The 57,671-nt window shown below is 42.2% G+C and carries 51 protein-coding genes and 1 pseudogene (1 of these 52 running past the window's edge); 17 read left to right on the top strand and 35 right to left on the bottom strand.

From position 1 onward, the window contains the following. The 13 genes from fabF to HZA08_11430 form a co-directional block, all read left to right on the top strand. On the top strand, positions 1-1,033 hold the 3' portion of the coding sequence (fabF, locus tag HZA08_11490; GenBank protein ID MBI5194045.1) for a beta-ketoacyl-ACP synthase II. The gene continues 212 nt to the left of window position 1, outside the view; the window shows 1,033 of its 1,245 coding nt (coding positions 213-1,245); its start codon lies off the left edge, out of view; the stop codon is at positions 1,031-1,033. Between the two features lie 20 nt (positions 1,034-1,053). After that, positions 1,054-1,758: a ribonuclease III gene (rnc, locus tag HZA08_11485; GenBank protein MBI5194044.1), complete on the top strand. Its 705-nt coding sequence runs from the start codon at positions 1,054-1,056 to the stop codon at positions 1,756-1,758. Between the two features lie 98 nt (positions 1,759-1,856). Then, positions 1,857-2,999, top strand: a complete 1,143-nt coding sequence (locus HZA08_11480) for an alanine--glyoxylate aminotransferase family protein (protein MBI5194043.1) — start codon at positions 1,857-1,859, stop codon at positions 2,997-2,999. Between the two features lie 61 nt (positions 3,000-3,060). Further along, positions 3,061-4,641 (top strand): phosphoglycerate dehydrogenase, encoded by a 1,581-nt coding sequence (locus HZA08_11475; GenBank protein ID MBI5194042.1) that lies wholly within the window; start codon positions 3,061-3,063, stop codon positions 4,639-4,641. Between the two features lie 73 nt (positions 4,642-4,714). Beyond that, a complete protein-coding gene (locus tag HZA08_11470) occupies positions 4,715-4,918 on the top strand; it encodes a hypothetical protein (protein MBI5194041.1) in 204 nt (67 codons plus the stop codon). Then, a complete protein-coding gene (gene hisZ, locus HZA08_11465; protein ID MBI5194040.1) occupies positions 4,887-6,185 on the top strand; it encodes an ATP phosphoribosyltransferase regulatory subunit in 1,299 nt (432 codons plus the stop codon). The genes HZA08_11470 and hisZ overlap by 32 nt, the downstream gene beginning before the upstream one ends. A gap of 41 nt (positions 6,186-6,226) precedes the next feature. Next, positions 6,227-7,606, top strand: coding sequence for a replicative DNA helicase (gene dnaB, locus HZA08_11460; GenBank protein MBI5194039.1), 1,380 nt, complete (start codon positions 6,227-6,229; stop codon positions 7,604-7,606). 28 nt (positions 7,607-7,634) lie between these two features. Continuing rightward, positions 7,635-9,497 (top strand): tetratricopeptide repeat protein, encoded by a 1,863-nt coding sequence (locus HZA08_11455; protein ID MBI5194038.1) that lies wholly within the window; start codon positions 7,635-7,637, stop codon positions 9,495-9,497. 267 nt (positions 9,498-9,764) lie between these two features. Next, complete coding sequence (locus tag HZA08_11450) at positions 9,765-10,277, top strand: prepilin-type N-terminal cleavage/methylation domain-containing protein (GenBank protein MBI5194037.1); 513 nt, start codon at positions 9,765-9,767, stop codon at positions 10,275-10,277. 95 nt (positions 10,278-10,372) lie between these two features. After that, positions 10,373-10,837: a prepilin-type N-terminal cleavage/methylation domain-containing protein gene (locus HZA08_11445; GenBank protein ID MBI5194036.1), complete on the top strand. Its 465-nt coding sequence runs from the start codon at positions 10,373-10,375 to the stop codon at positions 10,835-10,837. Between the two features lie 112 nt (positions 10,838-10,949). Beyond that, positions 10,950-11,843 (top strand): hypothetical protein, encoded by an 894-nt coding sequence (locus tag HZA08_11440; protein MBI5194035.1) that lies wholly within the window; start codon positions 10,950-10,952, stop codon positions 11,841-11,843. 9 nt (positions 11,844-11,852) lie between these two features. Continuing rightward, positions 11,853-12,788, top strand: coding sequence for an ABC transporter ATP-binding protein (locus tag HZA08_11435; GenBank protein MBI5194034.1), 936 nt, complete (start codon positions 11,853-11,855; stop codon positions 12,786-12,788). After that, positions 12,785-13,573: an ABC transporter permease subunit gene (locus tag HZA08_11430; protein ID MBI5194033.1), complete on the top strand. Its 789-nt coding sequence runs from the start codon at positions 12,785-12,787 to the stop codon at positions 13,571-13,573. Before HZA08_11435 ends, HZA08_11430 begins: the two co-directional genes overlap by 4 nt. Before the next feature lie 28 nt (positions 13,574-13,601). Here HZA08_11430 and HZA08_11425 read toward each other — a convergent pair whose 3' ends face one another. The 34 genes and pseudogenes from HZA08_11425 to HZA08_11260 all read right to left on the bottom strand — a co-directional run bounded on the left by HZA08_11425 (position 13,602) and on the right by HZA08_11260 (position 50,286). Next, positions 13,602-13,805: a zinc ribbon domain-containing protein gene (locus tag HZA08_11425; protein MBI5194032.1), complete on the bottom strand. Its 204-nt coding sequence runs from the start codon at positions 13,803-13,805 to the stop codon at positions 13,602-13,604. A gap of 47 nt (positions 13,806-13,852) precedes the next feature. After that, entirely contained in the window at positions 13,853-15,049 is a 1,197-nt protein-coding gene (locus HZA08_11420) for a pyridoxal phosphate-dependent aminotransferase (protein MBI5194031.1), read from the bottom strand. Positions 15,050-15,061: 12 nt separating this feature from the next. Beyond that, the gene (gene coaD, locus HZA08_11415) at positions 15,062-15,544 is read right to left on the bottom strand and encodes a pantetheine-phosphate adenylyltransferase (protein MBI5194030.1); all 483 of its coding nucleotides are present in this window, start codon (positions 15,542-15,544) and stop codon (positions 15,062-15,064) included. Further along, the gene (gene rsmD / locus HZA08_11410) at positions 15,544-16,119 is read right to left on the bottom strand and encodes a 16S rRNA (guanine(966)-N(2))-methyltransferase RsmD (GenBank protein ID MBI5194029.1); all 576 of its coding nucleotides are present in this window, start codon (positions 16,117-16,119) and stop codon (positions 15,544-15,546) included. Before rsmD ends, coaD begins: the two co-directional genes overlap by 1 nt. A gap of 859 nt (positions 16,120-16,978) precedes the next feature. Then, entirely contained in the window at positions 16,979-18,781 is a 1,803-nt protein-coding gene (gene typA, locus HZA08_11405) for a translational GTPase TypA (GenBank protein MBI5194028.1), read from the bottom strand. A gap of 228 nt (positions 18,782-19,009) precedes the next feature. Then, positions 19,010-19,246, bottom strand: coding sequence for a DUF454 family protein (locus HZA08_11400; protein ID MBI5194027.1), 237 nt, complete (start codon positions 19,244-19,246; stop codon positions 19,010-19,012). Positions 19,247-19,444: 198 nt separating this feature from the next. Further along, entirely contained in the window at positions 19,445-19,855 is a 411-nt protein-coding gene (locus HZA08_11395; GenBank protein ID MBI5194026.1) for a M67 family metallopeptidase, read from the bottom strand. 10 nt (positions 19,856-19,865) lie between these two features. Further along, positions 19,866-20,669: a molybdopterin-synthase adenylyltransferase MoeB gene (moeB, locus tag HZA08_11390; protein ID MBI5194025.1), complete on the bottom strand. Its 804-nt coding sequence runs from the start codon at positions 20,667-20,669 to the stop codon at positions 19,866-19,868. Between the two features lie 168 nt (positions 20,670-20,837). Beyond that, entirely contained in the window at positions 20,838-21,077 is a 240-nt protein-coding gene (locus tag HZA08_11385) for an NIL domain-containing protein (protein MBI5194024.1), read from the bottom strand. After that, entirely contained in the window at positions 21,077-21,358 is a 282-nt protein-coding gene (locus HZA08_11380) for a MoaD/ThiS family protein (GenBank protein ID MBI5194023.1), read from the bottom strand. The genes HZA08_11385 and HZA08_11380 overlap by 1 nt, the downstream gene beginning before the upstream one ends. 196 nt (positions 21,359-21,554) lie before the next feature. After that, the gene (locus HZA08_11375) at positions 21,555-22,817 is read right to left on the bottom strand and encodes a threonine synthase (protein MBI5194022.1); all 1,263 of its coding nucleotides are present in this window, start codon (positions 22,815-22,817) and stop codon (positions 21,555-21,557) included. Next, complete coding sequence (gene moeB, locus HZA08_11370) at positions 22,792-23,592, bottom strand: molybdopterin-synthase adenylyltransferase MoeB (protein MBI5194021.1); 801 nt, start codon at positions 23,590-23,592, stop codon at positions 22,792-22,794. The genes HZA08_11375 and moeB (HZA08_11370) overlap by 26 nt, the downstream gene beginning before the upstream one ends. A 133-nt stretch (positions 23,593-23,725) precedes the next feature. Beyond that, positions 23,726-24,655, bottom strand: a complete 930-nt coding sequence (cysK, locus tag HZA08_11365) for a cysteine synthase A (GenBank protein ID MBI5194020.1) — start codon at positions 24,653-24,655, stop codon at positions 23,726-23,728. Continuing rightward, the gene (gene thiS, locus HZA08_11360; protein ID MBI5194019.1) at positions 24,656-24,859 is read right to left on the bottom strand and encodes a sulfur carrier protein ThiS; all 204 of its coding nucleotides are present in this window, start codon (positions 24,857-24,859) and stop codon (positions 24,656-24,658) included. Between the two features lie 70 nt (positions 24,860-24,929). After that, positions 24,930-25,943, bottom strand: a complete 1,014-nt coding sequence (locus tag HZA08_11355; protein ID MBI5194018.1) for a sodium:calcium antiporter — start codon at positions 25,941-25,943, stop codon at positions 24,930-24,932. A gap of 9 nt (positions 25,944-25,952) precedes the next feature. Further along, positions 25,953-26,252 (bottom strand): hypothetical protein, encoded by a 300-nt coding sequence (locus HZA08_11350; GenBank protein MBI5194017.1) that lies wholly within the window; start codon positions 26,250-26,252, stop codon positions 25,953-25,955. Positions 26,253-26,489: 237 nt separating this feature from the next. Continuing rightward, complete coding sequence (locus HZA08_11345) at positions 26,490-28,673, bottom strand: GAF domain-containing protein (protein MBI5194016.1); 2,184 nt, start codon at positions 28,671-28,673, stop codon at positions 26,490-26,492. Positions 28,674-29,010: 337 nt separating this feature from the next. Continuing rightward, a complete protein-coding gene (locus tag HZA08_11340; protein ID MBI5194015.1) occupies positions 29,011-29,631 on the bottom strand; it encodes a chemotaxis protein CheC in 621 nt (206 codons plus the stop codon). Further along, entirely contained in the window at positions 29,628-31,289 is a 1,662-nt protein-coding gene (locus HZA08_11335) for a chemotaxis protein CheA (GenBank protein MBI5194014.1), read from the bottom strand. Before HZA08_11335 ends, HZA08_11340 begins: the two co-directional genes overlap by 4 nt. A 106-nt stretch (positions 31,290-31,395) precedes the next feature. Further along, positions 31,396-32,064: a chemotaxis protein CheB gene (locus tag HZA08_11330; GenBank protein ID MBI5194013.1), complete on the bottom strand. Its 669-nt coding sequence runs from the start codon at positions 32,062-32,064 to the stop codon at positions 31,396-31,398. Positions 32,065-32,117: 53 nt separating this feature from the next. Further along, a complete protein-coding gene (locus HZA08_11325; GenBank protein MBI5194012.1) occupies positions 32,118-32,423 on the bottom strand; it encodes a response regulator in 306 nt (101 codons plus the stop codon). A gap of 159 nt (positions 32,424-32,582) precedes the next feature. Continuing rightward, positions 32,583-33,104: a chemotaxis protein CheW gene (locus HZA08_11320; GenBank protein MBI5194011.1), complete on the bottom strand. Its 522-nt coding sequence runs from the start codon at positions 33,102-33,104 to the stop codon at positions 32,583-32,585. Between the two features lie 284 nt (positions 33,105-33,388). Further along, positions 33,389-33,931: pseudogene (locus tag HZA08_11315) on the bottom strand (methyl-accepting chemotaxis protein). 3 nt (positions 33,932-33,934) lie between these two features. Then, the gene (locus tag HZA08_11310) at positions 33,935-36,682 is read right to left on the bottom strand and encodes a HAMP domain-containing protein (GenBank protein MBI5194010.1); all 2,748 of its coding nucleotides are present in this window, start codon (positions 36,680-36,682) and stop codon (positions 33,935-33,937) included. Positions 36,683-37,029: 347 nt separating this feature from the next. Then, positions 37,030-37,779, bottom strand: a complete 750-nt coding sequence (locus HZA08_11305) for a ParA family protein (GenBank protein MBI5194009.1) — start codon at positions 37,777-37,779, stop codon at positions 37,030-37,032. Between the two features lie 414 nt (positions 37,780-38,193). Beyond that, positions 38,194-38,481, bottom strand: coding sequence for a type II toxin-antitoxin system mRNA interferase toxin, RelE/StbE family (locus tag HZA08_11300; GenBank protein ID MBI5194008.1), 288 nt, complete (start codon positions 38,479-38,481; stop codon positions 38,194-38,196). After that, entirely contained in the window at positions 38,481-38,693 is a 213-nt protein-coding gene (locus HZA08_11295; GenBank protein ID MBI5194007.1) for a hypothetical protein, read from the bottom strand. The genes HZA08_11300 and HZA08_11295 overlap by 1 nt, the downstream gene beginning before the upstream one ends. An 88-nt stretch (positions 38,694-38,781) precedes the next feature. Continuing rightward, positions 38,782-41,331 carry a response regulator gene (locus HZA08_11290; GenBank protein ID MBI5194006.1) on the bottom strand — a complete coding sequence of 850 codons (2,550 nt, stop codon included), beginning with the start codon at positions 41,329-41,331 and terminating at the stop codon, positions 38,782-38,784. Positions 41,332-41,486: 155 nt separating this feature from the next. Beyond that, complete coding sequence (gene cheB, locus HZA08_11285) at positions 41,487-42,671, bottom strand: chemotaxis-specific protein-glutamate methyltransferase CheB (protein MBI5194005.1); 1,185 nt, start codon at positions 42,669-42,671, stop codon at positions 41,487-41,489. A 234-nt stretch (positions 42,672-42,905) separates the two neighbouring features. Further along, complete coding sequence (locus HZA08_11280; protein MBI5194004.1) at positions 42,906-45,152, bottom strand: response regulator; 2,247 nt, start codon at positions 45,150-45,152, stop codon at positions 42,906-42,908. Between the two features lie 297 nt (positions 45,153-45,449). After that, positions 45,450-47,090, bottom strand: a complete 1,641-nt coding sequence (locus HZA08_11275; protein MBI5194003.1) for a methyl-accepting chemotaxis protein — start codon at positions 47,088-47,090, stop codon at positions 45,450-45,452. A gap of 274 nt (positions 47,091-47,364) precedes the next feature. Next, positions 47,365-47,961: a purine-binding chemotaxis protein CheW gene (locus tag HZA08_11270; protein MBI5194002.1), complete on the bottom strand. Its 597-nt coding sequence runs from the start codon at positions 47,959-47,961 to the stop codon at positions 47,365-47,367. 226 nt (positions 47,962-48,187) lie between these two features. Beyond that, the gene (locus HZA08_11265; GenBank protein MBI5194001.1) at positions 48,188-49,738 is read right to left on the bottom strand and encodes a chemotaxis protein CheR; all 1,551 of its coding nucleotides are present in this window, start codon (positions 49,736-49,738) and stop codon (positions 48,188-48,190) included. A gap of 62 nt (positions 49,739-49,800) precedes the next feature. Then, a complete protein-coding gene (locus HZA08_11260; GenBank protein ID MBI5194000.1) occupies positions 49,801-50,286 on the bottom strand; it encodes a purine-binding chemotaxis protein CheW in 486 nt (161 codons plus the stop codon). A 260-nt stretch (positions 50,287-50,546) separates the two neighbouring features. On the opposite strand from HZA08_11260, the gene ligA reads away from it, so the two are divergent. The 4 genes from ligA (at position 50,547) to HZA08_11240 (ending at position 56,346) form a co-directional block, all read left to right on the top strand. After that, positions 50,547-52,715 carry an NAD-dependent DNA ligase LigA gene (ligA, locus tag HZA08_11255; protein MBI5193999.1) on the top strand — a complete coding sequence of 723 codons (2,169 nt, stop codon included), beginning with the start codon at positions 50,547-50,549 and terminating at the stop codon, positions 52,713-52,715. 54 nt (positions 52,716-52,769) lie between these two features. Then, on the top strand, positions 52,770-53,891 hold the full coding sequence (locus tag HZA08_11250) for a hypothetical protein (GenBank protein MBI5193998.1): 1,122 nt from the start codon (positions 52,770-52,772) through the stop codon (positions 53,889-53,891). Between the two features lie 266 nt (positions 53,892-54,157). Continuing rightward, complete coding sequence (locus HZA08_11245; protein MBI5193997.1) at positions 54,158-54,826, top strand: response regulator transcription factor; 669 nt, start codon at positions 54,158-54,160, stop codon at positions 54,824-54,826. A 131-nt stretch (positions 54,827-54,957) separates the two neighbouring features. Next, the gene (locus HZA08_11240; protein ID MBI5193996.1) at positions 54,958-56,346 is read left to right on the top strand and encodes a HAMP domain-containing protein; all 1,389 of its coding nucleotides are present in this window, start codon (positions 54,958-54,960) and stop codon (positions 56,344-56,346) included. A gap of 210 nt (positions 56,347-56,556) precedes the next feature. Here the strand turns inward: HZA08_11240 and HZA08_11235 are convergent, their stop codons facing one another. Further along, the gene (locus HZA08_11235) at positions 56,557-57,414 is read right to left on the bottom strand and encodes a class I SAM-dependent methyltransferase (GenBank protein MBI5193995.1); all 858 of its coding nucleotides are present in this window, start codon (positions 57,412-57,414) and stop codon (positions 56,557-56,559) included. Between the last annotated feature and the right edge of the window lie 257 nt (positions 57,415-57,671).

Raw genomic sequence — 57,671 nt, 5'->3', positions numbered from 1 at the left:
GGATAAATTCATCCAGTATGGGGTCGCAGCAGCAAGAATGGCGATGGATGATTCAGGTCTTCAGATTAACGGCTCTATAGCTGAAAGGGCAGGTGTGTATGTCGGGTCAGGTATGGGGGGACTTCCTGCAATCGAATCAAATCACATCAAGTTTCTCGAAGGCGGCATAAAGAAGCTTACACCTTTCTTTATCCCAATGGTTATTATCAACCTTGTGTCCGGTCATATCGCAATGATGTTAGGGGCAAAAGGCCCCAACTCATCTGTAGTTACAGCCTGTGCAACAGGCACACATGCAATAGGTGATGCATTTAAGATTATTCAGCGGGGAGATGCTGATATAATGGTTGCAGGTGGTACTGAATCTACTATCAGCCCTCTTGGAATCGGCGGCTTCTGTGCCATGCGGGCACTTTCCACCAGGAATGATGAACCTCAAAAGGCAAGCCGCCCTTTTGACTCTATGAGGGATGGATTTGTAATGGGTGAGGGTGCAGGCGTAGTAGTTCTTGAAGAGCTTTCTTTTGCTGAAAAAAGGGGTGCCAGGATTTATGCAGAAGTTATCGGTTATGGAATGACAGGCGATGCCTACCACATGACTACCCCGGCGCCGGAGGGTGAGGGTGCTGCAAGATGTATGAAGGTGGCATTAAACGATGCCGGATTAAACGGAGAAGAGATAAGTTATATTAATGCACACGGCACATCCACAAAATTCAATGATGAAAATGAGACATCAGCAATTAAGACTGTTTTTGGAAAAAGGGCTTACGAAATTCCTGTAAGTTCAACAAAGTCCATGACAGGTCATCTGTTAGGCGCTGCAGGCGGTATTGAGGCAGTATTTTCTGTGTTAACCATAGACAAGAGTATAATCCCTCCTACAATTAACTACGAATTCCCGGATCCGGAATGTGATCTGGATTATGTCCCGAATAAGGCAAGGCCCCAAAAGGTTGATGTTGCTTTGTCAAACTCCTTTGGGTTCGGCGGGACTAATGCAAGCCTGATTTTCAGAAAATATCACGGATAATAAATTACTGGGTAAATAAATTGAAATTAGATGCGCTGCTGGACAGTTTTCAAAAAAGGATTTCATATACCTTTAAGAATCCGGACATTCTTCAGGAGTCTCTGACACATAAATCTTATGTGAATGAGAATCCTGATGAAAACCTGAAAGATAATGAAAGACTTGAATTTCTTGGTGATTCTGTATTATCCCTTTCTATAAGCACTTTCCTTATAAACAATTATCCCCATCTATCTGAAGGAGAGCTTTCGAGATTTAAATCTATTATTGTTAGTGAGCCTGCGCTTTCAAATATAGCCTCATCACTTGATATTGGACAGTATCTGCTTCTCGGCAGGGGTGAGGAACATACAGGCGGCCGTAAAAAGGAATCTTTGCTTGCAAATGCATTAGAGGCTATCATTGCTGCAATCTATCTCGATGGTAGCTATTACCCTGCAGATAAATTCATAAAGAATAACTTTTCAGAAGAATTATCAACTATCGTCAGGGAAGGTATTAGTGTAGATTATAAGACTGACCTGCAGGAATACTGTCAGGGTAAGGCTCTTCCGTTACCTGTTTACAAGGTACTGAAAGAGAGCGGGCCGGATCATAAAAAGATATTCGAGATAGAGTTGATTATAGATGGTGAAGTTTATGGGAGAGGCAGCGGTAAGAATAAGAAAGAGGCGGAACAAAGGGCCGCGAAAGAGGCATTATATTTCTTGACAAATAAAATGTAATTATGCTAATTTAACCCAAAAATTCCAAAAATTCGAGGATTAACCACAGGTTCAGGTGGTTAATAAATATAACTTTAACATTTAAAGAGGGCGGATAAATTATGAAAAAATATTTGTTAGCACCAGGGCCTACACAGGTACCACCGGAAGTTCTACTACGGATGGCATATCCGATGATCCACCACCGTGCACCTGACTTCGGTCCGATAATGCAGGAAGTAAGTGAAGGATTAAAATGGTTATTCCAGACACAGAATGATGTTCTCCTTATGGCATCAAGCGGAACAGGCGCTATGGAAGGGTCTGTTTCAAATTTCCTTTCACCGGGAGACAAGGTAATAACCGTAAATGGCGGTAAATTTGGTGAGCGCTGGGGAAAGATATGTAAGGCTTTTGGGGTAAATGCAACAGAGATAAAGGTTGAATGGGGCGAGGCAGTAGACCCACAGATTATTGCCGGCCAACTGAAAAACGACCCTTCAATAAAGGCAGTGTATGTGCAGGCAAGCGAGACTTCTACCGGTGTGGCCCATGATGTAAAAACCATTGCAGGCATTGTAAAGAATTATCCCGGCACCATTCTTGTTGTAGATGCTATTACAGCACTCGGTGTCTTTGACATAAGACCGGATGAATGGGGGATTGACATACTTGTTACAGGTTCCCAAAAGGCGCTTATGCTTCCTCCGGGACTTGCATTCGCAAGTGTAAGTGAAAAGGCTTGGAAGATGAATGAGACTGCAAAGTGTTCAAGGTTCTATCTGGATTTCAAAAAGGAAAGGGATAATATAAGGAAAAATACCTCAGCATATACCCCTGCGGTAACACTTATCCTCGGCCTTCAGGAGGTACTGCGAAATCTGAAAGGAGAAGGTCTCCAGAACATATTTACACGGCACAGTCTTCTTGCAAATGCAACACGTGAAGGTATTAAAGGTTTCGGGTTGGAGATATTCCCTAAATCCTCACCGAGCGATGCTGTTACAGCAGTAAAGGCACCTGAGGGATTTGACGGACAGCAGATATACAAAAGGCTGAGAGAAAGATATGGAGTTACAGCAGCAGGCGGCCAGGACCACCTTAAAGGAAAAATATTCAGGATATCTCACATGGGGTATTGCGATAAATTTGATGTTATTACTGCAATTGCCGCAACAGAGATGGTATTAAAAGAGATGGGTTATTCAGGGGAGCTTGGAAGCGGATTAAGAAAGGCTGAAGAGCTATTTATAAAAGCATAATAAGGTAATTATACTCTGTGTTCTCTATAGTTTTAAATTATCTTAAAAAAGAGGGGGAATCATGCGGGTACTTGTAAGTGACAGTTTATCAGAAAAGGGTGTTGAAATATTAAAGAACTCCGGGTTATCTGTTGATGTAAATACCAAACTCAGTAAAGAAGACCTCTTAAAGGTGATAGGGGATTATGACGGTCTCGTAGTCAGGAGTGCTACAAAGGTAACCGCTGAGGTACTGAATGCAGCAAAGAACCTTAAAGTAGTCGGCAGGGCCGGGGCAGGACTGGATAACATTGATTTACCGGCATCCACAAAAAAGGGTGTTGTTGTTATGAATACACCCGGCGGCAATACAGTTACTACTGCTGAACATGCAATTTCAATGCTGCTGGCAATGTTACGAATGATTCCTCAGGCTACGGCATCACTGAAGAACGGTAAGTGGGAAAAGAGCAAATTTACAGGAACTGAATTTTACAACAAAACGCTCGGCATTGTCGGTATGGGAAGGGTAGGAAGCCATGCAGCAAAGCTCGGACAGGGATTGATGATGAATGTGCTGGCTTATGACCCATACCTTTCTCCTGAAAATGCACAGAAGATGGGTGTTGAACTTGTTACCTTACAGGATATATACCGCAGGTCGGACTTTATTACCATACACTCACCGTTAACACCGGAGACCAAAAATCTGATAAATGCAGAGGCTATAAGTCAGATGAAAGACGGGGTTATGATGGTGAATTGTGCAAGGGGTGGTATTGTTGATGAAAATGCACTTTATGAGGCGCTTAAATCCAAAAAGATTGCAGCAGCGGCATTTGACGTATTCGTACAAGAGCCGGTTGATCCGAAACATCCATTACTGACACTGGATAATTTTATTTCAACTCCTCACCTTGGCGCTTCAACGACTGAGGCACAGGAAAATGTTGCACTTGCTATTGCAGAGCAGATAGTGGATTACCTCACTAAAGGTGTTATCAGAAATGCAGCAAACTTCCCTTCAGTGTCACCGGATGTGCTGCCAAGACTACAGCCTTATATTACACTCGCTGAAAAATTAGGTGCTTTCCATGCAAGTATATGCGAGGGTGGAATTGAAAAGGTTAGCATTGAATACAGGGGTAAGGTGGCTGAATTAAATATAGCCCCGCTTACAATAGCGGCAGTCAAAGGGTTACTTACACCGATACTTGAAGACACTGTAAATTTTGTAAATGCCTCTTCCATTGCACAGGAAAGAGGGATTACAATTGAAGAATCAATAAATAAAGACGCAGGGGATTATATTAGTCTTATAAATATAACCGTCACAACTAACAGCGGAACAAATACTGCAAAAGGCGCCCTGTTCAGCAGGCGGGACCCAAGGATTATCGAGCTTAATGGTTTTCCTCTGGAGGTTGTACCCGAAGGATATATGCTTGTTCTTACAAATGTAGATAAGCCCGGTGTAGTAGGAAATACCGGGACATTATTGGGACAGCATAATATCAATATTGCACGTATGCAATTTGGGAGAGATGTCCCGGGTGGAAAGGTGGTATCAGTTATAAGTATTGATACACCGGTTTCAGAAGAATTGCTTGATAATATCAGAAAACTTCCTAATGTTTTATCTGTGAAACAGATAAAACTGTAAAAAGAATTACGTGGGATTATAACCAATCAGATGCTCTTTAAAGTTCTGCACAGGTATAAATATATTGAAATACTTGTGCAGAACTCCTAAAACAAATTCATTCCTAAAATTATTTAAAAATGAAACATACACGAGAGGATCACTCATAAATGGACATGAAAACCAGCGGGACAAGAATGTCCCGCCTATCCATAATTTAGAAATGGATAGGCGGGGTTTTCTTACCCCGCCGGAAGGATTTTCAGGTGAAAAAAATAATGCAAGAATCAATTATTAAAATCCCAAGGGGAACGGCAACACATCTTCCTGAAGTTGCATCGCTGAGGCGATATACTCAGGAGGCATTGCTGTCAACGTTCTTTGACTGGGGTTACAAAGAGGTTGTTACACCTGTTTTTGAATATCTTGATGTCCTATCTGCCGGTCTTACAAGCGGATTAAATGAAAAGAGTTATAAATTCATAGACAGGGAAACCGGAAAGATTATGCTCCTGAGGCCGGATATAACTCCTCAGGTTGCAAGAATGGCTGCAGGTATCCTTTCCAATGAACCAAAGCCGCTCAGGTTATGTTATTATGGCAATATCTTCAGATATGAGGAGGCCCACGCAGGCAGAGAGCAGGAGATATTTCAGGTAGGATGTGAACTTGCCGGCAGTGCCTCTCCTGAAGCAGATGCTGAGATGATAGCCCTGGCCTCAGAATCCTTAATGAGATTAAGGATTGAAGACTTTAAGATAGTTGTGGGCAATGTAAATTATTTATATGGAATTATTTCTTCTCTGAATAACTCTCCGGGAATTTCTATTTCACAGGAAAATGAACACTCATTAAAAGATGCTATAACCAAAAAAGACGCCGGGGAATTAGAGAATATCCTTAACAAGATTGGTCTATCAATAGAAACAAAAAGAAACCTGATCCAACTTCCGGATTTGTTCGGAGGTGATGAGATATTCAATAAGGCGGCTGATATCTCTGCAAATCAGGTATCTTATGATGCAATAAATAATTTAAAGGAGATATACTCAACTTTGTGTTATTATGGACTTAAAGATAAAATTATCTTTGACCTTTGTGATATAAGAGAGATTGACTATTATACAGGTTTATTCTTTGAGATTTTCTCACCAGGGATACCGTATCCGATTGGACGCGGGGGCAGATATGATAATCTGATTGGAAAGTTCGGATGCGAATCTCCTTCAACCGGTTTTGCTATTGATATTGAATCCATAATTAGATTGATAGAACTGAACAGCAGGGAAAAGTATATAAATAATAATGTTAAATATCTTATTACCGGAGAAGGAAAAGAAACTGCCGAGGCCATTAACATGGTTAGAGGATTGAGGATTAAAGGTTACAGCGCCATATTGGATACAGGACTTGCAGACATAGATTCATCAATTAGTTACGCAGCAAAAAACAATATTGAGAAGATCATTTATATTGAGGGTAAAAATAAAAAGCAGTTTTTTATTATTGATGTGAAAACAGGGAAAAAAACAAAGACCGAGAGAAATAAATTATATCCCCGATAGAGGCATTCGGGGATGACAGAAATGATCCTTTGAGAGACATAATGGACAGGTTCGGGACAGATTTAGAAGAAGCAATATATAAAGTTCCACCACAGAATATTGATGCAGAACAATCTATTCTTGGGGCGATACTTATTGAGAATGATGCTGTGTATAAGGCTGTGGAGATATTAAGTGTTGATGATTTTTACAAAGAGTCCCATAGAAAAATATTTCTTGCTATGATTGAATTAAGTGAGAAAAATGAGGCAATTGACCTCGTTACAATCACTGAATTCCTAAAAAAGAAAAATGACCTTGATATTGCCGGAGGGGCAACATACGTATCACAGTTATCCAACGCTGTTCCGACTGCGGCAAACATAAGGTATCATGCTAAGATAGTGCATGAAAAGGCGATACTGAGAAATTTAATCCACACGGCTACTGAGATTGTTACACGGGGCTATGAGGATACAAGGGATGTTGAGGAATTGCTTGATTATGCTGAAAATTCAATCTTCAGTATCTCAGAGAAAAAGATTAAACCCTCATTTACCCCTGTAAAAGAAATAATTAAAAACAGCTTTGAGGCCATAGAACGACTTTCTGAAAAAAAGGAGAGGGTCACAGGATCCCCCTCAGGATTTTTAGATCTGGACTTGATGACATCAGGGTTTCAACCGGCAGATTTAATTATAGTTGCAGGCAGGCCTTCTATGGGTAAAACTGCCTTCTGTCTTGGTATTGCCCAGCATGTTGGAATTGAGAAAGGTGTACCAGTAGCAGTATTCAGCCTTGAAATGGCAAAGGAGCAATTGGTAATAAGGATGTTGTGCTCAGAATCAAGGGTTGACTCTCATAAACTTAGGTCAGGGTTCCTGAGCAAGTCCGATTGGCCGAGACTTACTACTGCCGCAGGCCGTTTATCTGAGGCGCCTATATTCATTGATGATACAGCAGGTACATCAGTACTGGAGATGAAGGCAAAGGCAAGACGGTTAAAGGCTGAACATGGTTTAAGCCTTATAATTGTAGACTACTTGCAATTGATGAGCGGACGATCTGATAGAAGAAGGGGAGGATCCGACAACCGTGAACAGGAGATTTCAGAAATTTCAAGGTCTCTCAAGGCACTTGCAAAAGAACTATCAGTCCCTGTTATTGCACTTTCCCAGTTAAACCGTGCTGTAGAATCACGGCATGATAAGAGACCGATGCTTGCTGATTTACGTGAATCCGGTGCCATTGAACAGGATGCGGATGTTATTCTGTTTATATACAGGGATGAGGTATATAAACAGACTGATGAAAATAAAGGTATTGCAGAGATTATCATCGGCAAACAGAGAAACGGCCCTGTAGGGACGGTTAAGCTTGCATTTATAAATAGCTATACTAAGTTTGAGAATCTGGAGAAGACTCACGAAGAGACTTATTAGATGAACCTTATTAAAGGAAACATTATATATGAATAGCATTATAATCTTTTTAGCAGTCATTTCTATTTCATTAAGTGCATTAACTGCTTGTGCACCAACTAAAAGTGTTGTTATTCCGGAGCCGGCAGAAACCTCCTTAATTGCAGGGGATACACAGTCACAGGATAAAGCAGATAGAATCGCTTCACCTGAGGCATACTCAAGATTCCTTGATGGTTTCATGTCTGAACTATCAGGAAATTTTAAAGAAGCCCTTGAACGATATAAAGATGCCCTTTTGTATGATGAAGACTCTCTTTTTCTTTTATCCAGAGTTGCATCAATCCAGTCAAAAATGGGTAAATATAATGATGCAATTGAGACAATGAATAAATTAATACCACTTGCCCCAAATTCTGAAACAGCACTATTTCTCCTTGCTGAGATGTATTACAACACAGGGGATTTCAGTAAGGCTATAGAGATATATAACCGGATACTTGAGAAACATCCTGATAATGTTAGGGCCTACATTACTAAAGGTATTTCACTTGCCAAAATAAAAGAATATGAAAAGGGGATTGAATCTGTTAGAAAGGGCATAAAACTTGATAATGAAAAACCGATAAATTTTGTGTATCTTGGTGATATATACTTCGATAAAGGTGATTTTAAAAATGCAAGGAAAAATTATAAAAAGTCATTATCAGTAAATCCAGAATTTGAAATTGCGCATTTAAGGATAGGACAAACTTATTTAAAAGAAGGGGATTTTGATGCGGCTGAAAAAATATTTAAGAATATCTTATCCAAAATCAATCCATTCAGCCATGATGCCATTTCTCATCTTATTCAAATGTATGCTAAGAAGGGACGCACGTCTGATGCTATAGATGTACTTGAAAAGGCATTAGAATATAATCCCAGGGATTTAGATATAATTTTTAAATTGGCCCTATTATATAGGGATGATAAGAAATATTTAAAGGCTATAGAAAAGCTGCAAAAAATTGTTGCTTCAAAACCACAAGACGTCAAATATCGGGAGTACCTTGGGTTTTTATTAGAAGAAACAAAAGATTACGATAAAGCTCAGAAAGAATATGAAGCAATAATTGAAATTGAACCTGATAATGTACAGGCTTATCTTCATCTTGGATTCATTAATCTCAGAAAGGAAAATAAAGACGGTGCAATTAACGCATTAAATAAGGCAATCGAACTTGAACCGGATAGGCCTAATGCCTATTTTCTGCTTGGGATGATGTATTACCAGGATAAAGATTACAACAAAGCAAAGGAAGTATTTATTAAAGCTATTCAAGTCATCCCAAATGACCCGGAATTGCATTTTAATCTTGGAGTAATATACGATAAGGTTCAGGATTTTGACAATATGGTAGTTGAAATGAAAAAGACTATCGAGATAGATAGTTACCATGGAAACGCATTAAACTATCTTGGTTACAGTTATGCTGATAAAGGAATAAACATAGATGAGGCTATATCTTTGATAGAAAGGGCACTCAAGATTAAACCTGACAATGGCGCTTACATTGATAGTCTTGGATGGGCTTATTATAAGAAAGGCATGATTGATGAGGCAATTGAACAACTCAAAAAAGCTATTGAGTTATTACCCAATGACCCGACTGTCTTTGAACATCTTGGAGATATTTATCTGAAGAAGAATATGAAAGAAGATGCAAAAAAAGAATATATAAAGGCATTGGAGATGGATCTAAGTAATGAAAAATTGATCGAAAAGTTCAAAGATTCCGGTTTTGGGGATCCTAATGAAGATGAGAATCTAAAAAAGAAGTATGAAGAATACAATAAAAACAAATTAATAATGCCGGAAGTGCCTCAAGAAATAATCCCTTCAGAAGAAATACCTTTTTATCCAGAATAGTCTATAAATTTGTTTACTTCTATCTTACTTCTATCCAACAAAATAAAGTGCAGAGCAGTGACAATAATTGTCACTTTTAAGCATTTATACAATACATAATACTTTATAGTATTGTTGATATATTAATCATAACATATTGATATATCAAATATATTATATATGTATTTAATTATGGCATAATACCTGCATATTTACATTAATAAATATTTGAAAGGAGGTGAAATTTACCTCTAATAATTTTTATTTAATAACTGAAAGGAGATTAAAATGAAGAAGATTAGCAGAAATGAAAAGGGTTTTACCCTGATAGAATTAATGATTGTTGTTGCCATACTTGGCATTCTGGCAGCCATAGCTATCCCTAATTTTATGAGATTCCAAGCCAAATCAAGACAGGCAGAGTCTAAGACCAACCTTGGCGCTATTGGAACATCTGCAGAATCATGGCGCGCAGAACAGGGGACTTATGTTGTTGCTGCAATCGGCAACCTTGGATGGGCGCCACAAGGTACAGTTAGGTATTCGTACTGGTATGATGTTGCTGGAACTGCTACAGTAATTCCTCTTGGAGGTGCAACCTATAGTGGCGCGGGTGCTGACTTATCTGCTTCAGGTGGATGTAACAGGTCAACTGCCCCTGCTACCGCAGCAGTTACTGCTGCTGCCAGTACTTATGATGCTGCTACTAAAGGTGAAATTGATTCTGATGCCTCATGCGATGAATGGCATTACGACGAAACCCGTACCCTTGTTAATGATGTAAACGATGTAAGCAGTTAATATGGATTACATTTAACATAACAAACCATAATCCTTTATTAAGGGGTGCAATAATTGCACCCCTTTTGTTTTCCTGATATTATACTTAAACAAAAATGAAAAAGTCTATTTTATATAAGTCAAATGGCTTCACATTAATAGAACTTATGATCGTTGTGGTAATTCTTGGAATCTTAGCCACACTTGCAACCGGCAGCTTTCTTAGCTATCAGGCAAAATCAAAACAGGCTGAGGCAAAATCAAACATTAGTTCAATAGCAGAATCAGCGCTTGCTTACAAGGCAGAATATGGAACCTTTGTGACTGATTGGTCCGGCATCGGATGGCAGGCAAATGGTACAACCAGATACCGTTACTGGTATAATGGATTAGCTGCAGCAGGCACTCCTACAAACGCTGAAGCAGGAGTAGATTATTCTGACCCGGGTTCTACTGCAACAGTCAATACCATTATTGTAGGGTCAGTAGGAAATATTGATAGGGACGCATCTACAGACCAATGGCTCTATAATCAGGATAGGGTTTTTACAAACCTGCAAAATGATGTATCCACACCTTAAGAGCCGGATTTCATCTTTGAGACTAACCTTATATCTTGCCTCAATTTTGTCATTCCCGAAATTTTTTATCGGGAATCTATATCCCCGATAGAGGCATTCGGGGGCGACCTAAATGGATTTTAGGGTGAATATATATATTAAAATAAAATATTATATTATAGTTCTTTCAATAATAACCTTATTTATACCCATATATTTTCTTCAGACAAGGATAGAGACATATAAAGGTGTAGGACAAAAGATTGAAGAATTTATGTTGTTACCGAAAGGAGAATATCTTAAACCGGTTGTTCTTGGATATGAACAGCTTGCAGGTGATATTATATGGCTTAAAGTAATTCAGGTAATTGGTGACAAAACAGTGACGCCAAAAGCATATAACTGGGTATATCATGCGTTAGATGTTGTAACTACGCTTGATCCTAAGTTTTCTTACGTATATCAACTGGGTGGAGTAACTTTAGCCGTCCTGGCTCAACAACCTGACTTAAGTAATAAATTATTAATAAAGGGGTTTAAGGAAAACCCTGATGTATGGCAGATACCATTCTATATTGGATTTAATTATTTTTTCTATCTACAGGATTACAAACTTGCAGCAGAATATATGGCAAAGGCATCAGAACTTCCGGGACATCCGGAGTACCTTCCTAAGCTTGCTGCAAGGCTTTATGTACAGTCAGGAGACCCTGATGTTGCGATTGAATTTCTCTATAGAATGTACAAAGAATCAAATGATGAAAAGGTTAAGGAAAGCATTTCTAACAGAATAAAAGAAGTTACCGTAGAGAAGGATATTAGGATGCTGGAGGGGATAGTAAAAAAATACAAAGAGGCCAATAGGGCTTATCCGACAAAATTAACAGATCTTCTAACAAAAGGATATATCAGTAATATCCCATCTGAACCCTTCGGTGGGCATTACTTAATTAATCCTGTCAATGGAAATGTTTACAGTAGTATAGTTAAGAAAAGAATGAAGCTATTTATTAAGGGGCAAGAATAAAGAGTAAAAATGATAAGAACTATTATAAAGACTGAAGGACTTACAAAAGTCTTTAAGACCGGTTTCATGGGCAGAAAAATTACTGCGATAAGAAACCTGAATCTTGAGGTTAATAGCAAAGAAATTTTTGGTTTTCTTGGCCCGAATGGGGCTGGAAAAACTACTACCATAAAAATACTCATGGGGTTGATTTACCCAACAAGCGGTAAGGCATGGCTGTTAGATAAGGAATTGGGTAATGTAGAAGTTAAAAGGCGGATTGGCTTCCTTCCTGAACAACCTTATTTTTATGACTATTTGACTTCAGAAGAGTTCTTAAAGTTTTATGGTCAATTGTCAGGAATTCATAAAGATTCTCTTAGGGATATTATTCCTTCACTACTTTCCACAGTAGGGCTTGAAAAAGCAAAGGGTCTGCAGTTACGAAAATTCTCAAAAGGAATGCTTCAAAGAATCGGTATTGCACAGGCTATCATGAATCATCCGGATTTGGTTGTATTAGATGAACCTATGTCAGGTCTTGACCCTATTGGAAGAAAAGAGATACGTGAACTGATTTTAAAATTGAAAGAAGAAGGGAAAACTATATTCTTCAGTACACATATAATCCCTGATGTTGAACTTATTTGCGATCGTGTCGGCATCCTGATCAATGGAGAGCTTGTAAATGTTGGAAGATTAGACAACATTATTGATACAAAGGTTAAACATATTGAGGTCATTGCAAGTGGTATAACTAAAGAAGAATTGACTTCTATATCTCAGACAGGGATATCTATTTATGAGAGCTATGACAGGATATCAATCAAAGTTCAGGATGAACTCTCCCTTGAAATCGTATTGAAATTAATATTAGCAGGAAAGGGTAGAGTAGTATCAGTAATACCTCATCGCGAGACCTTAGAAGAACTATTTATTAAAAAGACTGGAGTAATTTCTTCTTGAACATCATTGTAATAGCTATAAATACATTCAAAGAGGCAATAAGGGATAAGATTCTCTATAATCTCCTATTCTTTGCACTGCTTTTAATAAGTCTATCTCTTCTATTTGCGACTTTAACAGTTGGAGATCGCTCAAAAATTATCATTGATCTGGGTCTTGCAAGTATAAATGTCTTTGGATTACTGATCTCTGTATTTCTTGGTATTGGGCTGATTAGTAAGGAGATTGAGAAGAGGACAATCTTCACCATCATTGCAAAACCTGTCCCTCGTTATCAATTTCTTGCGGGCAAATACATAGGCTTACTGATAACGGTTACTGTAAATACTATTATTATGGGAATTGGTCTTTACCTTGCACTTATGTTAAATGAATATCTGTGGGGTCATGGCGTTAGAAATGTAAACGTTGATATTTGGAAGGCTATCTACCTGATATTAATAGAGTTTATGGTTATGACTGCAATTGCAATACTATTTTCAACATTCTCAAGCTCCTCTACGTTAAGTGCAATCTTTACTTTAGCCGCTTATGTAGTTGGTCATCTTACAGAGGACATAAAACTTTTAGGTGATAAGGCCGCAAATATTCCTACTAAAACAGTGACAAATTTTATATATTACCTTCTTCCTAATCTCGACAATTTCAATATAAAGGGCCGTGTAGTTTATGGATTACATATCCCTCTTTCTTATATTACTTTTGTTACTATATATGGATTGCTTTATATTGCCTGCCTGCTTTTACTGGCCGGTATAATATTTCAAAAAAGGGATTTTAAATAAGCCTACAGATTTTTGTTAAACGTTAGCACTATTTCTCGTCTTTGGCTTTCCCTTTATTTGAGTAGTCAGTAATATACCAACCGCTTCCTTTAAACTGGAGTCCGGCCGCTGAAATTATTTTGTTTGTTGCACCGGAACACTTTGGGCACTTGGTAATCGGCGGGTCACTGACCTTCTGGATTGCTTCAAATATATGTCCGCATTCATCGCATTTGTATTCATAGATGGGCACTGGTTAAAACACCTCCTTTTTAATTTTATTGTTAAAGTTGATATGGATTATTTCAGATTCTTTAATGCTGTTTCTATCCTGTCCATACCTTTTTCAATGTTTTCCATAGACGATGCAAAAGAAAGCCTCATATAACCAGGGGCACCGAATGCCTCACCGGGAACAGCGGCAACCCTTGCCTCATTTAACAAATATTCTGATAACTTGACTGTTGAATCTATCAAAATATCCCCAAATCTTTTTCCAAGAATTCCTTTTACATCAGGAAAAACATAAAAAGAACCTTTAGGCATTATGCATGTAATACCTTCTATCTTCATTAATCTGTCAAAAATGTAATGACGGCGGCGGTCAAATCTTTCAACCATCATTTTAACAAAGTCCGCAGACCTGCCGCTGATCGCCTCAACAGCAGCCTTCTGGGAAATCGAAGCAGGGTTTGATGTGCTTTGGCTTTGCAAGTTCCCCATGGCCTCTATGATATATGTTGGACCTGCCGCATACCCTATTCGCCAGCCTGTCATGGCATAAGACTTGGAGACTCCATTTACTATTATTGTTAGGTCAAAGATATTCTTATTTAAGGAAGCAATACTTACCTGCTTAAAGCCATCATAAACAATTTCGTTATAAATTTCATCAGAAATAACATAAAAGTTATTTCTGACTGCAATCTCGGCAATCTTTTCCAAATGAGGAAGGTCATAAGCCGATCCAACCGGATTAGAGGGTGTATTGAGTATCAAAGCCTTAGTTCTTGAAGTTACCGCAGACTCAAGCACTTCAGGTTTAAGTAAGAATTCATCTTCCTCAAGTGTATCAACAATCACCGGTTTTGCACCGCTCAATAAAACCTGCTCAGGATAGGTAACCCAGTAAGGCGCCGGAATTATTACTTCATCACCTTCTTCAAACAGGGCCATTGCGATGTTATAAAGACTGTGCTTTGCACCGCAGGAAATAAGGATATCCTTTGATTTATATATGAGGCCATGCTCTTTTGAAAGTTTGTCGGCAACAGCCTGCCTTAATTCCTCAATACCTGAAGAAGGCGTATATTTTGTAAAACCCTCTTTTATTGATAAAATGGCAGATTCTTTAACCCCATCCGGTGTATCAAAATCAGGTTCACCGGCGCTGAAACTTATAACATCAATACCATCTTTCTTCATAGCCTTTGCCTTTGCCTCTAATGAAAGGGTAGGGGAGGGCTTAATCATTGAAACACGTTTAGCAAGAGACATTATTTTCACTCCTTATTTCTTGAACTTTAACTTTAACATATCATTTGCAACACTTGGAACTAATGAGGATATATCTCCTCCAAAACTGGCAACAACCTTTATAATGCTTGATGTAAGATATGAATATTCTTCACTCGGCATCAAGAACACTGTTTCTATATCAGAATCAAGCTTTCTATTCATGAGTGCCATCTGGAATTCGTATTCAAAATCGGATATAGCCCTTAGTCCTCTTATAATTACAGTTGCATTCTGCTTTTTGGCAAAATCAACCAGAAGTCCATCAAAGGTTTTAACACTGACATTTGGAGTAGAGCCTAAACATTCTTTTACCATTGAAATTCTTTCTTCAAGTGAAAACAACGTGGTCTTTTTTGGGTTAGGTCCTATGCCGACTATAATATGATCAAAAGACTTCAGACTCCTGATAATAATATCTATATGACCATTTGTAATAGGGTCAAATGTACCTGGATATATTGCTGTTACTGTCATTAAATCTCTAACTTTCCAAACACTTTTCTATAAACAGTTAAAGTAGTGTCTCCATATTTATAGTCACGGTATTTATTAAACTCTTTCATAGTTCCTGCTAATAATATTCTGGAAGAATGTTCAATTACCAAAACACCGTAATCAGGAATATTAACATTTGTGGTAATTTTCTGCAAGAGAATATCTATATTAGAGATATTGTATGGCGGGTCTGCAAAGACGACATCAAATGGCCGTTCTTTAAATGAAAGAGATTCGATTAATTTGTATATGTCACTTGATATAACCTCTGATTGCTGAAATAAATTACAGGTATTCAGATTTTCTCTGAGTATTTTAATATGTTTTATATCTGATTCTACAAACGTGACAAATTGAGCGCCTCTGCTTAATGCCTCAATACCCACTGCACCGCTTCCGGCAAATAAATCAAGGAAGCGTGAGCCTGTAATTATATCAGTATCTAAAATATTAAATAAGGATTCTCTTACTTTATCTGATGTAGGACGTATTCTGTTCCCGTTGGGGACATTGAGCAACTTACCCTTTAATTTACCGCCAATAATCCTTAACATACATATTTTACCTTTCAGTAAAATATAGGAACTTTATGATATATAAAATAGAAAATCAAGTGGTGATAAAGACAAGGGTGAGTATTTTGGCCAAGCGGATGGGATAAACCTTATATTCTTAATTACTTAAATCTTCATCGAATTAAACAAGCCATTCATAAAAGTTGGTGACTTCTTGTTTTGTAATATGGTGTTGTCAACAATTGTGCCACAATTGATACAACGCCATGCGTAGAATACCAGAGAGTAATCTGTAAGCCTTTCGTTTGTCATGAACCCGCCACATTTGGGACAATGCATTTGTTGTTTCCCCTTTCTTAATTAACCGATTATTTATAGTTAATGCAAAGATAGTACCATATATATTATTAAAGGATGATTAGAGTTGTTTGACAACTTTAAAATGTCGTAATAGACCGATAAATCATATAGTTATGACATTTAACTAAGAGGAATAATAAAGAATTCATCTGTTAATTTGGGGATGTAATTTTTAAAAAAGTGACAAAAACCTGTTAATATTAAATTAAATTTTAACATTTTTTTGTCACTGGCCTTCGTGGTAAAATCTAATAGATTTAATTTATGTAACGTCTGATAATGTATATTATGTTAAGTTTATTTAGTGAGGTTCTTGCGAAAGTCTGTATGTCCCCGAAATCTTCTATCCCCGATAGATGCATTCGGGGACATACAGATATGATTTTTTGTTATAAAACAAAACTTCCCGCTTAAAACATGCGGGAATGACAGCATTTTGGGCTCTATTGCAAGAGCCTGTAGTGTTTCGTAGGCAATCTTTTGCTTCTTGCATCTATCAATCATCTTACTTCTTACTCTACAATCCTCTTACCTATGCCTAAACCCTTGCCTTCGGCCTTTTATTCGCTTCCAGAATCCTTTTCCTGATTCTGATGGACTTAGGTGTTACCTCAACCAGTTCATCCTCTTTGATGCACTCTAAGGACTGTTCAAGGGTCATTAGTCTTGGCGGTACTAACTGCAATGCCTCGTCTGAACCTGATGCACGCATGTTTGTCTGTTTCTTTTCCCTTACTACATTAACATCCAGGTCATTATCCCTTGAGTTTTCACCGACGATCATCCCCTCATAAACCGGGGTACTTTCCCTTACAAATAGTGTTCCCCTTGGTTGTAAATGAAATAGTGCATAAGCAGTGGTGCTGCCTGTCCTGTCTGAGATAAGGGCACCTGTCTTACGTGTTGCTATTTGTCCGCACCAAGGTTCATATCCGTCAAACAGATGATTCAGAAGTCCGGTACCTCGTGTGTCAGTCAGAAATTCCGACCTGAAGCCGATTAAACCCCTTGATGGTATCCTGTATTCAAGCCTGACCCTGCCATGTCCATTATTCTGCATCTTCTGCATCTTACCCTTTCTGATGCCGATCTGCTGTGTTACTACTCCAACAAAATCCTCCGGTACATCTATCACAAGATGCTCCATAGGTTCATGTAAAACGCCATCTATCTCTTTGGTTATAGTTTCAGGCATCGAGATTGACATCTCATACCCTTCACGCCGCATCATCTCTATAAGTATTGCAAGCTGTAACTCACCTCGCCCCATAACCTTAAAGGAATCAGTGCTGCCGAAATCAACTTTAATGGAAACATTATAAAGGAGTTCCTTCTCAAGCCTCTCCCTTAAATGTCTTGATGTAACAAACTTACCTTCTTTTCCTGCAAATGGTGATGTGTTTATGGAAAAGACCATTGATATTGTCGGCTCATCTACCTTGATCCTCGGCAGAGGTTTGGGATTTTCAATGTCAGTAATAGTATCCCCTATATTTATCCCTTCAATCCCTGCAAGTGCGATAATATCTCCAAGATATGCACTCTTTGTGTCTATCCTTTCAAGTCCTTTAAATGTATAGAGGGTTGTTATCTTTGTTGGTGTCTTCTTCCCGTCATGGCTAATCATTGCTACCTGGTCACCTACTTTAACACTCCCTGAAAATATCCTGCCTATTGCAAGCCTGCCCACATAATCGCTATAGTCAATATTTGTTACGAGTATCTGCAGTGTCCCCTCCGGATCTCCGGTTGGTGGAGGAATTACCTTCAGGATAAGGTCAAATAGGGGTATCAGATCACTTGCATCATCATTAAGGTCAAGCTTCGCAATCCCCTTCTTAGCATTGGTATAGACAACAGGAAAGTCAAGCTGTTCCTCTGTGGCATCAAGGTCAATGAACAGGTCATAAACCTCATTCAGCACCTCCTGAATCCTTGCATCAGAGCGGTCAATCTTGTTTATAACAAGCACCGGAGGGAGTCCCAGCTCAAGTGCCTTTTTCAAGACAAACCTTGTCTGTGGAAGCGGGCCTTCTGATGCATCTACCAGCAACAGAACTCCATCCACCATCTTCATGGTCCTCTCAACCTCTCCTCCAAAGTCTGCATGTCCGGGGGTATCAACGATATTTATCTTGACCCCCTTGTAATCTATGGCAGTATTCTTTGCCATAATAGTGATACCCTTTTCCTGCTCAAGGTCAATATTATCCATCACCCTCTCCTGAACCTTCTCGTTGGCCCTGAATGTCCCGGTCTGCCTAAGCATTGCATCAACAAGTGTAGTCTTACCATGGTCAACATGGGCAATTATTGCTATATTCCTTAATCCATTTTCCATAATTTAATCCCGCCTTTTCTTTAGTGAGGTTCTTGCAAAAGTCCCAAAATGCTGTCATTCCCGCATGTTTTTAGCGGGAATCTATTATTTTTTTAATAGTAAACATATCCCCGATAAAGGATTTCGGGGATGACAGAGACTTTTGCAAGAGCCTCTAGTTGTTGTTTTTTTCTTTCTTGCTTCTTGCCTCTTGCATCTAACTTCTTGCCTCTTGCTTCTTACTTCTGCCTATTTAAATCTATGCCTTCCCATCTTCTCCCTCAGTTCATGCATCTTCTCAAACTGTTTTGGATATCTTGCTTTTATTCTCAGCATGTACCCCCTGATGGTCTTACTTGATCTTGAAAGCATAACCACTCCAATAATAAAAGGTATAAAACCAGGGATAATCGGGAGTAAAAACCCTATTATTCCTAAAAATATAAAAACTATTCCGCCGACAAAATAAAATGACCGTTTAACCATAATCTAAAACCACAGCTAACCCTCCCCCTAACCCACTCCCGTCAAGGGAGGGGGGATAAAGCTATGTACCCTCTCCCCTGGCGGGAGAGCTGCAATTAAATTCCTACCAAATTCCTCCCCCCACTCCTTTGCGGGGGGAGGCAGGAAGGGGGCACGGTGAGGGGGTATTATTTTCATCATCCTTTATGAGCCGACAGCTCACATCGATTCTTTGATTATATCAATTTCTTCTTCTGTGATATTTCCCTCAAGGATCCTGAAACCGTGCATCTCTATTTCTTTATTATCATTTATAGAGATTATTATGTATACTGCCTCAGGATAGTAGGCGAGTCTTACATCAGTCTGAGACGGATATGCCGGGTGGTTAGGGTGAGAATGGTATATTGCTGTTATTTCAATTTCATTGGTTCTCATCTCTTTAAAGGCCTTTATCTGTTCTTTAGGGTCCATGAGATAAGTTACCTTAGATTCATCAATATTCTTAATCCTGTAGTTGTTAGTTATCTCGTTATTTATACCTCCAAGTATTCCACAACATTCAAGAGGAAAATCCTCCTTTGCATGTGCAATCATATCTTCATAAATTATTAATGGTATTTTCAGCACGTTGGTGAATCTATCTTAATACGCAGCTTTGTTCATAGTCGAGAAGCTTTGTTATCTTCTGTTCCTTGCCGCATAAAGGACAGTTGGGATCTTTCTGTGTTTTTACCTTTAGGAAAGTCATGTCAAGGGCACTGTATATCAGCAAGTGTGATGCAAGTGAACTGTGCAGGCCTATAACTTCTTTCACAGCCTCTGTAGCCTGAATCACGCCGACTGTACCTGCAAGCACCCCAAGCACACCTGCCTCCTGACAACTTGGGACAAGCCCCGGTGGCGGCGGCTCAGGATACAGACAGCGGTAACACGGATGCCCTGCATGTGGCTTAAGTGTTGTCACCTGCCCTTCAAACCTGAATATGCTCCCTGATATAAGGGTTTTGCCTGTAAAGAAACACGCATCATTGATAAGAAATCTGGTAGGGAAATTATCGGAGCCATCAAGCACAATATCATAATCTTTTATTATTTCCAGTATATTCTCTGAGGTAAGCCTCTCCTGATATGTGACAACATTGACGTCAGGGTTTAATGCCTCAAGTGTCTCCTTTGCTGAATCAACCTTAGGACGGTTAAGTGTTTTTGTGGAGTGAAGTATCTGCCTCTGAAGGTTCGAGAGGTCTACAATATCATTATCAATAATACCAAGTGTACCGACCCCTGCTGCTGCAAGATAAAGCGCCGCAGGAGACCCAAGTCCGCCGGCTCCGGTTATAAAAACCTTTGATTGCAGTAACTTCTTCTGCCCCTTCCCACCAACCTCCGGAAGGATTATATGCCTGCTATATCTCTTAACCTGCTCATCCGTAAATTCCATTTGTTTCCCTCTGTTTTTCTTGCTTAATCTTTAACCCATCCCCACCCTAACCCTCCCCTTGAAGGGAGGGAATAATCTTAGCACCCTCTCCCTCAGGGAGAGGGTACGGGTGAGGGTGGGGTTTTATTTGTATTTTCTTGCTTCTAACTTCTTGTTCCTGCGCTTAGATTACTCTATGATGTTCCGTTCTATCGGTTCCACCTTAACACCCTTAGCCTTTAATGATTCAACTGCGTGTTCTATTTCGGTAGAATCACCTGTAAGTTCAAGTTCAACCCAGCCTGTCTTTTCCCTGACATCTGCGCGCCTGACATTTGTAACCACCTTGTACTCATGGCCAATCTGATAAATAATCGGCTCCTTTATCTTATCTTCAGGAAAACTGATCCTTATCTTATAACTTGCCATTATCTGCCTCCTCCTGCAATAGCAGGTACTATCGAAACCTCATCACCATCTGCCAGTACTGTCTCTCTTCCCTGCTTGAATCTTATATCCTCTTCATTTACATATACATTAAGAAACCTGCGGATATTTCCGGTCTCATCGCATAATCTCTCTTTCATCCCCGGATATGTATTCTCAAGGTTTATAAATAATTCATCAATTGTATTACCTGCACCATCTATTTCCCCTTTGCCATCAGTCAACTTCCGTAAGGGAGTTGGAATCCTTACCTTAATCGCCATAGTTTTCTCCAATTTAATTCTTAACCCCATCCCCACCCTAACCCTCCCCTTGAAGGGGAGGGAATCAAAATTGATGCTAACCCTCTTCCTTTAAGGGTGGGAATAAACTTAGCACCCTCTCCCTCAGGGAGAGGGTTAGGGTGAGGGTGGGGTTTTTATATGTTTGTCTTTCTTCTTACTATTCACTATTCACTATTCACTGTCCTTTGATCGCCTTCTCAAAGCAATCGAGTGATGGGTCAATCCTTACCACATCGCCGACCGCATTAATCACGGCCTCCTGTGTCTTTAACCCGTTGCCGGTAACATAAGCTACTACTGTCTCGTCTTTCGGCAGAAGACCCTTCTTTGCCAGTTTTTTTAACACTGCTATGGTCACGCCGCCTGCTGTCTCGGCAAATATTCCCTCAGTCCTTGCAAGGAGCTTGATCCCTTCTACAGTCTCTTCATCTGTTGCAACATCAAATGCACCCTTGCTCTCGTGAACTGCCCTTAGTGCATAGTATCCGTCAGCAGGATTACCAATGGCTATGGACTTTGCAATGGTCTTTGGTTTTACCGGTGTTACAAAATCCCTGCCCTCTCTGTATGCAGTTGCTACAGGCGAACATCCTTCCGCCTGAGCACCATTGACCCTTGTGTGCACACTGTCTATCAAACCAAGTTTATGCATTTCATTAAAGCCCTTCCATATCTTGGTCAATAGAGAACCTGATGCAACCGGTACAACTACATGGTCAGGGGCTTTCCATCCAAGCTGTTCTGCTGTCTCATAAGCAAGGGTCTTTGAACCTTCTGCATAATATGGTCTTACATTTATATTCACAAATGCCCAGCTATACTCTCCCGCAACCTCACTGCACAGCCTGTTCACATCATCATAATTACCATTTACAGCAACCACTGTCGGGGAGTAAATAAGGCTCCCAAGTATCTTCCCTGCCTCAAGGTCACCGGGTATAAACACATAACACTCAAGCTTTGCCTCTGCCGCATGAGCAGCAACGGAATTTGCAAGATTACCGGTTGAGGCACAAGCAACAGCAGAGAAACCAAGCTCTTTAGCCCTTGTGATTGCCACTGCAACAACCCTGTCCTTGAATGAAAGTGTCGGATGATTTACAGTATCATTCTTTATGTAGAGTTTGTTTAACCCAAGCTCTGCACCGAGGTTTTTTGCCTCAACAAGAGGCGTCAATCCTGCATGTAACCCTACCGTAGGAAGCCCCTCTATCGGCAGTAGGTCAAGATAACGCCACAAACTTTTAGGGCCGTTCTGAATCTTCTCCCTGCTGATACTCTTCTTTATCTCTTCGTAATTGTAGTCAACCTCAAGAGGGCCAAAACAAAACTCGCACACATGCAGGGCCGCCGCCGGATACATCTTGCCGCACTCCCTGCACTTCAAACCTTTAATCTTATTTTTTAAAACGTCAGATTCTGCAAACTTCCTGTTCATAGTCTATTAGCTCTTTTATTGTTGGGTTATCCCCGCATACGGGGCAATTTGGATTCTTCTTCACTCTAATCTGCCTGAACTCCATCTTCTGTGCATCAAAAGTCATTAAACGATTCGTCAGCGGATCGCCGATACCAAGTATCAGTTTCAGCGCCTCTGTAGCCTGTATAGTCCCTATTACACCTGCAAGTACACCGACAACACCGGCCTCCTGACAGGTCGGTATCAGCCCAGCCGGCGGAGGGCTGTTGAATATGCACCTGTAACATGCAGACTTGTGAGGTACAATCGAAATTGCCTGTCCTACAAATCTCAGGATCCCGCCATGCACAAGAGGTTTTCCTGCAAATACAGCCGCATCATTTGCAAGAAATTTAGCAGAGAAATTATCAGTACCATCAATGATTACGTCGTATTCTTTGAAAAGTTCAAGTGCATTCTTTGAGGTCAGCAGTTCCTGATATGTATTGACCTTTACATCAGGATTGATCGCCTCTATCTTCTCTTTTGCAGATATTACCTTTGGCTTGTCAATGTCAGGCGTGTAATGGATTATCTGGCGTTGTAAATTGGAGAGGTCTACAACGTCCCCGTCAATTATACCGATAGTCCCCACACCAGCCGCAGCAAGATAAAATGCCGCCGGTGAACCAAGCCCGCCTGCCCCGATAACCAGCATCTTTGACTGGAGCATCTTCTTCTGCCCCTTGCCGCCGACCTCCGGTAATATTATATGCCTGCTGTATCTCTTAACCTGTTCGTCTGTAAAACCCATTTGTTCCTCTTGGTTATTAAGAAAACCCCCATCCCCACCCTACCCCTCCCCTTGAAGGGGTGAAATTAACTTAGCCGCCCTCTCTCCCTCAGGGAGAAGGTCAGGGTGAGGGTGGGGTTAATCTATGCCCCTCTCACATCCTAAAATACTTTTCAATACTAATATACCGTTCCCCTGTATCCGGCAGAACAGTCACTACATTCTTCTCAGGGCCAAGTCTCTTTGCCAGTTCCATTGCAGCGAAGACGTTTGCCCCAGAGGATATGCCGACCATCAGGCCCTCTTCCCTTGCGAGGAACTTTGCGGTCTCAAATGCGTCTTCATCAGTAACATGGATAATCTCATCAATAATTTCCCTGTTCAACACCTTTGGGATAAAGCCTGCCCCGATTCCTTGTATCTTATGAGGCCCAGGTGAGCCGCCGGACAATACCTGTGATGTTGCAGGTTCAACTGCCGCAATCTTAATTGAACTGTTCTTACCTTTAAATACCTCTCCAACTCCTGTAATAGTGCCGCCTGTCCCAACACCTGCAACAAAGGCATCAACCTTTCCGCCTAATGCCTCCCATATCTCAGGTGCAGTAGTCTTTTTGTGACCTTCCGGATTTGCAGGGTTTGAAAACTGGTCAGGCATATAGTAATTTGGATTTTCTTTAAGCAGTCTCTCTGCCTCGATTATGGAACCCTTCATGCCATCTATTGCAGGGGTTAATATAACCTCTGCCCCGAATGAGGCAAGCAGTCCGAACCTTTCCGTACTCATACTCTCCGGCATTATCAGTATTGCCTTGTAACCCTTTACTGCGGCTACGAGTGCGAGACCTATACCGGTATTGCCGCTTGTCGGCTCAACAAGTGTATCTCCGGGATGAATCCTGCCGGCCTTTTCAGCCGCCTCTATCATGCTGAGACATATACGGTCTTTTATGCTTCCACCCGGATTACTTGACTCCAGCTTTGCATAAATATTTCCGCCTGCCTTTTCAGAAGACTTTGCGAGTTTAATCAGAGGCGTGCTTCCTATTAAGGATAATGCATTATCAAAAATTCCTTTGTTCATTTAATTAATGCCTCCCCCCATGAAATAGAGAAACTCAATCTCATCGCCTTCTTTTAAGAAAGTAGTTTCATATTGTTCACGTTCAATCAGTTCAGTGTTCACCTCAACAGCCACCATCCTCGGTTCAACATTCTTAGACCTCAGAATATCAAGTATCGTCTTTTCCTGAATATCCTCAGCCTTTCCATTTATCTTAACCTGCATTTACACATCCCCCATTTTGAGTAATCTCAATTACAAGAACATATAAAATAACAATTTTGGTTCAATATTGTCAAGTGGTAAGCACAATAATTACAAATGCGATATATAGCAGACCATTAACAATGAAAAGCGGCGGGGTCATTTTTATCCTTTTCCTGACAAGCAGATATACCCACGAACCTGCCAGTATGGTAATAATACTGCTTGTTGTCACTGTAAGGTTAGTTGTCCAGGGTGTGAGAAATATACCGATTGCCGGAAGCAGACTCCCCTGAAACACCATTGCCCCTGTGATGTTTCCGATAGCAATGGTATCTTTACCTGCCCTGATCCATGTAATGCTGTTTATCTTTTCAGGAAGCTCTGTGGCAATGGGGACTATCAAAAGAGAGAGTGCTATCACCGGAATACGAAATGCCCCTGCAAGGTGTTCAACGCCTACTACAAACCCTTTAGCCCCTGCGACAATAAGAGAGAGAGCAACCAGAAGCTGGACAACAACAAATAACATGTGGTCTTTAAATATTGCAGACAAATAAAGATTTTTACTTTCCTCAGTCGCATGACCGTCATTAACAAGAGCCTTGCTGGATTTTACAGTCTCGAGTATGTAATAAAAATAGGTCAGTACCAGCAGAATAGCTACAAATATTCGTAAAAGCCTCCATGCGGGCGGTGTAAAGGCAACAATGAATGACAGTGAAAAAACAAATAGAAAAAACTCCAAGTCCCGTTTAAGACCGGAATACTCAGGAGAGATGTATGACCTGTTCCGTCTTCTCTTAAAAACATAAGCCGCTCCGCCGGCAAGAAACATGGCAAGAGTAGAAAGCATGAACGGTGCACCGAGTATGGCACCCACACCGACCTCTTCCTTTATTGCTGCCGAGTTTCCGGCAAAAATAGCAACAAGAGGTACCATTGTCTCAGGGAGGGCAGTACCGACTGCGGCGAATATACTCCCGGTTACGCCTTCTGAAAACTCGAGCTTTGCACCGAGAGATTCGATTGCATTGGTAAAAACTTCTGCGGCAATAACAATAACAATCAGGGATACTAATAGAATTATCAGGTTGTAAGTCATTTAATTTCCTTACATCCTGACCCCTTCTCCTATATCATCATACAGGCTTTTATAATATTCAGGAAGCGTCTCTCCCTTTTCATTTTTCACAACAAAGGTAACGCCGGTTAACTCCTGTATGCAAAATGCCCCTGTAATTATGTCCTTGAGGCAATCCTTGTTATCGTCCCTCTGCTGTTGAGTTAGGACTAACTTCTCAGGAAAGGTATACTTCCTCCCAATCTCCCTTTTAAGCTCCTCCCTGCCCTGCCTGATAGTTAGCTCAAATTTCCCATCTGATAATACCCGTTCAAGAAAAACAATATGCATACTTCCCTCCTGTTTATTTCAGTATATTTAAATTGTAGAGTTTATTGTAACCTAATATGGGATAAATATTCAAGATTCTTTACCCCACCCTCACCCTAACCCTCTCCCTGAGGGAGAGGGAATTTTCGGGGGGACTAAGCAAGCTCCCTGAGGGAGAGGGAGCTTGCTTAGTCCCTCCCCTTCAAGGGGAGGGTTAGAGCTTGCCCCCGAAGAAGTAATCGGGGGGTGGGGATGGGGTTATTCCAACGTCCTCAAAAACGCCGCCACTACCCCCTGATCGAACTGTGTGCCTGAACACCTTTTCAGCTCATCAACTATGACCTCAATCGAACGGCCTTTCCTGTACGGCCTTTCTGCACCCATTGCATCCACTGTGTCTGCTACTGCAAGTATCCTTGCGTGTAAGGGGGGGATATCTTCTCCCTGCAAGCCGTCAGGATAACCGGTGCCGTTATAGTATTCATGGTGGTGTTTTATGGCGGGTATGACATTATAGAGAAATTTTATCGGCGACAGGATTTCTGCACCTTTTGACGGATGAGACCTCATAATCCTTATCTCTTCATCATTAATTTTTCCCGGCTTATCAAGTATTGCCTCGTAAGTGCCAATCTTTCCGACATCATGAAGCAGACCTGTTAATTCTATATCCCGTAAATCTTTCTCAGACAGCCCCATCTCTTTAGCAATATCCCCGGCATACTTTGTAACCCTTTTAGAATGACCTGAGGTCCATGTAGATTTTGCATCTATTGCAGATGATAATGCAGTAACCACGCCCATAAAGAGGTCTTCGAGGTCTGAAACGAGCCTTGAATTCTCCATTGCTATCCCAATCTGGGAGGTGAGATTCTCTAATGTTTTTAGATCAGAAGGAGTAAAGGCCGCCTGCCGTTTTGAACCTAAGGATATAATCCCTGTAACCTCGCCTTTAACTGTCAGCGGAACCCTGATGTCAGATAAGAAACCATCTTCGATAAGCAGCTTTTCAAGCAAAAGCGGGGATTTTATATGAAGAAGATTCTGATTGTACTGCGGCCTGCCTGTATCCAGCACCTCCTTTGTAATGGTATCTGTAAACTTTACAAAAAAACCTTTTTTGGCAAATGATGTCCCAAAGGCGGCCGCTACTTCAAAAATCTGTTGCTCTTTATTAACTAAAACAACAGTCATCCTATCGCATGGGATAAGTCTTCCGATCATCCTTACTGTCGTGTCAAGTATGTCCTGCGGTTCAAGTGTTGACAGAATAGTCCTGTCAGTCTCATGCATTATCTGAATAGCCTCAATCTTATGAGAGAGTTCAATTGTCTTTTCCATTGAACTCCTGTAGAGCCTCGCCTGCTCAAGGGCTGTTGTAATCTGGTGTGATAAGCCCTGTAAAAGCTTCCTGTCCCTTTCGCTGAACTCTCTATGGTTCTTAAAAACACAAATCACAAGCCCAAGGATACTATCTTTACTTATCAAAGGGATAAAAATTAAGGTACTATTTTTTTCAATCCATGTTAGAACCTCAATGGGTTTGGACTGCGGCCGGCTATGGTGCTTATTTTTCGTCTTTATAGTCATATCAAACGGCGGAGGTATGATAACCGCTTCTTTTAATTTCAATGCCCATTTTACGTATTCAAGGTTTTTATCAATTGCCTCAGTCCTGAAAAGGGAGACCGCCTTTTTGTCAAGATTATATGACTCTAACGGCCTGAAGCAATTTGCCTCATCATCATAGAGGTATGAAAGGCTAATGTCATTCTTCAGGATATTAAACATGCAATGAAGGACACGCTGCATTAATTTATTAATATCAGTCAACTGTGCCGTTGCCTCTGCAATCATAAGCAGGTGAGTGTTGATCTCCGTCTCCTGTTTTAATGTCTGATATGCACCCTTCAGCTCTGTAATGTCCTCTATAACATGGATGAAATATTTATGTTCTCTTTCATTTTGTTTCAAAAGATATGACTTAACCTTAAAAACCTTTGATATTGATGGGACTTCAAGCTCTTCTTCAGACTCAGATAACTCATGCTCTTTATGGCAGATGCCCTGCGGGCCGAATAACTTAGGAAAGATATAATAATACGGCTGACCGATAATTTCCCCGAAAGGGGTTTCTGAAATCTTCTGATACTCCGTATTTGCCTTGATTATCCTGAAATCTTCATCGTGTATAAATATAGGGTCAGAGATGGAATCAAACGTCCCAATCCACTCCTTCTGAGCCATCGTAATCTTTGATGACGACTCATTAAGGTCCTCAAGCATATACAAAAGTGCACGGCGTTCATCCTCAATTTCCGTCTGTTGATTGCGATGCTCATGCAGTTTGTCCCGTAAAGAAGCAATCTCAAGCTCCTTCCGTGCAAGCTCAGATTTGAGGAGAGAGAGATCAGTTTGGACATCTAATTCATTCACTTTCATGATAATAATTGCCTTTCTTACCCCACCCTCACCCTAACCCTCTCCCTGAGGGAGAGGGAATATGAAAAGGTACTAACTCTCTCCCTGAGGAAGAGGGAATAGAAGATGAGAGACCCTCTTTTAATTCCCTCTCCTTCAAGGGGAAGATTAGGTACATCTTTAATTCCCTCCCCTTCAATGAGAAGATTAGGTACATCTTTAATTCCCTCCCCTTGAAGGGGAGGGAATTTAAAGGTAGAACGTCAGCCATTCTTCTATTCCCTCTCCCTCAGGGAGAGGGTTAGGGTGAGGGTGGGGTTCAATGGCGATGTCTTTTATCTTCCCGTTCGTCTTTCACCTACCGATTCTCCGCACGTTCAACGGCATCCAGAAACACATTCACATAATTTGATGACGGGATAAGGAGGAGTAAAAATGTTTTTATACTCTCCTTTGTAACTGTAAACAGGTTCTCAATCATCACTATTTGCGGGCTTGCCATACTCTCCTCAGCAATGGATTCATCTATAAGTGATGAGAACATATCCATTGCAACCGATGGGATAGAGTGATAAACATTCAGCCTGGCTATTTCGTATATGGTTGTAAGGTAAACCCCTGCCACTATGTTACCAACCTCTTCCAGAATGGATATATCTAATCCAACACCAGCGCCCTCTCCAAAGGTTGCATCATTAATCTGCTGCATCAGTGAGTCCTTATCTTTCTCATAGATAAGAAAAAAGACCTCACCCTTGAGGTCTCCGAACATATTCATCCTGACACCCACAACCTGGGTTTTGGGATCTTCCACAATACCCGGCAGGCCCGGCAGGTCAGTTATATGTAAGGAAGACATATTCACATCAACCCTGCATTTCAGCATCTGGCTCAGGGCATGTGCGGCCTTATCAGCGGCAATGCTTAGTCTATCTTCCATAAACTCAATCCTTTCTTTTGTCACAGTTTTCACACTCATATCACAAACCTCTCTTTCTGAACTGTCTTAAAGTTCAACAGGGTTGGTATATCCAACAGCAGAACTACACTGCCGTCTCCAAGTACGATCCCGCCGGAAAATCCCCTGAAATCCCTGGCCAGCCGGTCAAGCGGCTTGACAATACTGTCCATCTGGTCAATTACAATATCAACGCCGAGGCCTGTAAAACTGTCGCCCCGCTGAATAAGCACAATAGTCAGCTCCCCTTCTTTGAAATCCGAAAGACCGAGTACCTTACCGAGCCACACATACGGAAGGACCTCTTCACCCCTCATGAATACACGCCCATCTCCCACATCTTTTATACTTGTAGAATCAACCTTCAAAATCTCAAGCACAATACTCGCAGGGATAGCATAGGAGTGTCCGTCAACACCGATGATAAGGGTGCGAACAACCGTTGTTGTTACAGGCAGTGTTAATGAAAATCTTGTACCCTTTTCCTTCTCAGTAGCAACCTCAACAATCCCGCCAAGTTCTCTTGCCACAGTCTTTACTACATTAAGCCCGACCCCTCTGCCGGACAGACCTGTTATCTCTGCTGACGTACTGAATCCGGGTTTGAAAAGTATGTTAATAATATCCTTATCCTCAAGCACCTCCAGATCATCTTTTTGTATAATGCCCCTCGTCAGGGCAATATCCCTTATATTATCTATATCAATCCCCTTACCGTCATCTTCAACGTCAATAACAATATTGTTCTCAGTCCTTCGACAGGCGAGTTTGATTGTACCCCTTATCTTTTTATTCCCCTTCTGCCTCTCCTCTCTTGTCTCAATCCCATGGTCAACAGAATTCCTCAAAAGATGCAGGAGCGGTTCAGTTATTGAATCAAGAACGGATTTATCTATCTCAATCTCCCTCCCCTCAATCACCATCTCAATATCCTTGTTCTGTGCCCTTGCAAGGTCTCTGACCATCCTCGGAAATTTCTGCAATATCTCATCAACAGTCACCATCCTTGCCGATGAAACAAACTCACGAAGCTGATTAATCTTCCTGTCCTGGTCGGCAAGCGTAGCCTTTAACTCTTTATTTACAGAGCCTGAGATGAGATTATTAACACGGTTCTTATTTATAATTATCTCACCAACCAGATTAAAGAGATCATCCAGTAACTTAACATCTACCTTCACCTTCTCAATCTTTTCTATTAACGGGATAGAGCGTACACTTCCATGCACTGATGCCTGTTGTTTGGCGGCTATGGTATTTGAAGACTCCTTTTCCGATTCCGTGATCTTATTCCATAATTCAGCAACCTGTTGGCCCAGTAAAGATTCATTCTCGCCTGTCCCTTTCTCCTTAATAAGCATCATCTTTTCCAATATATCAACGCCCTCAAATACAATATCGAGACTACCCTGCGAAACAAGAACCTCACCTTTTTTTATGCGGTCAACCAGATTTTCCACTGCATGAGCAAGTTCAGCAATATCTTTAAAATCCAGCATTGCAGAAGAACTCTTGAGCGTATGAAACACCCTCATCAGCTCATCCAGCCGCTCCTTATGACTATAATCCTTCTCAAATTCCAGCAGGGCAGTATTAGCCTTCTGAAACCCCTCCTTAGCATCATCCAGATATTCATGTAAAAATATCTTAAAATCCATGTCCGTAGTTTCTTCCGGCATTGGTAATTTTCTCCTATTTAAGAAACCCCATCCCCACCCTAACCCTCCCCTTGAAGGGGAGGGGATTCGTAGAGTATTCTAACCCTCCATTGAAGGGGAGGGAATATCAAATTAGTTTCTTCATTATCGCCTCTGCTATAAACGGCAGGGAGATTATTTCGTCGGCTACGCCGGCTTCAATGGCGGCTTTGGGCATGCCGTAGACCATGCAGGTGGACTGCTCCTCAACGATTGTGCTGCCGCCTGCCTCTTTTATAGCCTTCAGGCCCTTTACACCGTCATCACCTATTCCAGTTAACAGGACGCCGATGACCTCTTTGCCATAAGCATTGGCCGCTGATTTCATTGTTGTATCAATTGAAGGAAAATCATCAAAATGCTTGGACCTGCCGGCAATGGCTATCCTTGTCTTATCCTCATCTTGTACGATTATTGTGTTAAAACCGCCGGGTGCGACCATTATTCTTCCCGGCTCTATAACATCATTATCCCCTGCAAGCGAGACATCAAAGGAACTCATCCAGCTTAGCCTTTCTGCAAATGACGGCATAAGTTTTTTCCCCAAATGCTGAACTATTATTACTGAAGCAGGTATCTCTCTCTGTAACCCTGACAGTATTGTTTCTATTGCCTTTGGCCCGCCTGTGGAGGCCCCGATAATCACAATCTTATTTTGGGTAATGCTGTTTGTTCTTTGTTGCAGTCCTGCATTTTTAAAGGATGGGAATGCCGTTTTCTGAAGGTTTATTCCTGATGTTCTCTTAATCTTGTACAACAGTTCATTTTTTATAATATCAATATCATAATAGGTAATTGCCGGCGGTTTTTCTAAAAGTCCACTGCACCGTTTTTGAGGTATCGGATTGTTAATTTTCTATCGGCCTCGCTATCCTTGCTCAGGATAATTACCGGTACAGGATGGGCCGCCATAAGATATGCAAGCACATCCGGCCCCTCATTCCCGGGCATGTCTATATCAAGCAGAATTACATCAGGATTTTGCTCTTCAATCTTATGTAAAGCATCCTCCCCATCCACTGCAACAGCAACAACCTTTATCTCCTTATCTGATTCAAGAACATGCGTCAAAGCCCGGCTCATGTAATGTGAATCATCAATGATAAGAACGTTCACCCGAAAAAACCCATCCCCGCCCTAACCCTCCCCTTGATGGGGAAGGAATTAAAAAGCAGTCCCCCCCTATATTCCCTCTCCCTCAGGGAGAGGGTTAGGGTGAGGGTGGGGTTATCTTGCGTCTTACTTCTAACCTCTTGCCTCCGCTTTCTTCTCACCTCACGCCTCCTGTAACTCAGGCATCTGGATGTTCTGTCCGCTTGCCGCCTTTACCTCTGTCATCTCGCTATTTGATAAGAGTTTATCTGTGTTGAGTATGATAATGAGTCTCTTTTCAAGCATGGCTACACCGGTTATGTATTCCCTCGACATGGCTGTGGTGGCCTCTTCAGGCAATGTCTGTATCCTCTCATCAGGTATCCTTATTACCTCTTCCACGCTGTCCACGGACACGCCTATGGGGAAGCCGCCGTGTTCAACAATAATTACCCGTGTATCTTCATCCTTTTCCTTGTGTTCAAATTGGAATTTTCTACGAAAGTTAATAACTGTTGCAAGCTGTCCACGGAGGTTCAGGATGCCGTCTATATAAGGCGGGGCTGTGGGGACCTGGGTAACCGCCGGTATGGCTGATATTTCTCTGACCCGCATAGCCTGTATAGCATATTCCTGTGACCTGATTGTAAAGATAAGATACTGGTCCTTTTCAATTTCCTCCTGCAGATTGTTCTCTTCATTCATAGCCTGGTCCTCCGTAAAAAATGTTTAATCGTTTAATCGTTGATTTGCTGAATCGTTTCTCCTCTGATTGCTATGCTCATGTTTGGAAACAGCAACAGCAACCCCATCCCCACCCTACCCCTCCCCTTGAAGGGGAGGGGATTTAAAAGATGCCTAACCATCCCTTGAAGGAGAGGGAATCTTCTGCGCCCCCTCTCCCTCAGGGAGAGGGTTAGGGTGAGGGTGGGGTTTTCTTGCTTCTTACTTCAGCCTTCAGTCTATCTACCTTCAGCCTTACCTTATCCTTACGCCCGTCCTGACATCTGCCTCTCCCCTAAGCGTTGTGTCCTTCTTGTTCCTCCTGTCATGGGCTTGGTTGTCCCCCCGCTTCCTTCAATGGTAAATCTTCCCACTGTCTGCTGGAGTTTTTCAGACATGGCGGCGAGTGTGGTTGCGGTGGTTGATAGTTCCTGCGTCTTTGCGAGGAGGCGTTTGCCGCTTTCAGCAGATTGTGTACTGCTGTTTGATGTGTCTACCGCTATACCGCTTATTTTATCAAGGCTTATTGATATGGAATCAATGCTCTTTTTCTGGTCTGCGGCTGCAACAGATATCCCCTTTGCTGTCTGGGAGGTTATCTCAATTGAGCGGTTAATATCCCCGAATGCCTTTGATGTCTGCTCAATCGAGCGTCTGCCTGTTTCAACGTTTCCTGCCATTGTCTTAATAGTAGTTGATGTCTCATCCGTCTCTTTAAGAACCGACTGCACGAGCGTTGAAATCTTCTTGGCCTGTGCCTTGCTGTCCGCAGAAAGTGTCTTAACCTCTTCTGCAACAACAGCAAACCCTTTTCATAGTTTCCCTGCACGCACGGCCTCAATAGCCGCATTGATGGCAAGGATGTTTGTCTGGGTGGCAATATCCCGGATAACCTCTACAATCTCCTGAATCTGCTCACTGCTCTTACTGAGGGACTCAATCCTTGCAACTGACTCTTTTGAACCGTCAAGCATGAGGTCAGTATATTTGATGGTCTCTCCCATTGCCTTGCCGCCCTCTGCAGCAGCCCTGTTTGCAACCTCTGCGGCCTCGTTCATGCTCTCTGCCTGACCCAGCGTATTTGATGCTGTCTTGCCGACCCCTTCAGACTCCTTGGATGCCGCGGCTATCTGCGAAGCCTGCCCCTTCGCACCCTCGGCAATCTGACCGACTGAAGACGACAACTGTGTAACCATTGCATTCATCTCCTGTCCTGCACTGAGCATGTTCTGTGAAACAGAGCCTATATTGATACCTGCCTCCCTTAGCTCTGTTACAATACCGCGCAGACTCTCCATAGTACCGTTAATTCCGTCAACCATGGAATTAAATTCACCGAGTGCCTTTACCTCAATCATCTTTGTAAGGTTACCTTCACCAACCATGGCCATTACATCATTGATCTCACCTATAATCGTATTCAGGTTATCAACCATGCCGTTAATGGTATTCTTTAACTCAAGTATCTCACCCCTTGCATCAACCACAATCTTCTGAGACAGGTCACCATTTGCAACCGCTGTTGTAACACCCGCGATATTTCTCACCTGGCTGGTAAGGTTGGATGCCATCATGTTGACATTCTCTGTAAGCTCCTTCCACGTACCGCCAACACCCTTTACCTCAGCCTGTCCGCCGAGTTTTCCGTCAGTGCCGACCTCTCTTGCAACACGAGTTACTTCTGAGGCGAAGCCATTGAGCTGATCAACCATTGTATTTATAGTATTCTTCAGCTCCATTATTTCGCCTCTTGCCTCAACCGTAATCTTCTTTGAGAGGTCACCATTTGCAACTGCTGTTGCAACGCTCGCGATATTTCTGACCTGGTTGGTAAGATTAGAGACAAGCATATTTACATTATCCGTAAGGTCTTTCCATGTACCGCCCACGCCCTTGACCTCCGCCTGACCACCGAGTTTACCGTCAGTACCAACCTCCCTTGCAACACGCGTAACCTCTGAGGCAAAGCCATTGAGCTGGTCAACCATCCTGTTAATCGTATCCTTTAACTGGCGGATCTCTCCTTTTGCCTCAACTGTAATCTTCTGAGACAGGTCACCATTTGCAACCGCTGTTGTAACACTTGCAATATTTCTCACCTGGCTTGTAAGGTTGGATGCCATCATATTCACGTTCTCTGTAAGTTCACGCCACGTACCGCCTACACCGCGCACCTCAGCCTGTCCGCCAAGTTTTCCTTCTGCACCAACCTCTCTTGCAACACGTGTAACCTCTGAGGCAAATGCATTTAACTGATCAACCATTATATTGACGGTATTCTTGAGTTCCAGTATCTCCCCCTTGGCCTCTACTGTAATCTTCTTTGAGAGGTCACCTGTAGCAACTGCTGTTGTAACGCTCGCAATATTTCTCACCTGGCTGGTGAGGTTATTTGCCATCATATTCACATTGTCTGTCAGCTCCTTCCATGTCCCTGCAACACCCTTTACCTGTGCCTGACCGCCGAGCTTCCCATCCACACCTACCTCTCTTGCAACACGCGTAACCTCTGAGGCAAAGGCATTGAGCTGGTCAACCATTGTATTAATCGTATCCTTCAACTCAAGCATCTCACCCTTAACCTCAACTGTAATCTTTTTGGAGAGATCGCCGTTTGCAACCGCTGTTGTTACATCTGCAATATTTCGCACCTGACTGGTAAGGTTGTTTGCCATCATATTCACATTGTCTGTGAGTTCCTTCCATGTACCTGCAACACCTTTAACCTCAGCCTGGCCGCCAAGTTTACCGTCTGTGCCTACCTCTCTTGCAACACGCGTAACCTCTGATGCAAAGGCACTGAGCTGGTCAACCATTTTATTTACTGTTTCCTTTAATTGGAGTATCTCGCCTTTAGCCTCAACTGTAATCTTTTGCGACATATCGCCGTTTGCAACCGCTGTTGTCACCTTTGCAATATCCCTGACCTGAGATGTCAGACTGCTTGCCATTGCATTGACATTATATGTTAATTCCTTCCATGTACCGGCTATCCCCTCTACCTTTGCCTGGCCGCCGAGTTTGCCTTCTGTGCCGACCTCTTTGGAAACACGAGTTACCTCAGAAGCAAATAACCCCAACTGGCCGACCATTGTATTCACTATTGTTCCAATCCGTGCGAACTCGCCTTTTAAAGGCTTACCCTCGATTTCCATACGCATCTTTTTTGAAAGGTCACCTTCAGCAACCGCGGTAATTACCCTTCCAACCTCAGTAGTCGGCTGTGCCATTGCGTTTATAAGGGAATTAAATGATTCTATGTTCAGCATCCATGCCCCTTGAATTCCTGAGAGGGATGCTCGCTCAGTAAGTTTACCCTCTTCACCGATTGCCTTGCTTATCCTCATAATCTCATTTGTAATCCCCTGATTAATCCCTATCAATTCATTAAAGACAACAGCTACCTCACCGAATCTCTCATCCTCAGGCAGTCTCGTTGTAAAGTCCCCGTTCTTTGCCGCCCTCAATGCCCTTAACAGCATGGGCATCAGAGAAGGGGGTATACCCCCATGCCTTTTGCCGCCCTCCGGCTCCTTTACAAAATACGGCTCATCTTCCATCATCACATCCCCGCCTTCTGTACTCTTGATTAGCTTGTGCTTTGAAATATTTTCTCCTAATGGCATGTTTTACCTCCTGGTTATTTTGTTCAGTGTTACCAGTAAACCCAATAGCCAACATCAACCCCATCCCCACCCTACCCCTCCCCTTGAAGGGGAGGGGATTTATGAGGTACTTGACCCGCCCCTTGTAGAGGAGGGAATTTACATGTAGATATTTCCCTCTTTTATTCCCTCCCCAACAGGGAGTGCTACGCCTCAAAATATTTCCTCTCCCTCAGGGAGAGTTACGCCTCTTACTATTCCCTCTCCCTCAGTGAGAGGGTTAGGGTGAGGGTGGGGTTCATCTACTTCATCTTTAAAAATTCTTTTGCAAAGGCCATGTAATCTTTTGCCCCGTTTGAAGATGGTGCATAGTGAATTACGCTTTGTGCATGGGATGGTGATTCTGCGACGCGAACATTGTATCTTATCTTTGTCTCAAACAGATTCTGATCAATGTTGTTTTTGATATAGTCCAATACCTCTTTACTCAGTTTCAAACGGCTGTCATATCTGACTGCAATGATTCCTTTAATAGGCAGTTCCTTTTTAAAGGTGCTTCTGCAATCCCCGACTGTTTTCATAAAACCGTTCAGGCCTTCAAGACTAAGAACCTCCATCGGCATGGGTACAACCAGCTCGTCAGCGGCTTTTAAGGCATTGAGCATCAGGATTGATATGGATGGCGGAGAGTCAATAAGGATGTAATCAAACTTGGAACTACATTCAGCAAGATTTTTTAATAAGTAGTTTTCCCTTCCGGGCCGGTCTTTCAAATAAAGCTCTATATCCGCAAGCTCTGTTGAAGAAGGGGCAACGTACATACCCTCCTTTTCAACTAGTATCTCTTTCAGTGTCTTTTGACCGGCAAAGACATCGGATATGGTGAACTCTGGGGCAATAATTCCAAGTGCATAAGTTAGTCCGGCATGTGGATCAAGGTCAATAAGCATAACCTTTTTCCCGAGGATTGAAATGGCGCTCCCAAGGTTCAGGACAGTAGTAGTCTTACCGGTCCCGCCTTTTTGATTCACGATGGCTGTAATCTTTTTCACGAAAAAGTATCACCTCCTTAAGTGGAGAGTACCCCATCCCCACCCTAACCCTCCCCTTGAAGGGGAGGGAATTTAAAATGTACCTAATCTTCCCCTTGGAGGGGAAGGAATATACGTGGTTCAACCTCCCTTAGCCTTTTCTTTATTCCCTCTCCCTCAGGGAGAACGTCAGCCATACTTTTATTCCCTCTCCCTCAGGGAGAGGGTTAGGGTGAGGGTGGGGTTAATATTTCTTAGTTGTGATTGCCTTGGTGATTTACTTTTGAATTTGGAACTATCTTTTGAATTTCAGATGGAGAATTGATTATTATAATAAAAAGAGCTGATATTGATATAACTGAATTAAACTGCTGTGTCAAGGACAGACGGCCTCATCATGTCATCTTTACACCTTTTCCGGTAATGAGTTTGGATTTAATACACCTCATCATGTGTACCAATCTCTATCAGGAAAATATCATCATCTCCTTTTTCTTTCTCACCCTTTACAAAATCAAATATAATACGTAAATCATATCCTGCACTGCACGCCCATGTACCTGAAAGTTTACCTTTAAGTTTATGCGTTTCCAATTGAGGAGTAAATGGGTCTTCTGTCAAAAGTCTCAGGGTGTTTGCAATATCTTGTTTACAATTGGGTTGTTTTTTTATAAATTTCTTTAATGCCCGGCTAAAAGTGTTACTCCATATAAGAGTCCTCATTAAGAAATCTCCCTCATTAATTCATCTATATCTCCTTTCCTTATTTCCCCGCGTGCATATTCTTCTTTAGCCTCTTTTATGCGGAGTGAGAGATTATCCCTGCGTTCTTCGATTAATCTTTGTTTTACAATTGTAATCAGGGATTCTCTTTGCTCTTCCGGTAATGATTCAACTAAATCGAGGGCATCATTAAAAAAAGATTTACTTTTCATAGGATACTCCTTTCGTTGTCATTCCCACAGTATTATCCTCCTTCTGTCATTCCCGCAGTCTTTAAGCGGGAATGTGTTGTTGTTTTCATTATACTCTTATTCCGGTAATCACCTCATGCACTACCCTGCTTAGGTCTGAGAAGCGGTATGGTTTTACTATGAAGCCGCTGAAACCGTATTTCTTATACTCAGCAATCATTATGTCATTTGAATAACCGCTTGAGACTATGGCTTTAACTGAAGGGTCTTCTTCTATGAGTTTCTTTATAGCAACAGCGCCGCCCATTCCTCCGGGGACTGTCAGATCCATTATTACTGCACTAAATGGTGAGCCTGTATGCATAGCATTTTTATATAGCTCTATTGCTTCACGCCCGTCTTTTGCGGATACTACGTCATACCCAAGTTTCTTCAGCATCTCTTCTGTAAGCTCTCTGATAATCTCCTCATCATCCATAATCAAAACCCTGCCTGTTCCATGCAGGAACTGTTCTTCCGCATGTTTTACAACAGGGGCTTTCTGTAAAGATACAGGAAGATATATATAGAATACTGTTCCTTCACCAGGATTTGACTCAACAGTAATGTAACCCTCATGATTTTTTACTATTGAATATACAGATGCAAGCCCGAGACCGGATCCGCCTACCTTGGTTGTGAAATAAGGGTCAAATATCATGGGGAGAATATCTTTAGGTATACCTGTCCCTGTATCTTTAACACTAATCTTTACATATCTGCCCGGATCTAACGGAAGGTTGTCTGTAACCCTGACCTCTGTATTTTCCGCAGATATAGATAAAGTCCCGCCATTAATCATCGCCTGTTTTGCATTTAAAACAAGATTATTGATGACCTGGCTGAATTGTCCCTTATCCACTTCAACAAGCCGCAGATCATCATGCAATGAGAAATTACAAATTATCTTTGAACCCCTTAATGCAAACATGGCGGATTCTTCAATGAGTTCATTAATATAAGATGCCTCTTTTAAGGGTGCCCCGCCTTTGGAAAAAGTTAACAACTGCCATGTCAAATCCCTTGCCCTTAATGTTGCCTTTTCAGCATCAGCCAACAGGCTGTAATTCTTTTTATCATTTACGATCTCCATCAGTACCATTGAGATATTGCCGAGGATACCGGTAAGGAGGTTGTTAAAGTCATGTGCAATGCCGCCGGCAAGGACACCTACTGATTCAAGCTTGTCCTTTCTTATAATATCTTCAACTCTCTTCTTTCGATCTGTAACATCCCGGAAGAATATCATAATAGCAGGCTCACCCTCCCAGATAGTCCCTGATGTAGTTATCTCTATGGGTATTTCTATGTTATCTTTTGAAAGGATAGATGTCTCAAACTGCTCAGAGAAGGGTTTCCCTGTCATCATCATCTTTTTGCATTTCGCAGATATTTTATCTGCATCAGCAGGAATAATAATATCCTTACATGGCATATTCATCAGTTCAGATTCACTGTATCCGGTTAAAACAGACATACGATGATTAGCATATATAAAAACATCCGGTGCTTTGGCTATTAAGATGCCGTCTCCTGAATTCTCCGCAAGTGCCCTGAAATTTTCTTCTGAGGATTTGAGTTTCTCTGTACGTTCCAGAACCTTTGACTCAAGCTGTTGATTTAGCTGTTGCAGTTCCCTCTGCATATATACAAGGTCACTGTTCTGGCGGATGGCTCCTTCATAAGTTGAGAGGAGAAAATTTACTACCTGCCTGAAACCGGCATTTATTACAAACCATTCCCCCCAGAAGTTTATCTCAATACCCTTTAATTGCATGTCTTCAAGCCTGTGCTGTGAAGCAGCGATAAGAAACTGGATCTTGGATAAGAGATAGTTTTCGTCAAAAGGCTTGGTAAAGAAACCATCAGCTACAACAGAGACCTTTTGCACTAAAAGCTTACTGTCCTGTAATGATGTTAAAAAAATTATTGGTGTATTTTTCAGGGCGTCATCATTTTTAATCTTATTGGCCAATTCAAAACCGTCCATAACCGGCATAATAATGTCAGAGATAATAAGTGAAGGTCCTACCTCTTTTGCAATCTCAAACCCCTCTGCCCCGTTTGAGGCTGTTAATACTGAATAGCCTTCTTCTTCGAGTAAAAACTTTATCTGCTCTGCCTGTGTGGGGCTATCTTCAACAATAAGTATATTTTCCTGTTTAGAAGCAGCCTCCTGTTTTTGTCTGAGAGAGAGTACAGTCTGTATTCGTGTCAGAATAATCTCTTCATTATATGGTTTTATAATAAAATCATCAGCCCCGCACTCAAGTCCTTTGATTATATCCCTTGGCTCAGAAAGACGTGTAAGGAGGACAACCGGGATATGTCTGGTTTCAAAATTTCCTTTAATCCTGCGGCAGAGTTCATAACCATCCATCTCAGGCATCAGTATATCTGCAACAACAATCAGCGGCTTTTGTTTTTTTATGAATTCAAGCGCCTCCTTTGCACTACCGGCTGTCTTGCAGGGATGATCAAGAAAACAAAGAATTGTTTCCACCTGCTGTGCCTGCGTAGGGCTGTCTTCAACGATTAAGATATAATTTTTATCGTCCATTTCAGTATCCCTTTCCTGTAGATTATTAATGCCCTGTATTTCATCTCCATATAACCCCATCCCCACCCTAACCCTCCCCTTGAAGGGGAGGGAATTATTTGAAAAACCTAACCCTCTCCTTAGAAGGGGAGGGAATTACAAAGAAGCCCCTCCCTATATTCCCTCTCCCTCAGGGAGAGGGTTAGGGTGAGGGTGGGGTTTGGGTTGGGCTTTAATCACGCCTCTCTCCCAATCTTCTCCAGCAACGCCGCTATCCTCTCCGGCGGAAGCACTTGTGCAGCCCCGCCGAGCCTTATTGCCTCGCCGGGCATCCCATGCACAACAGAGCTTTCTTTATCCTGAGCAATAGTTAATGCCCCGCTGTATCTCATCAGACAAAGCTCTTCAGCCCCATCCCTTCCCATCCCTGTAAGCAGTATGCCTGCGGCACTTCCTCCATAAGCATTAAATGCAGAACGGAAGAGATAAGATACTGACGGCCTTATGCCGTTTTCCGGAGAGGCATCACTCAAGGAAATCCTTTTTCCCTTATCTACACCCAGATGAAGGTCCTCAGGGGCAAAATATATTGTTCCCGGTTTTATACGCTCTCCATCTGAAGCAATAACTACGGGAAGTTCAATATTGTTTCCCAGCCATTCAACTAAACCTCTGAGAAAACCCATTGCAATGTGCTGGACAATAAGTATTGGAACAGGAAATCCTGCATGAAGTCCGGAAAGTACTCTTAGAAGCACCGGCGGCCCGCCGGTAGAGGCACCGATGGCAATGAGCTTGATGTCGTTATGAGGAACTGGAGATGACCCCATCCCCACCCTATCCCTCCCCTTGAAGGGGAGGGAATAACAAGGATCCCCTTCTATTCCCTCTCCCTCAGGGAGAGGGTTAGGGTGAGGGTGGGGTTTCGCCGTGGATACTAAGGTTGATATTATCTTACTTTTGTTCCACCTTTTTACAACCTTTACCTCAGACATAAGTTTCACAGTCTGTATCAGTTCACTCGCGGTATGTTCGTATCTGGGATTACCGGGCCCCGGAGGTTTCTCCACAACTGCAATGGCACCTGCCTGTATGGCCTTAAATGACCTTTCAACATCCCGATGGCTGAAACTGGCGCTTACAATGATTATGGGAACCGGATTTATCTCCATAATCTTTCTGGTTGCTGCAAGACCGTTCATGTCGGGCATATTAACATCCATAGTGATTACATCCGGTTTGTTATCGCTAACAAAATTAACAGCCTCTTCACCGTCTTCAGCCATCCCCATTACATGCAATTTCGGGTCAGATTCCAGTATATGTTTTAAATATTCCCGCACCACAGCCGAGTCTTCCACAATCAGTACGTTTATTTTTTTGTGTTGTTCCGGCAAGATGTTCTCCTTTGTTAACCCCATCCCCACCCTAACCCTCCCCTTGAAAGGGAGGGAATTATTTGAAGAACCTAACCCTCTTCTGAAGGGGAGGGAATAAACTTAGCACCCTCTCCCTCAGGGAGCACCTCAGTCACCTTATATTCCCTCTCCCTCAGGGAGAACGTCAGTCACCTTATATTCCCTCTCCCTCAGGGAGAGGGTTAGGGTGAGGGTGGGGTTCGCCTTTCTTCCATTCACTATTCACTATCCACTGCCTTATATCAGCCTTCTAATCACTTCAATCAAATTACTCTGATCAAAACTGCTCTTCACTATATATGCATTAGCCCCAACGCTGATGCCTTTTTCACGGTCTTCTCTTGTCTCGAGGGCTGTTACTAATACTACAGGAAGTTCAGCAAGTTTTTTATCACTGCGTATCTTTGAGCAGAGGCCGAATCCATCCATGCGGGGCATTTCAATATCGGATACTACAAGGTCAAAATCCTCTGTCTTGAGCATTGTTATGGCATCAACACCATCTACTGCTGTCCTGACATTATATCCTGCGGATTCAAGGATATTTTTTAACAGGATTCGGGATGTTATCGAATCCTCTGCAACAAGGATTGACAACTTTTCTGTTTCAACCTCTGTTGTCATTACAGGATATACCGGCAGTGCACTTACAGCATTTTTTAAGGCAGTCCTTATCAGGTCACTAACATTGAGAACCGGAACAGTCCTGCCTGTCCCCATGATTGCGGCGACTGAGACATTTCTTACACGTACAAGCTGTGTTCCGAGATTTTTAACCAATACCTCTGACTCTTCAATTATCTCATCAACACCGGCCGCAATATTTATATCCATACCTTTTAATATCAAGACTGTAACGTATTCCGACTTGGGCCGGATACTTTTTCCCGTATCAATCTGAAGTATATCTTTAAGCCGTACATACGATACAGGTCGGCTATTATACACTATGCACTCCCTGTTTTCTACTGTCTTTATTTCATCCTTTTTTATCATCATTACCTTTAAAACATTATTTGAATGGACAATAAATACTTGGTCATTAACACGTATCAGAATCCCCCGGAATGTGGCAAGAGTAACAGGGATTATTATTGAAAATGCAGTACCGGAATTTAACTCAGATTTTACTGTTACAGTCCCGCTGAGATTATCTATCTTCTCTCGTACAATAGCGAGACCAAGCCCCCTGCCTGATATTGAGGTAATCAACGGAGAGGTTGAAAACCCTGAATGAAAGATAAAGGATAATGCATCTTCATCATTCAGACTTTCAGCAGTCTCCCTTGAGATTAGTCCATTTTTAATGGACGTTCCCTTAATCTTCTCAATATCAATACCTTTACCGTTATCAGAAATAATAATCTCAACCTTACTGTTCTCCTTAAGTGATATATTAATTGAAATAGTACCTGTTCTATCTTTGTTGTTTGCCTCCCTTACTGCGGGATATTCAATTCCATGGTCAATACAGTTTCTTATAATATGGATTAACGGGTCTTTAATCTCTGCAAGTATCCTCCTGTCCACTTCAACATCTTCTCCCTGAATCTTTAGGATAACCTCTTTCCCCTGTTCATGCGAGACAGACCTTACAAGTAACGGAAACCCCTCTGTAATCTCAGAGAACGACTGCATCATTGCCTTCTTGGATTCATCAATGAGATTGTCTACTGCCCTGGTAAATATTACATCTGCCTGCCGGGCGGATTTTTTCAATGCTGAGAGTTTGTTTTTTATTGACTTCAGTTGTAATACTACATATTCTGAAGTTTCAGTATCTTCTATTGGTGAAATAGCAGACATCTTTCTTTTAAACGCATCAAATGTATTGTAAATATCATTAACCTCTGAATAGCGCTGGCCCTCAGTGCGCTTAATCGCCAGCATCTCTTCTGATTTGTGGAGAAGGGCATTGAGTTTTGCGGTGGAGATTTTGATGGTGTCGTGGGAGAGTGACCCCATCCCCACCCTAACCCTCCCCTTGAATGGGAGGGAATTATCCTCTCCCTCAGGGAGAGGATAAAGGTGAGGGTGGGGTTTTCCGCCCTCCGCACTCTCCGGTATCGGCGGCATCTTCACAAGCACTGACAACCCCGCTGCAACCCTGGATAATTCTTCTTCACCTATCAATGTCCCATCTGCTTTCATAGAGGACAACCGGCGGTTCATTGATTCAAGTGCCTTATGTAATGAGTTAAACGTTTCTGAAGACCTCTTAATACCCTCATGTCTCCAGTCATCAAAAATGTCCTCCAGCGACTGACAGATGGACTCAATATCTGTTAAATTGACAGCCCTTGCGGCCCCTTTGAGCGTGTGACATGCACGGAATATGGTTTCAAGCACCCCTGCTTCTTCTTCCCTCGGCTTGGGGGTCTCAAGCCCAAGCAGGCCATTGGATATAGCCCTCAGATGCTCCTGTGCCTCCCCCCTGAAGGTAACCAACAACCGCTTATGGAACTCTTCTTCACGCTTGTTCATGAATAAATAAACCCCATCCCCACCCTAACCCTCCCCTTGAAGGGGAGGGAATTATTTGAAAAACCTAACCCTCTCGAAGGGGAGGGAATAACAAGGCTCCCCCTCTATTCCCTCTCCCTCAGGGAGCGTCAGCACCTCTTATATTCCCTCTCCCTCAGGGAGCGCCGGTTCCTCTTATTTCCCTCTCCCTCAGGGAGAGGGTTAGGGTGAGGGTGGGGTTTCTGTTTTCTTTCTTCTTGCTTCTTTCTTCTTGTTTCTTACTTCTTACTTCTATCCACTAACCACTATCCACTTTCTTCAACTCACCCTGTAATAATCCACTAGCGTCTTCAATCTCTGCCCGACCTCCTGCAGTGTGCGCATTGTCAATTCGACCTGTCTTGTGCTTGCGGCGTTCTGTGTTGTTGCCTGTTTGATGTTATTCATTGCAAGTGCTACCTGGTCCATGCCTATCAACTGCTGTTGGCTTGATGCGGCTATTTGTATAGCAGATTGTGAGGCTTCAGTAATACCTTTTGAAAGTTCCTGTATTGCATTGCCTGTGTTGGAGGATTGCTTGACCACAGCCTCCACAGCCTTAGCCCCCTTCTCTGTAGCCATCACCGCGGCTGTGTTTGATTTCTGTATATCATTAAGTATTATCCTTACCTGTCTGGTAGCCTGTTTGGACTGCTCTGCAAGGCTCTTTATCTCCTGTGCAACAACAATAAAACCCTTGCCGTATTCCCCCACCTTTGTTGCCTCAATAGCGGCATTTACTGCAAGGAGATTGGACTGTTCCGCTATATCATCCACCGCAGCAATAATCTCTCCAATGGCCTGACTGTGTTCACTGAGTTTAACAATAGTCTCAGCAATATAGTCCATCTGGGATTTAATATTGTTGATCCCATCTATAGTCTCGCCCACAAGTCTCATGCCGTTTTGAGAAAACTGTACTGCATTCTGTGCAACTGCTGAAACATTCTTTGCCTTCTCAGATGCCATATTAACTGTCTGTTTAACCTCTTCCACTGTAGTGGTGGTCTCTGTGACAGCTATGGCAGTCTGTTCAGTACCTGCTGCAAGCTGTGCAGTTGTTGACGCAATCTCATTAGATGAGGATGCAAGGACGCTGACTGATTCTGAGATATCCCTTGTTTGTCTCTGCATCCGCTCTATCATTGTACGGAAGATGCGCATTAAAACACCAACCTCATCAAGTCTTCCATTAAGGGGAAAACTTACAGTAAGGTCACCGGAAGAGACCTTTTCAGCCGTTTCTGATAACTCTTTTAACGGCCTTGCGATTATACTGTTCCAGAAAAATACCATGATAATGCTTGCAACGATTGCTATAACACCGGCTGTGTAAAAGATACTCTTTGTCCTTGCTGTCTCCTGTTCTGATTCAGATAAATGCAGTTTTACCCTTTCATTTTCCATTTTCAGGAGTTCTGTTGTAATAGCCTTCATCTTTTCATATCGTTCAGCCTGAATCCCCATAGCAAGTCTCCTTGCCTGATCAATCTTCTTATCATATATCAGAGGGACAATCTCATTATCCCTTGTCTGTGTGAATGCACCCCTAATGTCGCTTAATTCATTAAGCATACTCTGGTCTTCCGGTGTGTCCTTATTTCTTTCTGTAAGCCTGTACATCAACTTCCCGATCTGACTGGAGCGTTCCTTTATGAGTTGATGCCATTTTCCCCTTCCGGTTTCATCATTAACCGCCATCATTGAAAGCAAACCGACCCTGACCTCATTTTCATAAGACATGAGAGTCAGTAGGTCGGTAGTATTTGCGAACTCATGTTTAACTGTCTCCTTCTCCCGGTCTTCAACCCTTGCAATACCTTTTATTGAAAACATGATGACTACGATCAACAAGATAATGCCGAGTCCAAAACTCAATAACAGCTTGGTGCGTGTGGAGAGATCAATAAACCACTTCATATATCATTCCTCCTAAGTTTGAATTCATACGAAAATAAACCCCATCCCCACCCTAACCCTCCCCTTGAAGGGGAGGGAATATTTGAACTACCTAACCACATCCTCTTGAAGGGGAGGGAATATTTGAACTACATAACCACATCCTCTTGAAGGAGAGGGAATTAACTTAGCACCCTCTCCCTCAGGGAGCGTCAGCACCTCTTATATTCCCTCTCCCTCAGGGAGAGGGTTAGGGTGAGGGTGGGGTATCTAACTTCTAACTTCCTACCTCTCTTCATACCGTTTCATCTATGATCATCTTTTTATCAGTTAAGAGTTTCTCTGCATCAATAAACACAACCTGATCTCTTGTAATGCCTTTTAGATATTCTTCTCTAATCCCTGTCAGTGTGGGCAATTTTGGTTCAATTTCATTCATATTCAGATTACGGACACCTGTGATTGAGTCTGCAAGTATCCCAAACTCCATTTCTTCATTATGAAGTATTATAACCTTATTCAGGTAAGAGATCCCTTTGGCAGGGAGGTCAAAAAATCTCTTTAAATCTATCACAGAGATTATCTCTCCCCTGAGATTGATTATCCCTGCTGTAAACAAGGGCGTGCAGGGTATTCTGATAAGCTCGTTCAGTACAATAATCTCCCGTACATAGCTTGTCTGAATTGCATATCTTTCATAAGCCAGCACAAATTCAACAACCTCAATATATTCACCTTCTGCAGTCTTTTCCTCAGACTCCCTTGCAAGGGCCTCAGCCCTCTTTTTAAGGATGACAGCCCGTTCCTCTCCTGATTGGCTGAATCCGCTCTCAATGGCTTTATTTACTGCTTCAAGACGATTGTATATTTCAGTCCAGTTTATTGTTGGCATGCGTTATTAACCCCATCCCCACCCTAACCCTCCCCTTGAAGGGGAGGGAATTAACTTAGTACCCTCTCCCTCAGGGAGCGTTAGTTCCTCTTATATTCCCTCTCCCTCAGGGAGCATCAGTTCCTCTTATATTCCCTCTCCCTCAGGGAGAGGGTCAGGGTGAGGGTGGGGTATCTAAGTTTTCTTACTTCTAACTTCTTACCTCTGACTAACCACTAACCACTATTCACTGTACCAATGCCCCAACAATCTCCACCATCCTCCCCGCCGTCATTCCATCAGACTCCGGAAGCACTTCATCCGGGTTTAATGATGATGACAGGTCTGAGGCATTTTTAAAATACTTATTTGCGGATTTAATATTTCCTTTAATCAGCATTATGTTTCCAAGCAGAAAGTATGGAATCACAAACCTTGGGTCAAGGTAGAGAGCATTCTTTAATGACCTTACAGCCTCCTCAGTCCTGCCCTTCTCCAAAAGTACCGTGGCTGTCAGATAATGATATGCCGGGTTCACTACCTCTTCCGATACCGCCTTTTTACACCACACTAATGCCTCATCAAGCATGCCCTGATTTGCATAAGCCCGTATAATTAAAGGATATGCCTCAGGGTTGTCATATTCATGAGATATGAGCTTGCATAGTTCATTAATCGCTTCTGAGTATTGGCCGGATTTGAAAAGGGAGGAGGCTTCTTCTAAAACCATCCCCACCCTACCCCTCCCCTTGAAGGGGAGGGAAATTTCCTCCGTTTTTATTTCTTCTACCATCTTACTTCTTGCTTCTGACTTCTTACTTCTTTCTTCTGACTCATCATATCTGACTTCTGACTTCTTACTTCTTGCTTCTGACTCATCATATCTTACTTCTAACTTCTGACTTCTTGCTTCTGCTCCCTGCCCACCCTCAGCCTTTACCCTGACTCCTTTCTTGTAAAGAATCACCTCTGGAAAATTAATCGTAGTGAATCTTGCTGATAATGTCCTGACCGGGTCTGTTGGGCTGGAAAACAAAAACCCGCCCTCAACTAATGAGTTTGCAAATCCATTGATTACCTTCCCTGAACATTCATCAGTCAGGTACATAAGTACATTGCGGGAAAATATCAGGTCCATGGCATTTGTATTATTCAGCAGGGATGGGTATATATCATCCGCAAGATTAAGATATGAAAAGGTTACCATCTTCTTAATAAATGGTAATATCTCATACTTCCCTCCGGCCTTGTTCCTAAAATATCTTTCTTTAATCCAGTCAGGGGTCTCACGAAATGACCATTCGCCGTATATCCCTTCAGATGCCCTATTAATAAATTTAGTATTTATATCAGTTGCGAGTATTGTTATATTCCAGTTTTTAATATCCGGTATCGTCCTGTTAAGTAGTATTGCTATTGAATAAGGCTCTTCACCTGTACTACATCCGGCACTCCAAATCCTCAGGTGTTTTTCATTCCCATGTTTAGCATTTAATTTCTCATGTATTATTTGGGGCAGTATAGTCTCTTCCAACACCTTAAAACTCATGCTGTCCCTGAAAAAATATGTCTCTCCAACAGTAAGGTGGCTTGCAAGGGTTTCTATATTTTTCTTTGTCAGTGTGGTTGACAGGAGCCATGAAATAAAGGCTTCTGTATTATTAAAACCAAACTCAACAGTTGCAGTCCCCATCCTCCTCTCAAGCTCAGGCAGTTGAGTCTCGGTAAAGCTAAGACCTGTTGCTGATGTAATAAATTCACTTAATCGTGAAAGAATGTCAGGGGAAATCAACGGCATCAGCTAATCCTTTTATTAGTGAATGGTTAATAGTAAATGGTGAATGGTAAAACCTGTCTTCACTATTCACTATTCACTATTGCTTTATCAATAGCATACCCTTCTTCTAATGACAAAAACTTATTAATATCATGTATCAGTACCATGCCGTCTTCAAGTTTCAGGATGCCCTCAACATGTTCAATACCATTAATAATATCCGGTGGAGAAACTATCTTGGATTCATCGAGTTCAATGACATCTTTAACTGTATCCACAACGATCCCAAGCTTCCTTACGCCGGTGCTTACAATAATAATTGAATCAGTTAATCCTGATTCCTTATCAGGAAGTTGGAAGCGGTTTCTGATATTTACTACAGGGACTATTAATCCCTGAACGTTTATAATTCCAAGGACTATCTCAGGTGCCTTAGGTAAAGGGGTTATCTCAACCATACGGATTGTTCTTTCAACAGAGGATGTTCGCAGGGCAAACAGGAGGTCATCAAGTGTAAATACTAAAATATATGGGGTTTGAGAAGATTTATTTTCATAGGATTCGTTCATTAAATCCCTTCGATTGAATACCTTTTTTAAGGTACTTATCAGGTATATGGGCAGATAATATCATTGCTGTTAGTAAATTACAATACCTTATCATTAGCATCATCATAGGCTCACCCCCACCCTATCCCTCCACTCTCAAGGGGGAGGGTATTTTGTTATGTTCCATCTCCCTTGAGAGTGGAGGGGAAAAATACTTTGAAGTCTTATTCTACTTGTGCTATATAAGAGGTACATGAACCAGCATACAGAGAGCGGTTACTATGGATAAACATGCGGCTGTAAACCGGATTGCTGAACTCAGAGAACAGATAAATTATCACAACTACCTTTACTATGTCCTTGACTCGCCTGAAATCGCTGATTCTGAATATGACAGGCTCATGCACGAGCTTATTGAACTTGAAAAACAATTCCCTGATTTAAAAACACCTGATTCACCGACCATGCGGGTGGGTGCACCACCGCTGAAAGAATTTAATTCTGTAACCCACACCATACCCCTTCTAAGTCTTTCAAATACAGAAACAGAAGAAGACACACTTGAGTTTGACAGGCGAATAAAAAGGTTTCTTCATCTTGGAGAATCTGAAGATATAGAGTACGCTGCAGAACCTAAGATGGACGGTCTGGCAGTGGAATTGGTTTATGAAAATGGCGTACTTAAGGTTGCATCTACACGTGGTGACGGTTTTACCGGCGAAGATGTTACACTGAACATTAAAACCATCAGGACAGTACCATTGAATCTCCTGAATATACACACCTCTGTCCCGGAAAAACTGGAGGTCCGCGGGGAGGTCTTTATTAAGGTAAAAGATTTCCAGAAATTGAATAAGATACGTGAGGAGAGCGGAGAACCCCTTTTTGCAAATCCCAGAAACTCCGCCGCAGGGTCTTTAAGACAGCTTGATTCAGGCATCACGGCAAAAAGACCGTTAGATATTTTCTTCTATGGTGTTGGGGAGATGGCAGGTCATAAGTTTAATACACATACAGAGATATTAGAGGAAATTAAAAAGCTGGGACTGAAAACCAATCCTCTGAACAAATTGTGCAGGAGTATAAATGAGGCAATTGAATGGTATAAGGAGATTGGGAGGAGAAGGGATGCGGAGACTGAGAAGGAACCCCACCCTCACCCTAACCCTCTCCCTGAGGGAGAGGGAATTAGAAGAATAGAACTATCTCCCATTATGGGAGTGGAAACAATCATAGCCCCCTCTCCCCTACGGGGAGAGGGTCAGGGTGAGAGGGAGTCAGGCAATTCCCTCGACTATGAGGTTGACGGCGTGGTTATTAAGGTCAACAGCCTTGAGCTTCAGGAGAGGCTCGGTTCAGTCGCAAGGAGTCCCAAATGGGCTGTTGCATTTAAGTTCGAACCGCGGCAGGCTACTACAAAGATAATTAAAATAGAGGCTCAGGTAGGCCGTACAGGGATTCTAACACCGGTAGCAATAATGGAGACTGTAAAGGTAGGCGGTGTAACGGTCAGCAGGTCTACGCTCCATAATCAGGATGAGATTGACAGGAAAGATGTCCGTGAAGGAGACTGGGTGCTGATTCAGAGGGCTGGAGATGTTATACCTGAGGTTGTAAAGGTTATAACATCTAAAAGGACAGGTGAAGAGATACCATATCATCTGCCTGATAAGTGTCCTGTATGCAGTGCGGATGTATTAAAGGAGGATGTTTATTACAGGTGCACAGGTATCAATTGTCCTGCACAGTTGAAAGAGAGGATTCGCCATTTTGCATCACGGAGGGCAATGGATATTGAAGGACTCGGCGATAAACTTACAGAGCAGTTAGTCAATAAAGGGCTTGTAAAAAATATCTCAGATATATATTATCTAACCGGAGAGCAAATTGCCGGACTTGAAAGGATGGCAGAAAAATCAGCACAAAATATAATTGATGCCATTGAATCAAGCAGGGAAAAGCAACTTCCGAAAATAGTCTTCGCCCTCGGAATAAGGCATGTCGGCGAACAGACAGGAAAACTGTTAGCATCAAAGTTTGGAAGCATTGAAAGTCTTATGGAGGCTGATGAAGAGACACTGCAGACAGTTGCCGGCATAGGCCCTGAAATCGCTCAGAGTATCGTTAAATTCTTTAAACAGGATGATAATAATAAGGAGTTAGATAGATTAAAAAATGCAGGAATAAAGTTTACCCCAATCCGGACAATGCAAACAACAAAGGAGGAAAAATTAAAAGATAAAACATTTGTTTTGACCGGTTCACTCAGGTCATTTTCACGCGAAGAGGCAAAAGAAAAGATTGAGGCCCTCGGAGGTCATGTATCATCAAGTGTAAGCAGGAATACTGATTTTGTAGTAGAAGGGGCTGATGCCGGTTCTAAGGCAGTAAAGGCAAGGGAATTAAATGTCAGCATCATTACTGAAGAAGAATTTCTAAAAATGCTGTGATTTTATTATGTGATTACATTATTTGATTACATTAACTAAGGGGAGGACATCACAATGTTAACTAAAGATGACTTAAATCGCCTGAACAGCATGAGAGATGAAGGGAAATTGTATACCAGTGTTTTTCTGAATGTTAATCCGGTTACAAATCCAAAGGGTGAGTATTTTGTTAACGCCAGGAATCTTTTGAAACAGGAGACCGACAAACTTAACAGCTCTGATCAGAAACTCATTCAGGAGGATATTAAGAGGATTGAAACGTACATCAAGTCCGGTAAAACGGAATTTAAAAAGTCTATTGCAATATTCAGTTCTTCCACTGCTGACCTGTGGGAGGTTTATCACCTCGCTGTTCCTGTCAAGAATCAGGCTGTCATTGACCGTACGCCTTATGTTAAACCGCTTGCAGGTATACTCGATCAATATCACAGCTATGCAGTTGCAGTAGTTGACAGGGAACATGCAAGGATATTCAGGATCCAGCTTGGAGAGATTTCCGAGTACTCTGAACTTTTCACACCGGACATTCCCCGGAAGCATAAAAAAGGCGGATGGCAGGGAAGGGATGAAAACCGTTTCAGGAGGCACATTGATGTCCATGTCCATTTTCACCTGATGGATGTTGTAAAACACCTTGAGGCATTACTGCACTTAGGTGAGGTAAATCACATTATACTCGCAGGTTCAGAGGAATCTGTTATCACGTTTAATAAAATGCTTCCTCAGCCTATCATTGCAAAGATTTCAGGGACATTTATTGCCGACATGCATGCAGGCAATGACGAAATACTTATAAAGACGATGGAGATTATAAAAGAAAACGGTAAAACCTCGGAAGAAGGTCTTGTGGAAGAATTGATAACAAGGTCAAACAAGAACGGTTCAGCCGCTGCCGGTTTACAGGACGTACTTACCCAGATGCAGGCAGGCAACGTTCACCGCCTGATTTACTTAGACGGTTTTAATGCCGCCGGGTTCAGATGCACATCCTGCAATTTCCTTACAATGCAGGATATGGGTAAATGCCCATACTGCGGTGCTGAATTTGAAAAGATTGATCATCTTATTGATTACACAATTCAGCGTGCCATTGACAAGGGAGCGGCAATTTCAGCAATTGTTGAGAATACAAAGCTGAAAGTGGCAGGGAGTATCGGGGCGTTGCTGAGGTATTAAAGACAGTAAGCAGTGAGAAGTGAGCAGTGAGCAGTGAGCAGAAGTAAGAAGTTAGAGGCAAGATAACAGAAAATCCCACCCTCACCCTGACCCTCTCCCTGAGGGAGAGGGGGCGTTGTTTTCCCCTCCCTTTCAAAGGTAGGGTTAAGTAACTCTGTTGATTCCCTTCCCTTCAAGGGGAGGGGTAGGTATTTCAATTATTCCCTCCACTTCAAGGGGAGGGGTAGGGTGGGGATGGGGTTTTCTTAGCAGGAAAGGAATAGTATATGCGTATTTTACTTGTTGAAGATGAAAAGGACCTGGCGGCTATTGTAAAACAGGGGCTTGAGGAAGATGGCTATATAGTAGAAACAGCTCATGATGGTGAGGAAGGGCTGTACATGGCTGAGAACTTTCCGGCAGATGCTATCATACTTGATATTATGCTCCCTGTAATGGATGGGCTTACCATCCTGAAAACAATCAGGCAAAAGGGGATTATAACGCCTGTACTGCTCCTCACAGCAAGGGATGCAATCGTTGACAAGATCGCCGGACTTGATACAGGTGCTGATGACTACTTAACCAAACCCTTTTCATTTCCTGAACTGCTTGCACGTGTCCGGTCACTCCTGCGCCGTAAAGGGTCAGTCAAAGAAGCATTAATAAATATCAGCGACCTTGAGATTAATACTGCCAGCCACGAAGTTAAACGTGCCGGAAATATCATCGCCCTTTCTGCCAAAGAATATGCACTCCTTGAATATCTTGCATATAATAGAAATAAGGTACTAAGCCGTACAGATATTGTAGAGCATATATACCATGAGGAAACCGATATGGACTCAAACGTAGTAGATGTCTATATAAACTACCTTAGAAATAAGATTGACAAGGACTCCAATAATAAACTGATTCAGACTGTCAGGGGCGCGGGGTACATTTTAAAAGGATAGCACATAAAGCCCCCCCTCCCCTTAATCCCCTCCCGCAAGGGGAGGGGAGATACGAAGGAGCGATAGTAATTCCCCCTCCCTTGACGGGAGGGGGTTAGGGGGAGGGGGGGCAACGTTAATTTCAAAATATTATGTTTAAATCCATAAAACTTAAACTATTTGCATGGCTTCTAATCATCTTTTCTTTCATCCTTACCGGCTTGGGGATATTCCTGTATTATGAACTCAGGAGTTTTGTATTGGCCCAGGTAGACCATCAGTTAATGGCCTCTCTTCAGACCATTGCGGATGTCATGCTGATTGAGGAATCTCATGGTCAATTGCAGATGGAACTTTGGGAACTGGCTAATGTAAAGAGGGGTGAATATGCTGAGAAACTATCCGGTCACTACTACCAGATTACATCATCAACCGGTGAGATATTGTCACGATCCCCTTCTTTATGGCTGGCAAATGTGAATCTTCCTCCTTTAATAGGCACAACAGTACCTCAGTTTTCTACAATTACAGGCCCCAAAAATATTCCTCTCCGTGTTACTTACCAGTCAATGGATTTCTCTATAGGTCCCTTAACCTTACAAATGGCAGACGCACTGGATGATACTCATGAGATCCTTGAGAATTTCAGGAATATTATTATCTTCACACTCCCGATGGTCTTTATCATAGCAGGGTTTGGGGGCTTATTAATAACGAGCAGGACCCTGCGTCCTCTAAAAACCTTTTCCGCAAAGATAGGTCAGATTACTGAAGAAAATCTGAGCGATAGGGTTGATGAAAAGGACCTTGACAATGAACTCAAGCCGCTTGCTGTTAGTTTTAACAAGATGCTTGTAAATATAGAAGGTGCATTTGCAAGGCAAAGACAATTCCTGTCCGATGCATCGCATGAGCTTAGAACCCCTACCTCAATAATTAAAAGTTATTGTGATGTTACTCTAAGCAGGGAAAGGACTGCAAAGGATTACAGAGATGCCTTAAATAAAGTGGGAGAATCCGTAAACAGGATGTGCGACCTTATTAACAGGATATTGGTTATATCAAGGCATGATACAAAGACCATGCAGATAAGACCCTCAACACTAAATCTTGGAGATATTATTAAGGATGTGTTAAGACTTCTTGAGACGACAGCGGCAAATAAGGAGGTTAGTATGAATTATACTGACCGGAGCGTCATTGTGAGTTGCGACAGGGAGTCAATAACAGAAGTCCTTACCAATTTAGCAGAAAACGCCATCAAATATAATCGTCAAGGCGGATCCATTAATATTGAATTAAGTGAAGACCTTAACTGGGCTATAACAACTGTAAAAGATTCCGGTATCGGTATACCCTCAGAAGAGATTACAAAAATATTCGACAGATTTTATCGTGTGGATACAAGCAGAGGACAGACAACCGGCAGCGGCCTCGGCCTCTCAATCGTAAAGGCAATCATCGAGGCACATCAGGGAAAGGTAGAAGTAGAAAGCGCAATAGGCAAAGGAAGCATATTCCGGATTTATCTGCCTAAATAAATATATATAACCCCATCCCCACCCTAACCCTCCCCTTGAAGGGGAGGGAATAACCGTAGCCCCCTACCCTTCAGAGAGAATCAGACACCACTATCCCCTCTCTCTCAGAGAGAGTCAGGCACAATTATTCCCTCTCCCTCAGGGAGAGGGTCAGGGTGAGGGTGGGGTTTATATATCTTCCTTCTTGCTTCTAACTTCTGCTCCCAGCCCTTACAAAGCCTTCCTCCCCACCACTATCCTGAACGCCATCGGCAAAACAATCTTATCGCCGACTTTATACTTGCTCACTGATTCTTTTATCTTTGAATCAACATCCGACGCCTGTTCAGCGGATAGTTTAGCAAATAGAGGTTTTAATGGTGCGGCCATATCCTTTATATTAAGAAGATACTCGTCTGCTGAATCGAATATAGAATCACCTGTAACCTCTTCATCTGCAACCCCGGTAAGACCGACATCTTTCATAATATTAAGCAGGTCAGCAGGTTTGGAGAGCCGGAATATCCCAGGCTGTCCAGGGACAGGAGAAGGAACCTCTGTAAATTGTTTCAGGACTTCGACTGCTATCCTTATAAAAGGATTTTTATCCGGCATAGACCAGACTGCCGTTGCAACATAACCCCCCGGCCTTAAAACCCTGATAATCTCTTTCATTGCCTGTGGAATGTCAGGTAAAAACATAAGACAGAACCGGCTAATAACTGCATCAAAGGACTCTTTTTCAAAAGGGAGTGTTGAAACATCCTCTGCCATGAACCTTACGTTTGAAAGCCCCAGTGCCTCTGCCTTCCTCCTTGCAACAGCAAGCATGTTTTCAGACAAGTCAACACCCACAACTGACCCACTATCCCCTACTATTCGCGAAACAAGTATTGATGGATTACCCGTGCCGCATCCGAGGTCAAGCACGGCCTGCCCCGGCCTGAGCCTCAAATCTCCTATCAGTCTGTAACTGACGTACGACAGGTTCTCCTCAAGATACTCGTCCCACTTCTCCCACGCAGATGCAACCCTGTTCCAGTCCTGCCGCTGTTTTTCGATATACTGTTTTGGATCTATTGTAGACATTTATTTTTTCCTCCGTAATTTTTGTTAAACGTAATTTGGTTCATCCGAAAATCACTTCCGGCGGGGTAAGAAAACCCCGCCTATCCATTTCTTCGAGGATAGGCGGGACTTTCTTGTCCCGCTGATTTTCATGGCCCTTTGTGAACCCTCTGTTCATGCGAGTTCATCCGAAAATCACCCCCCCATGCCCCCCCTTGAAAAAAGGGGGGGATTGCCGTTGGCCATTGAGAACCTTTCCCCCCCTTAACAAGGGGGGG

The organism is Nitrospirota bacterium (assembly GCA_016212215.1).
In the GTDB taxonomy this organism is placed as follows: Bacteria; Nitrospirota; 9FT-COMBO-42-15; order HDB-SIOI813; family HDB-SIOI813; genus JACRGV01.
The sequence above is the reverse complement of the archived record's forward strand: the minus strand, read 5'-3'. Positions and strand labels throughout refer to the sequence as shown.

Bases quoted from the DNA above. Each gene is read 5' to 3' on its own strand.
- HZA08_11475 (MBI5194042.1), top strand. From the start codon at position 3,061: ATGCGGGTACTTGTAAGTGACAGTTTATCAGAAAAGGGTGTTGAAATA.
- dnaB (MBI5194039.1), top strand. From the start codon at position 6,227: ATGGACAGGTTCGGGACAGATTTAGAAGAAGCAATATATAAAGTTCCA.
- HZA08_11455 (MBI5194038.1), top strand. From the start codon at position 7,635: ATGAATAGCATTATAATCTTTTTAGCAGTCATTTCTATTTCATTAAGT.
- HZA08_11450 (MBI5194037.1), top strand. From the start codon at position 9,765: ATGAAGAAGATTAGCAGAAATGAAAAGGGTTTTACCCTGATAGAATTA.
- HZA08_11445 (MBI5194036.1), top strand. From the start codon at position 10,373: ATGAAAAAGTCTATTTTATATAAGTCAAATGGCTTCACATTAATAGAA.
- HZA08_11440 (MBI5194035.1), top strand. From the start codon at position 10,950: ATGGATTTTAGGGTGAATATATATATTAAAATAAAATATTATATTATA.
- HZA08_11435 (MBI5194034.1), top strand. From the start codon at position 11,853: ATGATAAGAACTATTATAAAGACTGAAGGACTTACAAAAGTCTTTAAG.
- HZA08_11420 (MBI5194031.1), bottom strand. From the start codon at position 15,049: ATGTCTCTTGCTAAACGTGTTTCAATGATTAAGCCCTCCCCTACCCTT.
- coaD (MBI5194030.1), bottom strand. From the start codon at position 15,544: ATGACAGTAACAGCAATATATCCAGGTACATTTGACCCTATTACAAAT.
- rsmD (MBI5194029.1), bottom strand. From the start codon at position 16,119: ATGTTAAGGATTATTGGCGGTAAATTAAAGGGTAAGTTGCTCAATGTC.
- typA (MBI5194028.1), bottom strand. From the start codon at position 18,781: ATGGAAAATGGATTAAGGAATATAGCAATAATTGCCCATGTTGACCAT.
- HZA08_11400 (MBI5194027.1), bottom strand. From the start codon at position 19,246: ATGGTTAAACGGTCATTTTATTTTGTCGGCGGAATAGTTTTTATATTT.
- moeB (MBI5194025.1), bottom strand. From the start codon at position 20,669: ATGGAATTTACGGATGAGCAGGTTAAGAGATATAGCAGGCATATAATC.
- HZA08_11385 (MBI5194024.1), bottom strand. From the start codon at position 21,077: ATGGCAAGTTATAAGATAAGGATCAGTTTTCCTGAAGATAAGATAAAG.
- HZA08_11380 (MBI5194023.1), bottom strand. From the start codon at position 21,358: ATGGCGATTAAGGTAAGGATTCCAACTCCCTTACGGAAGTTGACTGAT.
- HZA08_11375 (MBI5194022.1), bottom strand. From the start codon at position 22,817: ATGAACAGGAAGTTTGCAGAATCTGACGTTTTAAAAAATAAGATTAAA.
- moeB (MBI5194021.1), bottom strand. From the start codon at position 23,592: ATGGGTTTTACAGACGAACAGGTTAAGAGATACAGCAGGCATATAATA.
- cysK (MBI5194020.1), bottom strand. From the start codon at position 24,655: ATGAACAAAGGAATTTTTGATAATGCATTATCCTTAATAGGAAGCACG.
- thiS (MBI5194019.1), bottom strand. From the start codon at position 24,859: ATGCAGGTTAAGATAAATGGAAAGGCTGAGGATATTCAGGAAAAGACG.
- HZA08_11355 (MBI5194018.1), bottom strand. From the start codon at position 25,943: ATGACTTACAACCTGATAATTCTATTAGTATCCCTGATTGTTATTGTT.
- HZA08_11350 (MBI5194017.1), bottom strand. From the start codon at position 26,252: ATGCATATTGTTTTTCTTGAACGGGTATTATCAGATGGGAAATTTGAG.
- HZA08_11345 (MBI5194016.1), bottom strand. From the start codon at position 28,673: ATGAAAGTGAATGAATTAGATGTCCAAACTGATCTCTCTCTCCTCAAA.
- HZA08_11340 (MBI5194015.1), bottom strand. From the start codon at position 29,631: ATGAGTGTGAAAACTGTGACAAAAGAAAGGATTGAGTTTATGGAAGAT.
- HZA08_11335 (MBI5194014.1), bottom strand. From the start codon at position 31,289: ATGCCGGAAGAAACTACGGACATGGATTTTAAGATATTTTTACATGAA.
- HZA08_11320 (MBI5194011.1), bottom strand. From the start codon at position 33,104: ATGAATGAAGAGAACAATCTGCAGGAGGAAATTGAAAAGGACCAGTAT.
- HZA08_11310 (MBI5194010.1), bottom strand. From the start codon at position 36,682: ATGGAAGATGAGCCGTATTTTGTAAAGGAGCCGGAGGGCGGCAAAAGG.
- HZA08_11300 (MBI5194008.1), bottom strand. From the start codon at position 38,481: ATGAGGACTCTTATATGGAGTAACACTTTTAGCCGGGCATTAAAGAAA.
- HZA08_11295 (MBI5194007.1), bottom strand. From the start codon at position 38,693: ATGAAAAGTAAATCTTTTTTTAATGATGCCCTCGATTTAGTTGAATCA.
- HZA08_11290 (MBI5194006.1), bottom strand. From the start codon at position 41,331: ATGGGGTTATATGGAGATGAAATACAGGGCATTAATAATCTACAGGAA.
- cheB (MBI5194005.1), bottom strand. From the start codon at position 42,671: ATGGGGTTAACAAAGGAGAACATCTTGCCGGAACAACACAAAAAAATA.
- HZA08_11280 (MBI5194004.1), bottom strand. From the start codon at position 45,152: ATGAACAAGCGTGAAGAAGAGTTCCATAAGCGGTTGTTGGTTACCTTC.
- HZA08_11275 (MBI5194003.1), bottom strand. From the start codon at position 47,090: ATGAAGTGGTTTATTGATCTCTCCACACGCACCAAGCTGTTATTGAGT.
- HZA08_11270 (MBI5194002.1), bottom strand. From the start codon at position 47,961: ATGCCAACAATAAACTGGACTGAAATATACAATCGTCTTGAAGCAGTA.
- HZA08_11265 (MBI5194001.1), bottom strand. From the start codon at position 49,738: ATGCCGTTGATTTCCCCTGACATTCTTTCACGATTAAGTGAATTTATT.
- HZA08_11260 (MBI5194000.1), bottom strand. From the start codon at position 50,286: ATGAACGAATCCTATGAAAATAAATCTTCTCAAACCCCATATATTTTA.
- ligA (MBI5193999.1), top strand. From the start codon at position 50,547: ATGGATAAACATGCGGCTGTAAACCGGATTGCTGAACTCAGAGAACAG.
- HZA08_11250 (MBI5193998.1), top strand. From the start codon at position 52,770: ATGTTAACTAAAGATGACTTAAATCGCCTGAACAGCATGAGAGATGAA.
- HZA08_11245 (MBI5193997.1), top strand. From the start codon at position 54,158: ATGCGTATTTTACTTGTTGAAGATGAAAAGGACCTGGCGGCTATTGTA.
- HZA08_11240 (MBI5193996.1), top strand. From the start codon at position 54,958: ATGTTTAAATCCATAAAACTTAAACTATTTGCATGGCTTCTAATCATC.
- HZA08_11235 (MBI5193995.1), bottom strand. From the start codon at position 57,414: ATGTCTACAATAGATCCAAAACAGTATATCGAAAAACAGCGGCAGGAC.